Annotated in this window: 36 protein-coding genes and 2 tRNA genes; 18 read left to right on the forward strand and 20 right to left on the reverse strand. The window is 69.2% G+C overall.

Annotated elements, in window-relative coordinates; genetic code table 11:
- Positions 1–171 precede the first annotated feature (171 nt).
- A complete protein-coding gene (locus tag ASD30_RS09940; protein WP_056680863.1) occupies positions 172–1,041 on the forward strand; it encodes a crotonase/enoyl-CoA hydratase family protein in 870 nt (289 codons plus the stop codon).
- 33 nt (positions 1,042–1,074) lie between these two features.
- On the opposite strand, the gene ASD30_RS09945 is transcribed toward ASD30_RS09940, so the two are convergent.
- The 3 genes from ASD30_RS09945 to ASD30_RS09955 all read right to left on the reverse strand — a co-directional run bounded on the left by ASD30_RS09945 (position 1,075) and on the right by ASD30_RS09955 (position 3,652).
- A complete protein-coding gene (locus ASD30_RS09945) occupies positions 1,075–2,145 on the reverse strand; it encodes an alpha/beta hydrolase family protein (RefSeq protein ID WP_235532559.1) in 1,071 nt (356 codons plus the stop codon).
- A gap of 14 nt (positions 2,146–2,159) precedes the next feature.
- Positions 2,160–2,699, reverse strand: a complete 540-nt coding sequence (locus ASD30_RS09950) for a DUF3145 domain-containing protein (RefSeq protein ID WP_056680868.1) — start codon at positions 2,697–2,699, stop codon at positions 2,160–2,162.
- A 143-nt stretch (positions 2,700–2,842) separates the two neighbouring features.
- Entirely contained in the window at positions 2,843–3,652 is an 810-nt protein-coding gene (locus ASD30_RS09955; protein ID WP_056680872.1) for a PP2C family protein-serine/threonine phosphatase, read from the reverse strand.
- Between the two features lie 140 nt (positions 3,653–3,792).
- On the opposite strand from ASD30_RS09955, the gene ASD30_RS09960 reads away from it, so the two are divergent.
- From ASD30_RS09960 to ASD30_RS10000, 9 genes are all read left to right on the forward strand, one after another.
- A complete protein-coding gene (locus ASD30_RS09960) occupies positions 3,793–4,335 on the forward strand; it encodes a hypothetical protein (protein ID WP_056680875.1) in 543 nt (180 codons plus the stop codon).
- Positions 4,336–4,390: 55 nt separating this feature from the next.
- Positions 4,391–5,797 (forward strand): serine/threonine-protein kinase, encoded by a 1,407-nt coding sequence (locus tag ASD30_RS09965; protein WP_156393593.1) that lies wholly within the window; start codon positions 4,391–4,393, stop codon positions 5,795–5,797.
- Positions 5,798–5,906: 109 nt separating this feature from the next.
- Positions 5,907–6,989, forward strand: a complete 1,083-nt coding sequence (locus ASD30_RS09970) for a glycosyltransferase family 2 protein (protein ID WP_200951132.1) — start codon at positions 5,907–5,909, stop codon at positions 6,987–6,989.
- A gap of 21 nt (positions 6,990–7,010) precedes the next feature.
- Positions 7,011–7,418, forward strand: coding sequence for an LPXTG cell wall anchor domain-containing protein (locus ASD30_RS09975; protein ID WP_056680882.1), 408 nt, complete (start codon positions 7,011–7,013; stop codon positions 7,416–7,418).
- On the forward strand, positions 7,415–8,107 hold the full coding sequence (locus tag ASD30_RS09980) for a hypothetical protein (protein ID WP_056680885.1): 693 nt from the start codon (positions 7,415–7,417) through the stop codon (positions 8,105–8,107). Before ASD30_RS09975 ends, ASD30_RS09980 begins: the two co-directional genes overlap by 4 nt.
- 4 nt (positions 8,108–8,111) lie before the next feature.
- The gene (locus tag ASD30_RS09985; protein WP_056680888.1) at positions 8,112–9,770 is read left to right on the forward strand and encodes a sigma-70 family RNA polymerase sigma factor; all 1,659 of its coding nucleotides are present in this window, start codon (positions 8,112–8,114) and stop codon (positions 9,768–9,770) included.
- Positions 9,771–9,934: 164 nt separating this feature from the next.
- Positions 9,935–10,630, forward strand: a complete 696-nt coding sequence (locus ASD30_RS09990) for a thermonuclease family protein (protein WP_156393594.1) — start codon at positions 9,935–9,937, stop codon at positions 10,628–10,630.
- A gap of 44 nt (positions 10,631–10,674) precedes the next feature.
- Entirely contained in the window at positions 10,675–12,042 is a 1,368-nt protein-coding gene (locus ASD30_RS09995) for an FAD-binding oxidoreductase (protein WP_056680895.1), read from the forward strand.
- Between the two features lie 24 nt (positions 12,043–12,066).
- The gene (locus ASD30_RS10000; protein WP_056680897.1) at positions 12,067–13,173 is read left to right on the forward strand and encodes a pyridoxal-phosphate-dependent aminotransferase family protein; all 1,107 of its coding nucleotides are present in this window, start codon (positions 12,067–12,069) and stop codon (positions 13,171–13,173) included.
- A 484-nt stretch (positions 13,174–13,657) separates the two neighbouring features.
- Here the strand turns inward: ASD30_RS10000 and ASD30_RS10005 are convergent, their stop codons facing one another.
- Positions 13,658–14,566, reverse strand: a complete 909-nt coding sequence (locus ASD30_RS10005; RefSeq protein ID WP_156393595.1) for a hypothetical protein — start codon at positions 14,564–14,566, stop codon at positions 13,658–13,660.
- A 265-nt stretch (positions 14,567–14,831) separates the two neighbouring features.
- On the opposite strand from ASD30_RS10005, the gene ASD30_RS10010 reads away from it, so the two are divergent.
- On the forward strand, positions 14,832–15,098 hold the full coding sequence (locus tag ASD30_RS10010; RefSeq protein ID WP_156393596.1) for a hypothetical protein: 267 nt from the start codon (positions 14,832–14,834) through the stop codon (positions 15,096–15,098).
- Positions 15,099–15,157: 59 nt separating this feature from the next.
- On the forward strand, positions 15,158–15,694 hold the full coding sequence (locus ASD30_RS10015; RefSeq protein WP_056680906.1) for a DNA-directed RNA polymerase subunit alpha C-terminal domain-containing protein: 537 nt from the start codon (positions 15,158–15,160) through the stop codon (positions 15,692–15,694).
- A 12-nt stretch (positions 15,695–15,706) separates the two neighbouring features.
- Here ASD30_RS10015 and ASD30_RS26040 read toward each other — a convergent pair whose 3' ends face one another.
- The 7 genes from ASD30_RS26040 to ASD30_RS10045 all read right to left on the reverse strand — a co-directional run bounded on the left by ASD30_RS26040 (position 15,707) and on the right by ASD30_RS10045 (position 26,378).
- Complete coding sequence (locus ASD30_RS26040) at positions 15,707–16,018, reverse strand: hypothetical protein (RefSeq protein ID WP_082563734.1); 312 nt, start codon at positions 16,016–16,018, stop codon at positions 15,707–15,709.
- Positions 16,019–16,049: 31 nt separating this feature from the next.
- Positions 16,050–16,123, reverse strand: a tRNA-Ile gene (locus tag ASD30_RS10020).
- 300 nt (positions 16,124–16,423) lie between these two features.
- Positions 16,424–18,961: an ATP-dependent helicase HrpB gene (hrpB, locus tag ASD30_RS10025; protein ID WP_200951133.1), complete on the reverse strand. Its 2,538-nt coding sequence runs from the start codon at positions 18,959–18,961 to the stop codon at positions 16,424–16,426.
- Between the two features lie 88 nt (positions 18,962–19,049).
- A complete protein-coding gene (locus tag ASD30_RS10030; RefSeq protein WP_162250940.1) occupies positions 19,050–23,684 on the reverse strand; it encodes a family 78 glycoside hydrolase catalytic domain in 4,635 nt (1,544 codons plus the stop codon).
- A 292-nt stretch (positions 23,685–23,976) separates the two neighbouring features.
- Positions 23,977–24,651: a M15 family metallopeptidase gene (locus ASD30_RS10035; protein ID WP_056680913.1), complete on the reverse strand. Its 675-nt coding sequence runs from the start codon at positions 24,649–24,651 to the stop codon at positions 23,977–23,979.
- Positions 24,652–24,770: 119 nt separating this feature from the next.
- A complete protein-coding gene (locus ASD30_RS10040) occupies positions 24,771–25,847 on the reverse strand; it encodes an FUSC family protein (protein WP_056680916.1) in 1,077 nt (358 codons plus the stop codon).
- 60 nt (positions 25,848–25,907) lie between these two features.
- Positions 25,908–26,378, reverse strand: a complete 471-nt coding sequence (locus ASD30_RS10045; protein WP_056680919.1) for a hypothetical protein — start codon at positions 26,376–26,378, stop codon at positions 25,908–25,910.
- A gap of 150 nt (positions 26,379–26,528) precedes the next feature.
- On the opposite strand from ASD30_RS10045, the gene ASD30_RS10050 reads away from it, so the two are divergent.
- On the forward strand, positions 26,529–27,206 hold the full coding sequence (locus ASD30_RS10050; RefSeq protein ID WP_056680922.1) for a DUF1345 domain-containing protein: 678 nt from the start codon (positions 26,529–26,531) through the stop codon (positions 27,204–27,206).
- Between the two features lie 161 nt (positions 27,207–27,367).
- A complete protein-coding gene (locus tag ASD30_RS10055) occupies positions 27,368–28,312 on the forward strand; it encodes a Dyp-type peroxidase (RefSeq protein WP_056680924.1) in 945 nt (314 codons plus the stop codon).
- A 152-nt stretch (positions 28,313–28,464) separates the two neighbouring features.
- On the opposite strand, the gene ASD30_RS10060 is transcribed toward ASD30_RS10055, so the two are convergent.
- The 9 genes from ASD30_RS10060 to ASD30_RS10100 all read right to left on the reverse strand — a co-directional run bounded on the left by ASD30_RS10060 (position 28,465) and on the right by ASD30_RS10100 (position 37,565).
- Positions 28,465–28,540: transfer RNA gene (locus tag ASD30_RS10060), tRNA-Asn, on the reverse strand.
- 78 nt (positions 28,541–28,618) lie between these two features.
- Positions 28,619–29,122, reverse strand: a complete 504-nt coding sequence (locus tag ASD30_RS10065; protein ID WP_056680927.1) for a hypothetical protein — start codon at positions 29,120–29,122, stop codon at positions 28,619–28,621.
- Entirely contained in the window at positions 29,119–31,038 is a 1,920-nt protein-coding gene (dnaG, locus tag ASD30_RS10070; protein WP_056680930.1) for a DNA primase, read from the reverse strand. The genes ASD30_RS10065 and dnaG overlap by 4 nt, the downstream gene beginning before the upstream one ends.
- Positions 31,039–31,154: 116 nt before the next feature.
- On the reverse strand, positions 31,155–32,396 hold the full coding sequence (locus tag ASD30_RS10075; RefSeq protein ID WP_056680965.1) for a deoxyguanosinetriphosphate triphosphohydrolase: 1,242 nt from the start codon (positions 32,394–32,396) through the stop codon (positions 31,155–31,157).
- Between the two features lie 253 nt (positions 32,397–32,649).
- On the reverse strand, positions 32,650–33,513 hold the full coding sequence (locus tag ASD30_RS10080) for a hypothetical protein (protein ID WP_156393600.1): 864 nt from the start codon (positions 33,511–33,513) through the stop codon (positions 32,650–32,652).
- Positions 33,514–33,667: 154 nt separating this feature from the next.
- Positions 33,668–34,810 (reverse strand): tRNA dihydrouridine synthase DusB, encoded by a 1,143-nt coding sequence (gene dusB / locus ASD30_RS10085; RefSeq protein ID WP_056680936.1) that lies wholly within the window; start codon positions 34,808–34,810, stop codon positions 33,668–33,670.
- A gap of 186 nt (positions 34,811–34,996) precedes the next feature.
- Positions 34,997–35,650 (reverse strand): DUF7537 family lipoprotein, encoded by a 654-nt coding sequence (locus ASD30_RS10090; RefSeq protein ID WP_156393601.1) that lies wholly within the window; start codon positions 35,648–35,650, stop codon positions 34,997–34,999.
- Between the two features lie 48 nt (positions 35,651–35,698).
- On the reverse strand, positions 35,699–37,096 hold the full coding sequence (locus ASD30_RS10095; RefSeq protein ID WP_056680941.1) for a glycine--tRNA ligase: 1,398 nt from the start codon (positions 37,094–37,096) through the stop codon (positions 35,699–35,701).
- 94 nt (positions 37,097–37,190) lie between these two features.
- Positions 37,191–37,565: an antibiotic biosynthesis monooxygenase family protein gene (locus ASD30_RS10100; RefSeq protein ID WP_327152727.1), complete on the reverse strand. Its 375-nt coding sequence runs from the start codon at positions 37,563–37,565 to the stop codon at positions 37,191–37,193.
- 89 nt (positions 37,566–37,654) lie between these two features.
- Here ASD30_RS10100 and ASD30_RS10105 point away from each other — a divergent pair, with 89 nt between their 5' ends.
- From ASD30_RS10105 to ASD30_RS10120, 4 genes are read left to right on the forward strand one after another with little or no spacing between them, the layout of a single operon-like run.
- Positions 37,655–38,581, forward strand: coding sequence for a metal ABC transporter substrate-binding protein (locus tag ASD30_RS10105; RefSeq protein WP_056680947.1), 927 nt, complete (start codon positions 37,655–37,657; stop codon positions 38,579–38,581).
- Positions 38,575–39,390 carry a metal ABC transporter ATP-binding protein gene (locus ASD30_RS10110; protein WP_082563735.1) on the forward strand — a complete coding sequence of 272 codons (816 nt, stop codon included), beginning with the start codon at positions 38,575–38,577 and terminating at the stop codon, positions 39,388–39,390. The genes ASD30_RS10105 and ASD30_RS10110 overlap by 7 nt, the downstream gene beginning before the upstream one ends.
- Positions 39,390–40,376, forward strand: a complete 987-nt coding sequence (locus ASD30_RS10115) for a metal ABC transporter permease (protein WP_056680950.1) — start codon at positions 39,390–39,392, stop codon at positions 40,374–40,376. The genes ASD30_RS10110 and ASD30_RS10115 overlap by 1 nt, the downstream gene beginning before the upstream one ends.
- The gene (locus tag ASD30_RS10120) at positions 40,363–40,800 is read left to right on the forward strand and encodes a Fur family transcriptional regulator (protein ID WP_056680953.1); all 438 of its coding nucleotides are present in this window, start codon (positions 40,363–40,365) and stop codon (positions 40,798–40,800) included. The genes ASD30_RS10115 and ASD30_RS10120 overlap by 14 nt, the downstream gene beginning before the upstream one ends.
- Positions 40,801–40,967: the final 167 nt, after the last annotated feature.

The following is a 40,967-nucleotide window of genomic DNA, read 5'->3' on the forward strand; positions in this document are numbered from 1 at the left end:
GCCCTACCCTTGACCTGCAGACCCCCGCACAAGCGCTGGCTGCGCTGCTCGCCAAACCGGCAGCAGCATGACCGTTGCTTAGACCGATTGACCTAGCCCCCCCTCGGCAGGGTGCAAAGTGTCAACATGGGCGCACAAGAGCCGTCGTACGCCGGCGGATAGCCTGCGGGCATGACCTACGAAACGCTGCGCTATGACGTCGCCGACGGCATCCTGACGCTGACCCTGGACCGGCCCGAGCAGATGAACGCGTTCACGGTGACGATGGCCGACGAGCTCGAGGCGGCGTTCAACCGGGCCAGCCAGGACGACGACGTCCGCGCGATCGTGGTGACCGGTGCGGGCAAGGCCTTCTGCGCCGGGATGGACCTCTCGGTCGAGGGCAACGTCTTCGGACTCGACGAGAGCCAGACGCCCACCATGGCGGACATGCAGGACCGGCTCGAGGACCCCGCGATCGCCACCGGTGTGCGCGACACCGGTGGCCGGGTCACGCTGGCGATCTTCAACTGCACCAAGCCGGTCATCGGCGCGATCAACGGTGCGGCGGTCGGCATCGGTGCGACCATGCTGTGCGCGATGGACGTGCGCCTGGCCTCGGAGAAGGCGCGCATCGGCTTCGTCTTCGGCCGGATCGGGATCACGCCCGAGGCCGCCTCCACCTGGTTCCTGCCCCGCATCGTCGGCATCTCCCAGGCCCTGGAGTGGGTCTACTCCGCCGACATCCTGACCGCCGAGGAGGCCCGCGACGGGCGCTTCGTGAAGTCGGTGCACCCGGCCGACGAGCTGCTCGACGCGGCGTACGCCCTGGCCCGCAAGTTCACGACGAACCGCTCGCCGGTGGGCACCGCGCTGGCCCGGCAGATGATGTACCGCAACAGCGCGGCCGCGCACCCGCTCGAGGCGCACCGGGTCGACTCGCTGTCGATGTTCTACACGAGCATCGGCGACGGCAAGGAGGGCGTCGCGGCGTTCCTCGACAAGCGCGACCCCGAGTTCACCAGCAAGGCCTCGGAGATGCCGCCGTTCCACCCCTGGTGACAGCGCCGGTTTCGGGACGGACCTCAGGCCCTCTCAGCTGAGGGTGCGGCGCAGGAACCTGACGGTGCGCTCCATCGAAAGCGTCCACTGGGGGCCGAAGGCGTGCTCCTCGCCGGGATAGACGTGGAAGGTCACCCGCTTGCCGTGGGCCTGCAACGCCCGCACCGTACGACGACTCCACGGCAGCGGGCACGAGTCGTCCGACGTGCCGTGGTGGATCATCAGGGGTTCGGTGACCCGGCCGAAGAACGTGCGCGGACTGACGTTGCGCCAGAACCTGCGATGGGTCCGCGGCTCGCCGTACCTCGCCAGGATGCGGGTCGCCACCTCGCCGCGCTCCGGACGGGTCCAGCGCTCGAAGTTGTCGACCGTGTCGGAGCTGACCGGTGCGAAGACGACGGCCGCGTCGACCAGACCGGGCTGCACCGTCAACGCGTTGTAGATGACGCCGCCGCCCATCGAACGACCGACCAGCCCGATCCGGTCGTCGTCGACGGGTCCGCGCCACCTGCGCAGGGCGAGCACCGCGTTGATGACGTCCTCGGTGTAGCCGAGCCGGAGCGACTCCTCCGCGCGCGGCGCCGGGTCGGAGAACGCGTGGCCGCGGTAGTCCACGTGCAGGGTGACGTAGCCGGCCCGGGCCAGGTAGTCCTGCTCGCGCCGCATCCCTTGGCCGTTGTCGTAGTAGGCCGGGTCGATGTAGCCATGGGCCAGCACCAGCGCCGGGAACGGGCCCTTGCCGGTCGGCACGTTCATCAGCCCGGACACCTTCATCGTGCCGCTGAGGTAGCTCACGGTGTGCTGGGTGTACGCCGAGGTGCTGGCCCCCTCGGCGCCCAACGTGAGGGCGCGCCCGTCGTACGACTTCTGCATGAGGGCCGGCAACGAGACCGGGTGCGGAGGCCTGGCCGGAATCGTCGGAGCGGCGCCGGGTTCGGGACCCGTGGACGTCGACGAGCTGGAGGTCGGCCCGTCGTCGGCCGAGTCGTCGGAGTCCTTGGAACCTGACGTGTCGGAGCACGCCGTGAGCAGCCCGGCGCAGAGCACCGACGCCAGCCAACCGGCCGACGTGGTTCTCGAACCCTGTGCGGGAGCGACGCTCACATCTCCAGTGTGCGCTAGACGACTTGGTGCAGCCAGCGGACCGGAGCACCGTCACCGGCGTGCCGGAACGTCTCGAGCTCGTCGTCCCACGGCTTGCCGAGCAGCTTGTCGATCTCGTTGAGCACCGTCGTGTCGCCCAGCGCGGCCTTGACCACGGCGGCCTTGAGCCGGTCCTCGGGGATCATGATGTCGCCGTGCAGGCCGGTGACGGCGTGGAAGACACCCAGCTCGGGCGTGAACGAGTAGCGGCCACCCTCGGTGCTCGAGGTCGGCTCCTCGGTGATCTCGAAGCGGAGGTGGTTCCAGCCGCGCAGGGCGGAGGCGACGGCAGCAGCCGAGCCGGCGTCTCCGGTCCAGGAGAGCTCGGCCCGGTAGGTCCCGGCCTGGGCAGGCTGCGGGGTCCACTCCAGGCTCACGGCAACACCGAGTACGCCGCCCACGGCCCACTCGATGTGCGGGCACAGTGCGGACGGCGCGGAATGGACGAAGAGGATTCCCCTCGTCGTCTTGGTGTTGGTGCGCGTTGCAGTCGTGGTCACTGTGACCTCCTCCATCTCAGGCGTCGAGATACGCCTTCCCCAGCGGTCTACGACAAATCGAGATGAAGTCACACAAGTGACACATGTGTAGTTATGGAGCCATTGTGACCCATGTTGCCGCTGAATACCAGCGGATCAGCAGATCACCCGAAGATTGTTCAGGAGGTGCGGACCGCAGCCGGGTCGACGACGTTCGCGAGGTCGCGCACGGCCCCCAGCAACACCCCGTCGCCCACGACGCGCGGACCGTCGATGACGTCGAGCACCACGCAGGTGATGTTGTCGACGCCGCCGGCCTCGAGGGCACGCTCGACGAGGGTGGCCGCGGCGGACTGGGGATCGGCGACCCTGAGCCCTTCGGCGATCTCGTCGTCGGTGACCAGGTCGCTCAGGCCGTCACTGCACAGCAGCAGCCGGTCACCCAGCTCGACCTCCAGCTCGAGCACGTCGGCGTCCTCGACCTGGCCGATCTCAGCGCCGGGCAGCGCGCGCAGCACGACGTTCTTCCACGGGTGGATCCGCGCCTGCGCCGCAGTCAGGTGGCCCTGCATCACCAGCTGATGGACGTAGGTGTGGTCGGTCGAGAGCTGCGCCAGCCGGCCCTGGTGCAGCAGGTAGGCCCGCGAGTCCCCGACGTGCGCCATCACCACGCGGGTGCCGTCGGTGGCGACCGCGGTGAGCGTGGTGGCCATGCCGGTGCGGCGTACGTCGTGGGCGACGCCCTGGAGCAGCTGGTTCCGGGCGAACGTGACCGCCTCGCCGAGCACCTCGACCGGATCGTCGTCGGGGCGTGCGATCGCCTGCGCAGACACGGCGTACGTCGTGGTGGCCGAGGCGATTTCGCCCGCGGCAGCACCACCGACACCGTCAGCGACGAGGGCGACATAGGGACCGACGAAGGCGGAATCCTCGTTGTGGTCGCGCACGAGACCCACGTCTGTCACACCGGCACCCGAGAATCGCAACATGGGAGGCACCCCTCTCCTTGGCTAGGAGGAAGTAGAGCGGGTGACGAGTGAAGTCGTCAAGACCGACATTCGCCGTGACAATCTTCTCCCCGTGTGCCAAACCGGGTGTTTTCCGACTGCGTCCGCTTACCCTGAGCCCCATGCAATCCGTCCCGGAGACCGGCTCCGGCCTCGAGGTCTCACGCCGCCGGTGGCTCCCCTGGCTCTGGCTGCCGGCCGTGGTCGCACTGGTCGCCGTCGCTGTCTGGTGGGCCCGACACCCGGCGCCGCTCCCGCTGACCGACTCCACGGTGACCGCCTCGCCGAAGGTCGGGCAGCGCGTCTACCTCGGCGCCACTCCGAGCGACCTCGAGGCACGCGACCTCGCCATCAGCAGTACGTCGTTCCGCACCGCGGACAGCTCGACCGACGGGCTCGACGTCGACGGGCTCGAGGTGGAGGCGTGGATCTGTCGCGACGGGGCGATCTCGCAGACCACGGACCCGAGCCGGTTCTGCGCCGACGTGCTGCCCGCGGAGGGCAACACGCTGCACCTCGGCGGCGGGGACCAGCTGATGCTCAGCGTCGAGTCGCCCACCCCCGTGGCACTGGTCCTCGACCCTGTCGAAGTGGCCTACCGCGACGGCCTGCAGTGGGGCACGGACCGGATCGGCTCGGAGTTCGAGGTCGTCGTCATCGGCTGAGGACCGACTTTCCCCACCCGGCGTCTAGGATTCGCGGAGTCGAGGAAGGGGTTTCGTGAGCACATTGATCGCAGGTCGCTACCAGCTCGATCGGGAGATCGGACGCGGTGGCATGGGCGCGGTCTGGCTCGCGCGCGACGTCGTGCTCGGTCGAGACGTGGCGCTGAAACGTGTGGGGCTGCTGCCCGGCACCGACAGCGCCGACGTCGAACGGGTCCGCCGTGAGGCCCGCGTCTCGGCGATGCTCAACCATGCGCACGTGGTGGCGGTCTACGACCTGGTCACCGAAGGACACGACCACTGGCTGGTCATGGAGCACGTCCCCTCACGTGATCTCGGCGAGATCATCAGGCAACGCGGCCCGCTCTCCCCTGACGAGACGGCGCACCTCATCGGCCAGGCGGCCAAGGCCCTCGCCGCCGCCCACCGGGCCGGCATCGTGCACCGCGACATCAAGCCGGGCAACATGCTGGTCACCGACGACGGCAGGCTCAAGCTCGGTGACTTCGGCATCGCCCGCACGAAGAACGACCCGACCCTGACCCAGACCGGCATGGTCACAGGCTCCCCCGCCTACCTCTCCCCCGAGGTCGCGTCGGGGTCGAGCGCCAGCCCGGCCAGTGACATGTGGTCCCTGGGCGCCACCGTCTTCCATGCGGTGACCGGTTCCCCGCCGTACGACGCGAGCGAGAACCTGATCGGGGCCCTCTACCGCCTGGTGCACGACGAGCCGCCGCGCACCGACCGCGCCGGGTGGTTGGCGCCACTGCTGCTGGCCACGATGCACACCGATCCGGCGGGCCGATGGAACGCCCAGCAGGTGGCGCAGTTCCTCAGCGCGGGGCCGTCGGCGTCCGCACCGCCGATCCCGGTCGCCGCACCGGCCCGCCCCTCTCCCGCGAGTCCGCAGACGGCCGTCATCCCGGCCGCACCGGCGCCGGCCAACCAGCATGCCGCGCCGCCGCCCAGCGCGCTCCCGCCGACCCCACACCGCCGCAAGCGCTCGTGGGGTGCGATCGTCGCCGTGGTGGCCATCGTGCTGGCACTGGCCGGTGTCGGCGGCTGGCTGGCGACCCGCGACAACGACTCTCCGTCGGGCAACGCCTCCGACGGCAGTACGTCGACCGACACCGGATCCGAGTCGCCGGCCGACGAACCGACCGCCGACGGGATGTCGCAGTTCATCACCACGTATCTCGACACGGTCACCTCCGACCCGGCCAGCAGCTGGGAGATGCTCACCCCGAGGTTCCAGGACGCCAGCAACGGATTCGGCTCCTACACCGGCTTCTGGGGGACGGTCGCGAAGGCGAGCGTCTCCGACATCGTCGCGGACCCCGACTCCCTGGTGATCAGCTATCACGTCGATTACACGATGAAGGCCGGCAAGAACCGCAGCGACGACGTGCAACTGCAGCTTGCCTACCAGGACGGCACCTACCTCATCGACGACGAGTTCTGAGCCACGTGACCCACCTCACACTCATCCCCGCGTAACAGGTCCGCCCTTCCGGTGCTCTCTCCATGTGCCGGACCCGATCGGGTCCGGCCAGGGGGAAGGACACCGGGGGGTGTGGGAACAGTTGGTCGAGCACAGCCGAGGAAGCCAGCGCGTGGTCGCGCTGGTCCCCGCGCACAACGAGGGCGACCGCATCGCGGCAACACTGTCGTCGTTGTCGGAGCAGTCCCGTCGGCCCAGCCGCATCCTCGTCGTGGCCGACAACTGCACGGACGACACCGTCCAGGTCGCGCGCAACCAAGGGGCAGAGGTCGTCGAGTCGACGGGCAACACGCACAAGAAGGCGGGCGCACTGAACCAGGCGCTGCACCGCCTGCTCCCCACTCTCGACGACCGCGACCTGGTCCTGGTCGCTGACGCGGACTCCACCCTCGCGCCCGACTTCCTGGAGGTCGCGGTAGGCACGCTCGCAGGACGACCCGAGGTCGGCGCGGTCGGCGGGATCTTCCTCGGCGAGCCGGGGGCCGGTCTCCTGGGGGCACTGCAACGCAACGAGTACGCGCGCTACCAGCGCCAGATCCGTCGCCGTCACGACGACGCCCTCGTGCTCACCGGCACCGCGACGCTGCACCGGGTCGACGTGCTGCGCGGTCTTGAGCGCGACCGTGGGCAGGTCTATGACACCTCTGCCCTCACCGAGGACAACGAGATCACGGTGGCCATCAAGCACCTCGGCCTGCGGTGTGTGTCACCGCGAGAGTGCATCGTGGAGACGGAGGTGATGCCCACCTGGGGCGACCTCTGGCGGCAGCGACTGCGGTGGCAGCGCGGTGCCCTCGAGAACCTGTCCGCCTACGGCCTGACCCGGGTCACGTTTCCCTATGTCCTGCAACAGGCCGGGATGACCCTGGGCTTCGTCGCCATGTGGCTCTACATCGTCTACACCGGTTACCTGGTCGTCTCGGGAGAGTTCGGGTGGCACCCCTGGTGGACCCCTCTCGGCCTCCTCTTCGTGCTCGAGCGCATCGTCACCGTGTGGCATGCCGGCCCCCGGGCCAGGCTCCTTGCCGCCGCGTTCCTCGTGGAATGGGTGTACGACCTCTTCCTCCAGGCCGTCCTCGTGCGATCGGCAGCCGACGTTCTCCTGCGCCGTCCGGCGCACTGGCACCACCTCTCGGGCGCACCACAGACCTGACCGAATCCACAGAAGGAAATCATGTACGGCACAACGCACATCGCCATGCCCGGAGCCGTTGGCGCCGGTGTCCTCTCCGGCACCCTCGAAGGTGGTGCCGCACCGACCTCCGGCGTCCTGCCCAACACCGGCGCACCCACCACCACCCTGTTGGCGCTCCTTGCGGCAGTCACCCTCATCACCGTCGGTGTCACGCTGATGCGCCGGAAGCACGAACCGCGCCACCGCCGCCGCCGCCCCGTCGGGGCCCTGGTCCTCGCCGGCGCCACCCTGGCGGTCATGGGTCTCCTGGTCACCTCGGCCGTGGTCGACGGACGGACCGGCAGTGGGTGGGGCGCTACCGGCCTGGCCGTCGCGCTGTTCACCATCGGCTACCTCGGGCTGGCGGTGCGGAACCTGCTGCCGGCGGGTGTGGCCCCGCGATCATGACCACTCTCCCCGAACACTCCCGCCTCGACGAGCTGACGACCGCGCTGGCCAGCGGCCGTCGAAGCCAGGGGGTGATAGCCGAGATCGCGCGGGAGTACGCCGTCCAGGGCGAGCCCTTCGCGGTCTTCCTCGAGGACCTGGATCTGGCCTGCACCCAGGCAAACCGACGGCGGGCCGGAGTCGCGGTTCTCCGAGCCGCGGCACTGGCCTGGTCCGACTCGGTGCTCGAGCGCACCCACGCCTCACGCTGCGAGGACCCTGCCACCGGCCTGGCGACGCTCCAGCACGCCCAGACCCAACTCTCGGCGTTGTACCAGGCGTCGGCCCGCACCGCCGCGACCGGAGTGCCGGTGAAGCAGTCGCACGAGCTGGTTGTCGTCGAGCTCCGGCGTCCTGCGCCGGCCACGGCGTGCGTTGCTGGTCTGCAGCTGGCCGCGGTCGGGGAGTCGCTGCGCATGGTCTTCGACGGCGACGAGGTCATTGCCGGCATCGGCCCGCACCGGGCTGTCGTCATCGCCGAACGGACCGCGAGGCTCGCCCGCGCCTGTGTCCAGGTCGCCGAACTGCTGGCCGCACCCCGCCAGCGACTGAGAGTCGGCCTGTGCCGGGTCTGGCTCGAACCACTTCCGGCTCGACACGAGGCAGCCCAGTCCCTGCTGGGCTGCCTGGCCGCCTCGAGCACGGAATGACGTCATGAAGCATCGTCCCGACCGTCCCAAGGACGTCATGACAGTCGCCACGAGGCCCAGCGCCGCAGTCCTCAGCGACCAGGAACTCATCACGCTGGTGCGGGGCGGCAAGCTGGAACACTTCGGTGAGCTGTTCGCCAGGCACGGTGAGGCGGCCCGCCGAGTCGCGTCGTACGTCGGCGGCAGGTCCCACGCCGACGACCTGGTGTCGGAGGCCTTCGCGCAGATCCTGCGCGCCCTGCAGAACGGCAAGGGGCCCGACATAGCCTTCCGGCCCTACCTCTACACCACGATCCGCCGCCTGCACTCCCGTCGCAGCCAACAGGACGCCCGACAACTCCTCACCGACGACTTCGAGGTGTTCGGCGAGCACACCGTGATCCCCGATGACCTGAGCAGTCGGCTCGAGAACGCGGCCGTCGAGCGCGCCTTCCGCTCGCTCCCCCAACGCTGGCAGGCGGTCCTGTGGTACACGGTCGTCGAGGGGCTCCCCCTGGCCGAGGCAGGTCGCCACCTGGGGCTGACGCAGAACGGGGTGGCCGCGCTCAGCTTCCGCGCTCGCGAAGGCCTGCGACAGTCCTACCTCGCCGATCACGCGGCAGACACTGCCGATGCACACTGCCATGACGTCGTCTCCGTTCTCCCGGCGTACGTCCGAGGCGTCGCGCGCGGCACCAGGGCCGGCCTCGTCGAGCGACACCTCCCCGGCTGCCGGGCATGCACTGCCGTCTTCCTGGAGCTGCAGCAGATCAACGACAACCTCGCGGCCCTGCTGGCACCGATGGTGCTGGGCGGCGCGACCGTCGCCGTGTCCCCGCGGGCGTGGGACTCGACAGGTGGGTTCACCGGCACGGTTGCCCGCGTCGTACCGTTGGTCGGCATCGTGGCGGCCGGCCTGATGATCGGGACCACCGGGGTGCTCACCGTCGTCGATTCCGTCGTGGACGAGGCGGGAGCCTCCACCGAGCGGTGGCTGTCGAATCGGCCCGATGCGCCACTTCCTCGGGCAGAGGCCGGCCCGAGGACGGCGCCGCCCACCTTCCTACGCCCCGAGCGACCCGGCGAACGGCCTCCGTGGACGAGGATCCCCGCCGCGCCCGCACAGGAGGCGCGCACTGAAGCAGGCTCCGGGGAGACCGGCACCTCCAGTGCGCGCCGGCGTCCGCCGCGTGCCCCGGTGGCGCCGAGCAGCCGGGCCGACAAAGTCCCGGCAGCCGAGCAACTGCTCACGGCACTCCCTTCAGCGCCCGCCCTGCCCTCTGAACCGACCGCGCCACTCGGCCCTCCCACGACCACCGTCGATGTGGCCGTGCAGCCGCTGAGGAGCAGCACGTTCGTCCAGGACGGCCAGTCCTGGTACCACGTCGAGCTCGACGTGGTGGCCGCACCGACAACCGAGGTCACCGTCCACGTCGACACGCCGGCGAACGTCGAGGTGCATGCCGCCGGCAGGTACGCCGTGTGGGCGTGCAACCCGCCGACCCGTGGGTCCGAGGTCGTGATGTCGTGCCGCACCAGCAGCACTCCCGGCACGCAGAGCACGCTCGCGTTCGACCTGCTTCTCGCGGGGCAGGCGACCGTCACGGTCACCTCGAGCAGTCCCGGCAACGACGACCCCAACCCCGCGAACGACGGCTGGGCGCAACAGCTCCCCGCGCCGTGAGCGTTGACGCCTCGAGCGTTCGACGGGCTGCTGACAGGACATCAACTTCCTGAGCGGACCATGCCGGATAGTCCCCTTGGGCCATTTGGCGTCATTGCGCTGCGGACGGGTAGCACCGCTGCCTAACCTCGGGACTTCATTCCGTTCTTTCCTGGGGGATCCTCGTGCAACGCTCCGTCCTTGCTCCATGCCTTCTCGCGCTCGCCCTGGTCAGCGGCGTGATGGCCCTCTCCGCGCCGGCGTATGCGTTCGTCGACCGCGACTGCTCCGACTTCTCGACCCAGCAGGCCGCGCAGACGTTCTTCGAGAACAACGACCCCGCCTCGGACCCGCACCGTCTCGACGGCTCCGACAACGACGGCCGGGCCTGCGAGTCGCTCCCCTGTCCCTGCGGCAGCACCGGCTCCGGCCAGACCGGGACGACGGAGCCCAAGCCCAAGGCCACGTTGCGCCAGCTCGCCCGGATCACCAAGGTGGTCGACGGTGACACCGTGAACGTGCGCCTCGGCAACGGCCGTCGGCGTACGGTCCGGATGATCGGGATCAACACCCCCGAGGTCTACGGCACCGTCCAGTGCGGCGGCCCCGCGGCGTCACGGGCACTCAAGCGCATCCTGCCGGTCGGCACCCGGGTGCTGCTGCGTTCGGACCCGACCCAGGCGTACGCCGACCGCTACGGCCGCGACCTGCGGTACGTCGTGAAGCGGTCGACCGGCAAGGACGTCAACCGCATGCAGGTGCGACGGGGACTGGCCCGGGTCTACGTCTACAACAACAAGCCGTTCCAGCTGACCCGCAACTACCGACTGGCCCAGGCGGCCGCGAAGAACGCCCGGCTGGGCAACTGGCGCACCTGCTGAGACCAGATCCCCTGGCCCGCTGAATCGCTGGCACACTCGGCTACATGGAGATCGACGCCGTCGCCGAGCTGGTGGCCGAGCTGCCCGAAGGGGTGGTGGTGACCGGCGCGGCCGAGGTCGAGAAGTACCGCGAGGACTTCGCGCGCGACGGCTCGGCCGGGCTGCCCGCCGCCGTGGTCCGCGCCGAGACGGCCGCCCAGGTGCAGCAGGCGGTCCGGTGGGCGGCCGCCCATCGAATACCCGTGGTTCCCCGCGGTGCCGGGACCGGGCTGTCGGGCGGCTCCTCCGCCGTCGACGGAGGGATCACGATCTCGCTGGACCGGATGCGCGCGATCGAGATCGACTCCGCCTGCCAGGTCGCCGTGGTCGAGCCGGGCGCGCTGAACGTCGAGGTGAAGCGGGCCGCGGCCGAGCACGGCCTCTGGTACCCGCCCGACCCGTCGTCGTACGAGATCTGCTCGATCGGCGGCAACCTCGCCACCAACGCCGGCGGCCTGTGCTGCGTGAAGTACGGCGTCACGACCGACTACGTCCTCGGGATGGATGTCGTGCTCGCCGACGGCACGCTCGTGACCCTGGGCGGCAAGCAGATCAAGGACGTCGCCGGGCTGTCCCTGCTCAAGCTCTTCGTGGGCAGTGAAGGCACCCTCGGGATCATCACTCGCGCGATCCTGCGGCTGATCCCCGCACAACGGGCAGGGGCCACCCTGGTCAGCTCCTTCCCCACGATGACGGACGCGTCGCGGGCCGTGGTCGCGATCCGCAACCGGGTGCGGTCCTCGATGCTGGAGCTGATGGACAACGCGACGATCAACGCCGTCGAGGACTGGCGCTCCCACGGACTCGACCGGTCGACCGGCGCGCTGCTGATCGCCCAGTCCGACGCCCACGGTGCGTCCTGCGAGGCCGAGATCGACGTGATCCGCCAGTGCTGCGAGGAGGAGGCTGCGACCGAGGTCTTCACCACCACCGACGCGGACGAGGCCGACCTGTTCGTCTCGGCGCGACGCAACGCCTTCCTGGCCCTCGAGCACCGCGGAAGCGTGCTCTTCGAGGACGTCGGCGTCCCGGTCCCGTTGCTGCCCGACCTGATCGACGGCATGGCCGTCATCGCCGAGCAGTGCGGTGTCGAGATCGCCGTGGTCGCGCACGCCGGCGACGGCAACACCCACCCGATCGTCGTGTACGACGCCGCCGACCCTGCCGCCGTGGCAGGCGCGCGCAAGGCCTTCGACCAGGTCATGGCGCTCGCCATCGCGCTCGGCGGCACCATCACCGGCGAGCACGGAGTGGGGCGCGCGAAGAAGGGCGCGCTCCCCGACCAGCTCGGCGCCGACGTGATGGCCCTGACCAGGCGCGTGAAGGATGCCCTCGACCCCGATGGCATCCTGAACCCGGGCGCCGTGCTGTAGCCGCAGTCCCACAGAGGAGAACACATGACATCGATCGTCCAACGCCACCTGTTCGGCCCCGGCCCGAGCAACCCCTACCCCGAGGCCACCGAGGGCCTGGCTCGACCGCTGCTCGGCCACCTCGACCCGGCGTTCCTCACGATCATGGACGAGACCTGCGACCGGCTGCGCGTGGCGTGGGGCACCGACAACGCGCGGACCCTCCCCCTCTCCGCGACCGGTTCGGCCGGCATGGAGGCCGCCTTCGTCAACACGGTGCACCCCGGCGACGTCGTCGTGGTCGCCGTCAACGGGCTGTTCGGCCAGCGGATGTGCGAGGTGGCCAGCCGCTGTGGCGCGGAGGTGGTCCCGGTCGAGCACACGTGGGGCACGGCGATCGACCCCGAGCGGGTGCTGGCCGCCCACCCCTCCCCGAAGATCGTGGCTGCCGTTCACGCGGAGACGTCGACCGGCGTCCGCTCCGACATCGCCGCGCTGGGCGACGCGGTCCATGCCTCCACCGACGCCCTCCTCGTCGTCGACGCGGTCACCTCAATCGGAGGCATCGAGCTGCGGGCCGACGACTGGGGCATCGACGTCGGCTACGCCGGCACCCAGAAGTGCCTGGGCGTCGCACCCGGCCTGGCCCCCTTCACCATCAACGACCGCGCGTTCGCCCGGCGGGTCGAACGGCCACAGTCGTGGTACCTCGACCTGGGCCTGCTCGGTGGGTACGTCGGCGAGGCCGGCGCCAAGGGTGGCGGCCGCACCTACCACCACACCGCGCCCGTGGCGATGATCAGCTCCCTGCACGCCGGACTGGGCCGGATCCTCGACGAGGGCCTGGAGAACGTGTGGGCGCGCCACGCGGCCGCAGGGCAGGCACTCCAGGACGGGCTCGAGGCGATGGGCCTCGAGCTGTTCGCGGAGAAGGGCTCGCGGCTTCCCGACCTGACCACGGTGCGCGTCCCGGACGGCGTCGACTCCGCCGCCGTACGACGCACCCTGCTCGAGCGCTACGACATCGAGATCGGTGGCGGGGCGGGCGAGTTCGCCGCCTCGGTGTGGCGGATCGGCCTGATGGGCCCCAACGCCCGGCCCGACGCAGTCGCGCTGCTGCTCGCGGCACTGGCCGAGACGCTGGGGCGGTAGGGCCTCGCCCCGGACCCAGAGAGAGACGACGTGATGGATAGCACGCACCCGGTGCCGGCGATCCACCACGTGGTCTTCAGTCGTGCTCGAGTAGGGCGGGTGGGGCTCGAACCCACGACCCAAGGATTATGAGCACTTCCGGTATTAGCGCTGTGCTCCCCTGCGTAAACACCCGAGCGAATGCGACCGTGAGAGGCCGAATCCCTCGCTGTTCACACTCATTCTCCCACAGCGCTCCGGGAGGCGGGGCGCGCCCCGACCCGACCCCCAACCGGAGGGGGTGGGGTACTCCGTGGCCGGACTCGACCAGCGGCAACCCTCGGCCAGCCATTTTTGCCCACTGCCGAGTTTTCACTTCCGGGTTCACACGTGCGCCGAGTGCCGACTCCCGCCCAGCAGATCACCCCCGAAGCTCAGGACACGTCCAGGACGTTGAACTTCGGGGGTGACTCTGCCGTTCGGGCGCGGACCGGCTCAGCCGTGGTCACTCGTCGGGCGCTGGCACTGGGGGCATTTGGTCGGGTGGCGCGGGATATCCAATTTGGTGCACTCGCCACCCCGGACCCTCGACGTCAGGCCGATATTGCAGAGTCATGATCGAGACCTCCATGAGGGTGGGTCCGTTCACCCGGTAACTGACACCCAGGTCCGTAGGCATCTTCACGTAGGCGATGCCGGGAGCGGGATAGACGGGGAACGACGCCATCGCGAGGTCCGTGATCCCCTCTGCCGCGTCTGAGTAGTCCCCCCACTTGGGTACGGACTCAGGCGTGCTCAACCACTGGAGGGAGTCCAGTCGATCCTCGGCTGTCGGATCACCGAGCAACGACTTGAAGGCCATCGCAACCATCATGGGGTTGTCGAGGCTGTAGTTTCCGAGTTGCGCTGCGGCAAGTTCTTCATCTCCGGGGCTGATGCGGACGCGGGTTCGTCGGTGGCGCTTCAACTGCCCGTCGAATTCCCGCACCCACCGTCGGTTCGCCGAGTCGGTGAAGGTCGCCTCGGCTCGCAGAACTCCATTGGTATCGAACGACTTGAGTTGTTCGTGGATCGGCCAGAGTTCCTCCTTGCCCGGAGCAATGACCGCTGTGAACGGGAACCCGAGCGGCCCCAGACGGGCGACTTTGTGTGGCAGATGGCCGTGCCCCACCACCACGGTCACGTCATGAACAGGCCGGTTGCCGGTGTTGCTCACATAGACCGTCGTCTGACGCTCCAGTCGTCCACCGACTGGAGCGTACCGATCTGAGATCCATGCAGACAGTCCCTCGGCTGATTGTCGACGGCGATCCTTGAGTTGAAGTGCGAACACCCACGCGCTCACAAAGAAGGCCAACGCGGTGGCCCCGGAGCCAATGGCGGCCCAATCCCAAGATGCTGGCTCGATTGTCACGCAACGAGGCTATTGCAGAGCGCCGACATCGATCCACGGAACCGTGTCACCAGCACCAAGGAGCCATCTGGGAAGCTCGACCCAATCCAGCCGACCTCAAGCGAGCCCGGTGACCGACGCTCTACCGTGAGTGCATGTGGTGGCAAGAACGTCCTCGGCAGTCGCCCGTTACTGGTGGAGGCCCTGAGTCATGACGTCACTAGTCGCATGGGGTCGAGTCTCCGACCTCGCACCGATTCTTGTGGCCCTCATAGTGCTCGGAGGCGTGGGGCTCACGGTATGGCAGAAGAACCGCACCGACAGACGATCCCTGTGGTGGTCGCGGGTGCAATGGGCAGCGGACCGCGCAGCGGCAGGCGACGAGAACTCGCAGGCGATCGGAATGGCGGCATTGGTCACACTCGCCTCGGACAAGAACAAGGACACCGCCGACGTCGAACTGTTGGGTGCCATTGTCGATTCCCAACTCCAGGGACTGAGCCCATTCAACCCGGGTGACGGCCCGGTAGTCTTTGTCGTAGATGAGGGGTAGATCCGATGTCACGAGTAGTCAAGGTGCGGCGGGCAGACGTGTACGCTGCCCGCGCCCGAATGAAGCTCGACAAGAAGCTTGGCCGGAAGACCCCATCATGGGTGGTGGACCTCGGGGCCACTGAGATTGCCTTCTCACCTGAGGAGAAGCCGCGCGACGTTCCCATGGAAGAACTGATGCAATGGACCAGGAACGCGCTGGCGACCATCGAGGGTGACCCGCCCCCCGCGGACCTGTACGCCAACAAGCTCGTCAACGTTGTCCTAGGGCGTACGAAGTCAGAGGCTGCCTCCCCGGAGGCAGTCCGCCACTTGCTTGTCGAGCTGAAGTCCCACAACGTCCCGTTGGAGGATCTAGAGCTACCTGTTCGCGTGTACAACCAACTGAAGCGTGAGAAAGTTAATGGGGCGTGGGATCTCCTCACGGAGTCCCAAAACCACCTACGTTGGATCCTGAGTCAGCCGACGCCCACCCCCGGCATGGAGGAGGCGTTGAACGAACGCATGGTCTTGCTCGTCTCGGACCAGTGGCTTCAGCATGTGGGACAGGAGTCTGAACCCACCCAGCAGCGGTGGCCTCGGCATATGAAGTTGTGACCACGTGACGGATCACGCCGCAGTCACCAGCACCTTCCGCACCGACTTGCCCAGCGTCGGAATGCCGACCCCGAACCGGCCCGTGACCCGCAGGGCTGTCTTGTCGGCCTTGAAAGCAGGCGCGTAGTCACCGGAGGCCCGGACCGCGAAGTCACGCGCCACCACCAGATACGTGGAGCCCGCGTCGTAGACCAGCGGCTGCTCAAGCCCAGGCACACGAACCACCGTTAGGCCGAACAGGTCGGGCAGTTGCCCACCGCCGCACAGGGGCCGGCCAGCGGTGTCGGTGCGGGTCGCCTCCTCAACGGCATCAGTCGGACTCATCGCCACATGCGTCGGGGCGCCACCGGCTTTGTGGGGCGGGCGGGGCTCGAACCCGCGACCCAAGGATTATGAGTCCTCTGCTCTAACCGACTGAGCTACCGCCCCTCGGCGGGTGAGCCTACTGGGTGCGCGGCCGGACCGTGGTCGTCGGTACCGACGGGTCCCACCTACTTGTGCTTGTCATAGGTGTGGACGGCGACCAGCATGCCGAGAGCGAGCAGCAACATGACGCCAATGGTCGTGCTGAGGAACCAGATCATCGTGGTGGACGTGGACATGGATGGACCTTTCCGGCGATCAGGCCAGTGCGACGTACGTGGCCGCTGATTCCGGCCCCCGATGACGTCGAGCAGCCACCCTTCGAACATACGCCTGCCTGGTCGGCCCACCACGGGACCAAGGTCCTCAGGTGCCGGCCTTCTTGGTGCGTCGGGTGGCCTGTGCCGCGCGCGGGTCGTCGGGCCACGGGTGCTTCGGATAGCGGCCACGCAGCTCGGCCCGCACCTGCGGGTAGCCGTTGTCCCAGAAGGAGTCGAGGTCGGCGGTCACCGCGGCCGGGCGGCGGGCCGGCGAGAGAAGGTGCAGGAGGATCGGCACGCGGCCGTCGGCCAGTGCGGGAGCCGAGGTCCAGCCGAACACCTCCTGCAGCTTCACGGCGAGCACCGGCTGCTCGCCTTCGTAGTCGATCCGCACGTTCGATCCGCTGGGTACGGCGACCCGCTCGGGCGCGAGCTCGTCGAGTCTCCCGGCCTCGGGCCAGGGCAGCATGCGTCGCAGCGCGTTCGTCACGTCGATGCGGTGCAGGTCCTTCGCGCCGCGGACGCGGGCGAGGTCAGATCCCAACCAGGACTGGAGATTCTCCGTCAGTGCGCCGTCACTGACGTCGGGCCACGGCTCGCCCAACGATCTGTGCAGGAAGGCGAGACGCGCACGCAGCGAGACCGCCGAGCCCGACCAGCGAAGGACACCGAGTCCGTCCGTGGCCAGGCCGTCGCGGATTGCCGCCGTCACGAGTTCGACGGGCGGGTCGCCGATCGGCACGGAGCTCAACTCGATGGCGCCCAGGCTCGTGCGTCCACGGGCGACCACACGGCCGTCGGCCCAGGAGACCTCGTCGTCCTCGGTCCACAACGACGCTGCCGCCTCGAGGGCGAGGTCCTCGGTCAACGGCGCAGCCGAACGGATCGTGGCCTCACGCCTTCCGGGCCGCCGGTCGGCATCGGCGATCGCCAGCCACTCGAGCCCGGCCAGGGGTCCGGGGCTCCGCGGGTCGAGTTCCGCGCCGGTGCCGGACGCCATCAGGTAGCCGGCCGATCCCTTGCGCTTGCGGGCGATCCGGTCGGGGTGGGCGAGGGCCACGACGAGCCCCACGGCGACGTCGTCGGTGAGCTGCGCAGCGGGCGTCTGGAGAGCTCGACCCGGCTCGTCCGGACCGGCGATCGCCTGGAGTCGTCTGACCTGTGTCTTCCAGGCGCCGGCATGGTGCCCACCGCGTAGGCCGCGTAGGGCTGCGACCAGGTCGCCTCCGGGGGCGCGGACGTCCTCCGCGAGCATGGCGACGATCTCGGCACTCCGGCGTGCGCCGACCAACGGCGCACCGTCGATCAGGGCTCGTGCCAGTCTGGGGTCGGCCGGGACGTCCGCGATCCGTTGGCCACGCACCGTGACGCGGCCCGCATCGTCGACGGCGCCCAGCTCGAGCAGCGTGGCCCTGGCCGAGGTCATGGCGTGCACCGGCGGCGGGTCGAGCAGGGCGAGCCCCCAGGCGTCGGGACTCCCCCAGCGCGCCACCTCGAGGGCGAACGCGGTGAGGTCGGCGGTGGCGATCTCGGGCTCGGGATGCGCCGCCAGATGGGCGTGGTCTGCCTCCGACCAACAACGCAGCACGGCACCAGGCCCCAGGCGACCGGCTCGCCCCGCGCGTTGTTCGGCGGACGCCCGACTCACCGCCACCGTGACCAGCCCGGCCAGCCCGCGCCGGTGATCGGTCCGTGGCTCGCGGGAGAACCCGGCGTCCACGACGACCCGCACACCAGGGACGGTCAGCGACGACTCCGCGACCGCGGTCGAGACCACCACCCTTCGTCCGGGCCCCTCAGTGAGCGCGCGGTCCTGCTGCGCCGTCGGCAGCCGACCGTGCAGGGAATGTACGTCGACACCGGTGCCGGCGAGTCGGCGTACGGTCTGGTCGACCTCGGCGACACCGGGCACGAAGACGAGAACGTCACCGTGGTGCTCGGCCAACGCCCGCCGTACGGTGGCGGCCACGTGGTCGTGGAAGGCCGGGGTGATGCCGCGGGCGTCCGTGCGCCTCTGGCCGGCCGGCAGCGGGCACCAGACCTGCTCCACGGGGTGCAGCGCGCCCGGCACGCTCACCACCGGCGCCGGTGCATCGCCGCCGAGCAGGTTCGCCGTACGCTCGGCCTCGATCGTCGCCGACATCGCCACCAGACGGAGGTCCTCGCGCAGGTTCTGTCGAAGATCGATCAACAGGGCGAGCGCGAGGTCGGCGTCGAGATGGCGCTCGTGCACCTCGTCCAGAATCACCGCATCGACGCCCGGAAGCGCCGGGTCGTGCTGGATGCGCCGCAACAGCAGTCCGGTGGTGACGACCTCGATCCGCGTGGATGCACCGACCCGGCGGTCGCCGCGGACGGCGTACCCGACGGTCTCGCCCACCCGCTCTCCGAGCAGCCCGGCCAGGCGTCGGGCCGCGGCACGGGCCGCGATCCGACTCGGTTGGGTGACCACGACGCGTCCGCCGAGGTCTGCGGCGACGCACGGCGGGACGAGAGTGGTCTTGCCGGTGCCCGGCGGGGCGTGGACAACCACCACCCCGCGCGCCCTCAGTGCCTCGGTGATCGCGGGCAGCCCAGCCACGACCGGCAAGTCGGGCGGGTCGGCAAGCAGTCGAACGATCGACGGAGTGGACGGAGACGGCACGCCTGCAGTGTGCCCGACCCGTGTCCAGACGTCAGCGGTGCCGTGGGCGCCGGCGACCGATCCTTGATCGCCCCGCCGACCCCTGTCCTCAGGGGCCGTAGACCTCCAGCTCGGCCAACTGCAGCCGGTAGAAGCCTTGCGATGACTCGTCCGGGGCGCTCCGCCCGAGCTTGGTCACGTGTATGCGCACGAAGCGGCCCTCACCCTCGACGTCATAGCCCATCCCCCGGCTGCCGTCCGAGGTCTCTCCAGTGAGGCTGCGCAGCGTCGACCACGTGACCCCGTCGTCGGAGACCTCCAGCGCGAAGGTGTCGGGATAGCCGGCGCCACCGTTGCCGACCAGCTCACCGGCCGTCACGGTCCGCGGCCAGAGCCACACGCTGCTCAGCTGCCGCACCTGCCCGAGGTCGACCTGCACCCACTCCACGTTGTCCGGATCGCCGCGCGGCGGGTCACTGGTGTAGCCGCGGCTCGACAGGGTGCTGGCGCGGACACCGTCGACGAGGTTCGCGTTCCCCCACGCGCAGCAGTTGAGCGTGGCGCGCGCCACGACCGGCCGTCCAGCTGCCAGGTTCAGCGACTGGCTGGGCGGCGGCTCTGCGGCATCGAGGCCCACCTGGTCGATCTGGAAGTTGCCCGGCCACACCCGGTCACCGGCAGCCCGGAAGGACACCTCGATCGACACCAGGTCCACACCGGCCCAGTCCCCGAAGGGCACGCGGACCTCGGTCCAGGCATCAGGGCTGATGGCCTGGGTCTTCTCGAGGGTCGACCCGGTGCTGTCCCGGAGCACCACGCGGGCCTGGTACGGCCCGCTGGGTGCACCTCCGTACGCATTGACGTGGACCACGAGCGCGTTCGCCCCGCCCAGCGGAACCCTCTCCGGCTCGCGCACCGAGACCGTGCGCCACGCGTCGGCCGGGGTGTTGGCGGCGGCGGTCGCCTCGAGCAGTCGCCTGCCGAGCCGGGCAGTACCGGGGCTGTTCGCCATGCTCGGCACCGAGCTTGCCGAGGTGACGTACTCCCCCGCGATCCACCCCTCAGTACCCTCCTCGAAGTTGTGGAGGAGGGTGAAGTCCGTTGTCAGACAGGCCTCACCGCGGGGGTCGAGGTCGCAGCCCGCGCCGCGAACGAAGGCTGACGTGCGCGCCTGCGCCCACTCCTGCCCGCCGGAAGAGGCGGACACCACGATGTCGCCACCAGACGCGGACTCCGCGGTGCGCTGGAGGGTCAGCGACGCGCTACGAGTCGCCCCGGCCGGGATCTCCACCGCCGTCGTTCCTGGCGCCGTCCACCCCTCGGGCGCGTTCTCGACGGCCAAGATGACCTGGACCGACTGCTGCGACCGGTTGGACATCGTTGCGCTCACCACGGTGTCGGTGTCCTCGGTCTCGAGCACGCGCGGCAGGGCACGGACAGTGTCGATCGACACCGGACTCCGCACCGATACCGGGAGCCTGACGGGCACCCGCAGCCGAGTGCCGTTGCGGGCCGCGGAGAAACTGCCCTCCAGCACCACCTCTCCGAGCGGCTGCGCGAGCGGCACCGTCACCCTGAAGACAGTCGTGGCGGACTGACCTGGAGAGATCGGGCTGGGCAGCGTTGAGTCCGTCCGCACGGCCCAGCCGTCAGGGGCCAACAGCAGCGCTGCGGCCCGGGTGAGCGGCTTGGTCGAACCGTTCGTCACCACCAGGCGAGCGTCGAAGGTGCTCCCGGCGACCGCGTCGTCGACCGGCTCCAACTCGACGGTGATGCCGTCGGAGCGGGTGACGAGCGTGGACAACTCGCCGCGAGCCTGCTCGAGGTGCCGGCGTACCTCCGCCGCGGCCGCGCCGGTGAGCTGGCCGTCCGCCTCGAGGTCGTCGACATGGACCGCCAGCACGTGCAAGCGACCGAGCGCCTCGGCGGCGAGCTCTCGCACCCGGTCGAGGGACGCACCGCCCATCCGGGCATCGATGGCGCCCTGGACGTCCCGGCGTGCCAGGCCCACGTCGCGAGAGAGCTTGCGGGTTGCCGCAGCTGTCACGCCCGGCCCGTCCAGCCGAGTGTCGAGCGCTCTCAGGGCGTCGTCGGCGCTGCCGAGCATCCCGAGCACGGCGTCCGACCTGAACTCGTAGGTGCCCGATCCGACGGTGACCACGACCCCGTCAGAGGTCTCACGCAGGCTGTGCACGCCGACGGCGTCCTGGGCGTACCCCGTTCCTTCGAGCACCGACCGCGCCGAGTCGGCCGGGACGGTCACCTCCGAAGTGGTGTTGACCGGCACGGTGACGGTCTGGACCAGACGCCCGCCGACGTGCTTCCAGGCGCTCGAGAGGGTGCCGTACGGCGTGGTGACACTGCCGTTGCCCTGGCCGAGCCGGTCCGTCACCTGGGGAGCCACGACGGAGTGCTGGTAGCCCGTCGACCCCGGCGCCTGGTCGATCCCGGCGACCGAGTCGTAGAGCCAGTTGTCGATCGAGGTGAACATCGGGTGGTTGAGGGACGAGGCCCCGCCCCAGTCCTCCCAGATCGTCCCCGGGCCGTTCTCCAGCATGTAGCCCCAGCCGGGATACGCGGTGTTCGTGACCACGTCGAGGACCACGTCGGAGTGGCCGTGCAGGGCCAGCGCCTCCGGGATGTACTTGATCCCGGGCAGGCCGCCGGTGAAGTGACCGCCACGTTCGTCGACGACGTCCCGAACGAGATTGTCGACCACCCCCTCCACGTGCCCGTCGGGCACGATGTCGAGGACCAGGGGGAAGGCGTTGGCGAACTGGCTCGAGCCGTAGGACTCTGCCTCCTCGTCGAAGTACCGCTCGTTGATCGCGGACGCGACTCGATCGGCTCGGTCGTCCATCTGCTCCGCGTCGTCGCCCTTGTCCAGCTGACGTGCCGCGTCGGCGCCCTCACGCAGGGCCCAGAGGTAGAAGCCGCTGCGGAACAGCACCGAGTCAGTGTTCTCCAGCGCCAGCCAGTCGTTGCCCCAGGTGTTCACGGGCGAGGTCAGCAGATCGCCGCTGGTGGTGGTCTCGAGGTAGGCGAGGTAGTCGCGTAGTGAGTCGTAGTGCTCGGCCAGGACCCGCGTGTCGGCGTACCGCTCGTTCACGTAGGCGGGGATCAGCACGTGGGCAACCGCCCAGGCGGGGTCGGACCGGGTCTCCCACGCGCCGGCGGGCTCGGTCGGGACGATGTCCGGCACGCGGCCGTCCCCTTGTTGTGCGGAGCGCATCTCCTCGACCCAGTTGGAGTAGAAGGCAGCCACACCGAAGTTGTTGATGACCGCTTCGGCGGCGATGTGGGCGTCGGCCATCCAGCCCCGCTTCTCACGGGTGGGGGTGTCCTCGGGCACTGCGTGCAGGCCGTTCGACTCTGTTTGGACGTTGGCCTTGTGCAGGCGGTTGAGCAGGTCGTTGCTCGAGGAGAACGTGCCGGTGGGCTCAACGTCGTTGTGGACCTCGCGGGCCACGATCGTCCCGGGTGCCGGGGCACCGGGCAGCCCGGTCACCTCAACCCAACGGAAGCCGGCGTACACGAACGACGGTTCCCAGGTCACCTGGCCGCCGGCAGCGGTGTAGCGGCTGGTCTGCTGGGCACCGATGATGCTGTTGTCGACGCGGCCGTTGGAGAGTCGCTCGCCATGCTTGAGTGTCACCGTCGCGCCCGCCGGCAGATCCAGGGACATCTGGGTCCAGCCGGTCAGGTTGGTCCCGAAGTCGAGGACGTGGACACCGGGGGCCGGCGACGTGACGGCGACCGGCTCATGGGTGCGGACCACTCGCATCGGTTCGAACGTCGCGGCCTCGAGCCTTCCCGTGACCGTGCTGCTCACACGCACCGGCTGCCACGTCGTTGACGGCGCCATGTCGACGGTCGACCAGCCGGTGATCTCCTTGCGGGCGTCGTAGGTCTCGCCGTGGTAGCGGTGCGCGCGGATCACCGGACCGGGGGCGGACGTCCATGACCCGTCGGTGCCGAAGTCGAGCACCTCACCGTCAGTCGTGGTCACCCGCAGTTGGGCCAGCACATCGGAGTCCTCGCCGATCAGGATGCCGAGAACGTTGTCGCCGGCCGTGAGTAGGTCGGTGACGTCGTAGGTGCGGTAGAGCGCGCGCACCCGGGTGTCGACCATGGTCGACTCCACCTGCGAGTCGGAGACCCGCTGGCCGTTGATGTGGGCCTCGTAGACGCCGCGGGCCAGGCCGAACTGCTGCTCGCAGCAGATCCCCTGCCCGTCCGGCCCCCGCTCGTAGTTGCCTCGGCCAGAGACGTAGAGCCGGACCTGCTCCACATCGGTTGGGAGGTTGATCTCCGAGCGCAGGTAGGAGCCACCTTCGCGGGAGATCGCCGGCGCGACCCACTGGGCGACCCAGTCCTCAGCCTCGAACAACCCCGTCTCGAACGTGCTGATCTCGCTCCAGGCAGATGGACCAGTGTCCTCCGCCGACCAAGCACGGACACGCCAGTAGTACCGCGTCGCGCTGGTCAGTGCTTCCCCGCCGTACTGGACGTTGACCGAGTCGTTCGTCGGCACCCGGCCGGTGTCCCACACAAGGGCCTCACCGGCCTCCAGGGTCCCCTCGCCGGTGGCCACCTGCACTTGGTACGCCGCCTGCGTGGCGTCTCGCCGGTCCGCCTCGAGCGTCCAGCTGAACCGCGGGCGGCGAGCGTCGAGCCCGAGGGGCTCGTCGAGGTACTCGACGCTCGTTCCGGCCACGACCAGGTGGTCGTTTTCGCCAGTCACGCTCGGGGACAGAGCCGCCGCCGTGGCAGGCCTGGAGATGGCTGGCCCGGACATGCCTGCCAGGACCCCGCCGGTCAGGAGTACGAACGCGCAACCCGTGACGACGAGTTGTCGTCGCCGCGAGCGTCGGCTGACACCGGAGGTGATGCTGCGGACGTGGGAGCGTGACACAAGCAAGGGAGTCTCCTGAATTGCAACGTTTCAGGCGACTCTAGGCGTGGGGTGTGACCGACGCCACAAATGTGACAGGATCCGGTCAGGAACACCTGAGGGAAGACCCTCGGGCGCGTGCTCAGGACTTCTTGGCCTCGAAGTGCTGGTAGTCCTTGAGCGAGTGCCAGTCGCCGCCCCAGTCGAACCCGCGCTTCTTGAACGCCTTCACGACCGGGTCGTTCTTGGTGATCATGCCGGGGCGTACGTCGTCGCGGTCGAGGAACTCCTCACCGGCAGGCGGCAGCACCAGGTCACCCTTCACATAAGGGTTCTCGATGGTGTTGATGTCGATCGCCTTGCCGTAGGAGTGGATCGAGAACCTGCCCGGGCTGCCGGTGATCGGACGGCAGTTGAACGACGACGTGTTGTCGGCGGCCATGGACGCGTCGTCGGAGCCGTCGTACTCCTCGATGAGCTCCATCCGCCTGATCGGGAACTGCGCGTCGAACATCTCCCCGAACACCGTGACCACCGTGTCGGCGACGTCCTTGTGCACCATCAGCTGCCCGCCGTCATGGACCGTGCCGTCGAAGCCCCGGTAGTTCATCTCGATGATCCGCAGGTCGTCGATCGGCACTGGGCAGCCCTCCTCCCAGGAGACACCGATCATCCGGTCGCGGTACTCCTCGGAGATCGTGTGCACCGACGCCGAGAACTCCGGATCGTCGGACGACGTCTGCTGGACCGGTACGGCACTGGCCGGCGCGGTCACGGCGAGGCTGACGAGCGAGGCCAGGGCGAGTCTGACGAGCATGTGGGTCCTCCCGAGAGGGTCGGCTGCTGGACCTTCAACCTGTCACGGATGGACCGCACGCTCAACGCCTCCGACACCCGCAGGAAACTGCAGCACGCGCCGCCGTACGGCCACACGGCTCACCGTCGACTCCTCCCCTGCTGGTCCACCGCCTGGTTCCCGCGGATCAGGGCAGCGGCGGCCACTCCGGCAGCAACCCCGATCACGGTGTCCACCCCTCGCGCCACGATCATCGTGGCCGGTTCGCTGGGGGCTGCCAGCTCGGTCATGATCATGATCAGTGGCGTGAAGAACCCGAGCGCAACCCCGTAGTGGCGGCTCATGAACAGCTCGGTGGGGAACAGCAGCACCATCACGGCCGAGGCCAGCACCACCGGTCCCGGCTCCGGGAGCAGCACCAGTGCGGTGACGGCGAGGCCGACCAGTGTGCCTGTCACCCGCTGCACGGCGCGGTGCACCACCGCGTCGAGGTCGAGAACCTCTCCGATGGCGACGACGGCCAACGGAACGGCCGCCGCGGTCATCGCCCAGTTGGCATGGTCGACGCCCAGCATCACCCCGCTCAGTCCGGCGACTGCGGTCGCCAACGCATGGCGCAAGGCGTGCACGCCTGTCCCTGCAGGCAAGGTGGTCTTGCGGACACGCGACCACTGCACGGTCGGGATCTCCTGCAGGAGTCCCGTTCCTCCCGTGGTCAGCCTGGCCAGTCCGAGGGCAATGGACCAGGCTGCGGTCGCTGCACAGAGGGTCACGGCGCCCCAAGGACTGACCAGTCCGGGGCTGATCGTGGCCGTGGCGCCGAACGCGAAGATCCCGAAGAAGGGCCCACCCGGGCGGAGCCGGAGCCAGTCGGTCAGCAGCGAGCCGACCGCGGCGAACGTGGTGATGCCGAGCACGAGCACGACAGCGGGAACACGCGCCTCCGAGAACGCCACCCCCAGTGCGACCCCGGTCACCAGCATCCCGGCGCCATGGAACTGGTGACGCAGCCGGCTCCGTGGGGCCTCGAGCCTGCCGTACATCCCGGTGAAGGAGCCGAAGACGGCGTACAGCATGAGTTCTGGCCTGCCCACCGCGAGGAGCACCACTCCGGGGACCATGAGGCCGAGGACCACGCGCGCGGCGTGCCCGTGGTCACTGCTCCGGTCGGCCGGCAACGTGCCTGCCGTCGGCCGCCCGGCTCCGTGCGGGGTCATCTCAGGACGCGACCGGCACGCCGGCGGCGCAGGGCTCCGGTGGAGCGATTCTCGGCGCGTTCACGACACGAGGTCGATGCGGTGCTCGCGGCCGCCGAAGTTGAAGGTGTCACCCACCCGCAGACCCTCGACCGACGCGTAGATCGGGGAGTCCGTCGAGATTCCCTCGTAGGTCACTCCGTCGCACTCGAAGGCGCTCGCGACGACACCGACCACGTAGCGGTCGCCTCCGAAACCGACGATCGCGCCCGGTCCGACAGTGTCCTTGGGGCCGAAGTCGAGATCGTCGATCCGGGCCAGTCCCGCCTGCTGATGGTCTTCCGCAGCGCCGAGGAGCCCTGAGAGCTCCCCCTGTTCGTCCGACTGCGACAGGTCGTCGACCGAGTGCGTCGCCTCCTGGTCCAGCTCGGCTGCGGACCGCTCCTGCCTGACGGTGTTCTCGAAGGACCGCAGGTGATCCGCAGCCCTGGCCTCGAGAGCTTGTCTGACTCGCTGCTTGGCAGCCTGGTCGAAGCTCGCCGACTCATTCATGGGGATCGCCTCTCTCGGAACACACGTCGAATGCACGGCTCATTGACCTGCACTGTTCTTGGACATTGTGCCCCGATGCGCTCCGCAGCCACCCCATCCGAACCTCTCCCCACTTGCGGGCAATGAAGCGCTGGCGCATATTGAACCGTCATGAGCGGGGACGAACGGCACAGCGGGTCCAGCAGTGGCGGCAGGCTGCCCGTGGCGGCGATCCCGCGGGTCATCGGGTCGGTGCTGCTGGGTGCCGTCGCGGGCGTGGCCTGCGTGCTCGCACTCAACATCCCGCTCAGCATCCTGATCGGAGTCACGGTCACGCACGTCGCGTTCGCCGTGGGCGGGTGGATGGTGCTGTGGCCGCTCGACGCGCATGTCACGGCTGCCAATGCTCGACGTGAGGACTTCCGCCCGGTGCTCGAGGAGCTGCTCGTCCTGCTGATCTCACTGGGCGGGCTGTTCGGCATCGTGGCCGTGCTCGTCCTAGGACGCTCCGACACTGGCGACGCGGCCGCTGCGACGGCCCTGTGCGGGGTCTTCATGGCCTGGGCCGACCTGCACCTGATGTACGCCACTCGCTACGCACACCTCTACTACGGGGCCGCGGGAGCAAAGGGCGGTGGGATCGACTTCAACTCCGACGAGTCGCCGGCCTATCGCGACTTCTTCTACTTCAGCTACAACCTCGGGATGACCTACCAGGTCTCCGACACGGACGTGTCGAGCTCGACGATCCGGTCGGTGGTGTTGCGACACTCGCTCCTCTCCTACCTGTTCGGAGCCGTCGTCCTGGCCACCACCATCAATCTCGTTGCCGGAGTGGCCACCGGCTGACTCCCCGTGGGAGCACCGGCACCGCGCCGTACTCACGGGTGCGACTCACGGGTGCGACCTGAGCCGTCCTGGCGCTAACGTGCAGGAAGGGCTCAACTTCGAACCGTTCTGACCAAGAGAACCGGAGGCGACGAGATGGCGGGTGCGGCGAGGGTGGTCCGATGACGCAGCAGCCGGTCTCACAGGCCGTGATCGCACCTCCCGCAGAGGCGGCCATCTTCCTGGTGGTCACTGTGCGCCCGGAACGCGAGGACGTCGTACGCGATCTCCTTGCGGACGTGGCGGGACTCACCCGCGCGGTCGGCTTCCGCTCGAAGGACGGTGAGCTGCGCTGCGTGGTCGGCCTCGGTGCCGAGCTGTGGCCCCGGCTGTACGACGTCGCACCGCCGGCGCACCTCCACCCGTTCGAGGCAGTCCAGGACGCCGTGCACACGGCCGTCGCGACCCCGGGCGACATCCTGTTCCACCTCCGCGCCCGGCACATGGATCTCTGCTTCGAGCTCGCCCAGCAGCTCATAGCGCGTCTGGACGGTGCGGTCGACGTCGAAGACGAGGTGCACGGGTTCCGCTACTTCGACGAGCGTGACCTGCTCGGCTTCGTCGACGGCACCGAGAACCCCGAGGGCACGGCGGCCGAGGCGGCCGTCCACATCGGTGACGAGGACGCGGCCTTCGCCGGCGGGAGCTACGTGGTCGTGCAGAAGTACCTCCACGACCTGGTGGCCTGGAATGCGTTGCCCGTCGAGGCGCAGGAACGCGCGATCGGACGTCACAAGCTCAGCGACATCGAGATGCCGGACGACGTGAAGCCGTCCAACTCACACGTCGCCCTCAACACCATCGTCGACGAGAACGGTGTCGAACGGCAGATCATGCGCGACAACATGCCGTTCGGCAACGTGGGATCGGGTGAGTTCGGCACCTATTTCATCGGCTACGCCGCCAGTCCCGACGTCGTGGAACAGATGCTCCGCAACATGTTCGTCGGCAAGCCGCCCGGCAACCACGACCGGATCCTCGACTTCTCCACGGCGGTCACCGGCTGCCTCTTCTTCGTGCCGCCCGCGGACTTCCTGGAGGACGGCCCCTCGGCATCGGAAACGTGATGGGAACGCAATCAACAGCCGGCCCGCGGACAAGGACTGGTCCCGGAAGGACTATCGCCACCCTGCCGCGGGATGGGGCGCCACGATCTTGGCACCAGGGTCAAATGTCGAAGGGCCCCTGCCCGCGTTTCCGCAAGTCAGAGGCCCTTCGTTGGCTCCCCCGGTTGGACTCGAACCAACAACCCTCCGATTAACAGTCGAATGCTCTGCCAGTTGAGCTACAGGGGACCGCTAGGCAGCCCGGGAAGAATAGCAAGGACGCAGCGGAGGTGCGAAATCAGCCCCTCCCTTCGCGCCTGCGAGCGACTACAGGTCGTGGCCGACCTCGCCCCGCACCACCTCGAGGGCAGCGGCGGCACGGCGCCGCACCTCGGGATCGTCGGGGTCGACGCCCTCCTCGAACTCGTAGACCCACTGCACGGGCTGGTCGCCCCGGGGGGCCCTGCGCGCAATCACGAAGACGCCGCGGCGGCCGCGGATCGGCACGTGCCGCTGGAGTACGACGCTCGCCGTGACCCGCTCACGCACCAGCTCGAGCAGGCGCCCGGGCTCGTCCAGAGGGACCACGTGCACCGGCCGCACCTCACCCCAGGAGCCGACCTCGGTCACGGTCAGGGTGGAGGCATCCTGGGACCAGTCGGCCTTCTCGACCGTCTCCCACGGGATGCGCCGCTCCCCGACGTACAACGCGTCGCGGGTGCCGACCAGCACGACGCCGTCCGTGCCGACCGCGCCGGCCAGGGCCTTCTCCCCCGTCGGCAGGTCCGCCGCGCGCACCTCGTCGGGCAGCGCGTTGCCGAACAGCCTCATGTGCCCATCCCCGCATCACGAAGGGTGCGACGCTGCGCCTCGAGGGTCATCAGCTCGCCGAACAGTGCGTTGTGGTTCTCCGCGTCATCCGGGTTGGTGCGCTGCAGCTTGCTCTTCACGTCGGCGATGCTGCGCAGCACGGTCAGCTCGCGCAGCCGGTAGACGTGCGCGTGCACGTAGGCGAGGTCGGGTTCCTTCTTGGACAGCAGCGGCTCGACGCTCAGCTCGGTCAGGGCCGCGGCGACGGCCGGCTCCTTCACGTGGTCACGCAGCCCGGCCGCCCAGCCGTCCTTCGCACTCTCGGGTCCCCCACCGGCCTGGATCGCCTCCCACACCCCGCGGTACGTCGGGTGCGTGAAGTCGGCAGGTGTGACGTCGCGCGCCGAGCGCACCACGACCTCGGGGTGGTGCAGGACGAGCTTGAGGGTCTCGCGCTCGATCGCGAAGCGCGGGTCGCGCAGGTTCGGCAGCGGCGGCGCGGCGGGCTGCTGCGGCTTCGACGGGTCGTTGACCGGCGCCGCGGTGCGCTGGGGAGCACCCGAGGCCCGGCCCATGGCGCCGCCCGGTGCCTGCTTCTGGACCCTCCCCTGCCGCGCGGCTGCCCGGCGTACCTCTGTGCGGGCCTCGTCGACGTCGACGCCGATGGACGAGGCGATCTCGCGGGCGAACGCGTCGATCTTCGACTTGTCGCGCACGCTGCTCACCAGGACGGCAGCCTCGCGCAACGCATCGATGCGGCCGTCGGCGCGGTCGAGGTCGTAGCGCGAGAGCACGTTGCCGAGCACGAAGCGATAGAGGGGTACGCGACCGGAGACGAGATCCCGGACCGCCTCGTCGCCCTTCTTGATGCGCAGGTCACAGGGGTCGAGGCCGTCGGGCTCGATCGCGACGTAGGTCTGGGAGACGAAGTTCTGGTCGCCGCCGAAGGCGCGAAGGGCCGCCTTCTGGCCGGCGGAGTCACCGTCGAAGGTGAAGATGACCTCACCGCGGAACTCGTCGTGGTCGTGGAGGAACCGGCGCAGCACGCGCGCGTGGTCGTCGCCGAACGAGGTGCCGCAGGTGGCCACCGCCGTACCGACGCCGGCGAGGTGGCAGGCCATCACGTCGGTGTAGCCCTCGACCACGACGGCCTGCGAGGTGCGGCCGATCTCACGGCGCGCCAGGTCGATGCCGTAGAGCACCTGGGACTTCTTGTAGATCGGTGAGTCAGAGGTGTTGAGGTATTTAGCCTCGATGCGGTCGTCGTCAAAGATGCGGCGGGCACCGAAGCCGATCACGTCGCCGGACGCGTCGCGGATCGGCCACAGCAGGCGTCCGCGGAACCGGTCGTAGAGTCCACGCCCACGACCGACCAGGCCCCCGGTGACGAGCTCCTCCTCGCTGAAGCCCTTCTGCCGCAGGTGCTTGAACAGCACCTCGCCGCCGTTGGGGGCGAACCCGACGCCGAAGGTGGCCGCGGCGTCCTGGTCGAAGCCGCGGCCGTCGAGGAACTGACGGGCCACCACGGCGTCGGGGGTGGCCAACTGCTCGGCGTAGAAGAGCTGCGCCTGCTTGTGGGCGTCGATCAGGCGGCTGCGCTGCGGGCCACGCGGCGGGGTGGGTGCGCCGCCGTCCTCGCGCCGCAGCTGTACGCCGTACTTGTCGGCCAGGCGCTCGACGGCCTCGCTGAAGGTGATGCCGTCGATCTTCATCAGGAAGCTGAAGACGTCGCCGCCTTCCTGGCACCCGAAGCAGTGGAAGAACGCGCGCGCCGGGTTCACGTTGAACGACGGGGACTTCTCGTCATGGAAGGGGCACAGGCCCTTCATCGAGCCGCCGCCGGCGTTGCGGAGCGTGACGTAGGAGGACACGACCTCGTCGATGCGAGCCTTCTCGCGGACCTCCGCGATGTCGTCGTCCCTGATCCGTCCTGCCACGTCGCGGAGTCTACGTCGGGGACCGTTGGACGCACTGGCCGGGCGACGGGAGCTGTGGAGAATCGAGGGCCCGGCCCAGCGGACCGTCAAGGGTCCGACGGCCTGCGTCGAGGGTCTCAGTCGCCGATGGCGTAGCGGCGGTGCCAGGTGAGCGCCGAGGAGTCCGTGAGCGAGGCGACCTGGTCGATCACCACCCGCAGCCGGGCGGCGTCGTCGGGCGCCTCGGCGTGGTCGTGGGCGAACGCGGCGTCCAGCCGGTCGGGCCGGTCGACGAGCGCGGCCACCAGCTCGGCCAGCAGCTCACGCTGGCGAGCCATCACCTCGAGGCGCTCGTCGGACCGCATCACGTAGTGCGCGGCGATGCCCTTGAGCACGGCGATCTCGAGGAGGGTCTCGTCGGGGATCACCAGGTCGGCGCGGTAGCGCACGAACGACTCGGTGCCGTAGGCCGCCACCATCGCGGTCTGCACACTGCCGCAGAACCGGCCGATCAGGTCGCTGGTCAGGTTCTTCAGGGCGGCCAGCGACCGACGCGAGCCGTCGTACGGCGCCTGCGGCCAGCTGCCCTGCGTCTGCATGCGGGCCAGCGCCCTGCCGAGGGCGTCGTCGGAGACATCGGGGAGGTACCACTCGCGGGTGGTCTGCCACACCTCGCGTCGCGCGCCCGGGTCGGCGAGTGCGGTCAGGTCGATGCGGTCGGCGACGATGCCGTCCTCGACGTCGTGCACGGAGTAGGCCACGTCGTCGGCGAGGTCCATCACCTGCGCCTCGACGCAGCGCCGCCGGTCGGTGCGACCGTCGCGCATCCACGTGAAGACAGGGAGGTCGTCGGCGTACGCCCCGAACTTGGTGCCCGGGCGCTCGCGCAGCCAGGGGTACTTCGTGCAGGCGTCGAGCGTGGCGCGGGTCAGGTTGAGCCCCACCGAGTGGCCGTCGGCGTCGAACGTCTTGGACTCCAGGCGGGTCAGCAGTCGCAGCGTCTGGGCGTTGCCCTCAAAGCCTCCGCACGGCTCACTGAGCGCGTCGAGCACCTGCTCGCCGTTGTGGCCGAACGGCGGATGGCCCAGGTCGTGGGCCAGGGCAGCGGTCTCGGTGATGTCAGGGTGACAGCCCAGCGCCCGAGCCAGGTCGCGGGCGATCTGGGCAACCTCGAGAGAGTGGGTCAGCCGGTTGCGGACGAAGTCGTCGCTCTGGGGGCCGACGACCTGGGTCTTGGCGGCCAGGCGCCGGGACGCCGCCGCGTGGACCACGCGGGCCCGGTCACGCTCGAACGGCGTGCGCACGGGTGCGTCGACCCGCTTCGGCGGCTCCGGGACGAGGCGCTCGCGGTCGCGCTCGTCGTACTCGTTGGTCTCCATCACGGCCCGAGAGTAGTGCCACCCGCCCACGGTCGGGGGCGCCGGTGCGGAAGTCGTGCACCCCGGACCACAGACCGGTCGAACGGACCGTCGAACAGGTGACCTCTGCATCTCTCATGTCCTCGCACGCTCAGGAGAGGACATCCGGACCCCGACTTACCCGTCGGATGGTCCGCGGCCGGGCTCGCGCCGCCCGAAGAATGACGAATGGCCGCGGCCCACGAGGGCTGCGGCCATTCGGCGGGGTCAGAGATCAGTACGTCGTGACGTGCACGTGGTCGTAGTGGTTGGCCGTGGTCGAGCCACGGTCCTCCATGCCACGCCAGCCCTCGCCCGACCGGTCGACCGACCAGATCTGCTGGGAGTAGATGATGTAGTTCACGCCCAGCTCGGCGTAGTGCTCGCGCACGAAGTCGCGAACCTGGTAGCCGCGGTCGCCGCTGACCATGATGTCGACGGCGAGGCCCTGCGAGTGCTCACCGTCGCCGCGGAACGTGCCGTAGGTCGTGATGTCGGGGAACGCCGCGCACACGGCCGCGTGCACCTTGACGATGTTGGGGCTCACGCCGCTGGGCACGGAGGTGCCGTTGGTGCACTCGCCGCCGATGCCCTCGACGGGCTTCTCGTCGTCGAGGTAGTCGGCGGTCACCCAGCGCGACCGGCCGCCGACGACGATCTCGGTACGGCCGTTCTGCTCGCGCCCGGTGACCAGCACCTGCTTGCCGGCGTCAATGCTGCCGACCTGGGTCGCACCGTCGGTGGGCGCGTCCCAGAGGTTCAGTTCCTCGGTGGTCCACAGCTTGGAGTCGGCGGACTTCACCGCGCGCTGGGTGGCGAGGCGGTTCGCGCTGCGGGAGTACGTCGCGGAGGCGCTCAGCTGGTCGAGGTCGAGGCTGGCCCGACCGCTCGAACGGGAGACTTCCTGCTTGCGCTCGGGGGCAGCACCGCCGATGGATGCCTGGTTGGCGCTCACGACCTCCTTGATCTCGGGGTCGGATCCGAGGACTCCGACGCCGACGACGGCGAGGGTGGCGAGCGTGGAGACCGATGCTGCGATGGTCACCAGGCGGGGCTTGCTGCGGGCATTGGTGTCCCGCTTGTGGCCATGATTTGCCACAGCGCTGATCCTTTGCGATAGCTGACAGGGTCTGTGTCCGAACGGGGTGTCCGTCTGGGCACGAAGATCGAGTGAAACATAAACGAACCGGAAATGTCCCATTTGGGGACACTGTTCACAGGGTGTTCCGAGTCACCCGATCCTCACCCGATCCTCACCCGCCCGAGGCCGCGGACAGGTCCTCCTCCATGCCGCAGCCGGCCCCGTCGGCGTCGTCCAGCCACCCCTCGGGCAGCACGACCCGCTTGCGTGGCGTGCCTTGGCGCCCCCGTGGAGCACCCAGCTCGGCGACCGGGAAGACGGCGTCGGGGTCGAGCTCGGCAAGCAGGACGTCGAGGGTGGCGAGGCTGTCGATCAGGGCCAGGGAGTGACGCAGTGCACCACCGGCCGGGAAGCCCTTGAGGTACCACGAGACGTGCTTGCGGAACTCCTTGCAGCCCCGCTCCTCCCCCATGTGCGAGCTGAGCAGCTCGGCGTGGCGACGCATCATCGCGGCCACCTCACCCAACACGGGGAGCGTAGCCACGGTCTCGCCGGCGAAGGCCGCGGCCAGGTCGCGGAACAGCCACGGACGGCCCAGGCAGCCGCGGCCGACCACGACGCCCGCGACACCGGTCTGCTCGACCATCCTCAGCGCGTCGGCGGCCTCCCAGATGTCGCCGTTGCCGAGCACCGGGATGTCGACGTGCGCCACGAGCTCGGCGATCGCCTCCCAGTCTGCCTGGCCGGAGTAGGCCTGCTCGACGGTGCGGCCGTGCAGCGCAATGGCCGCACACCCCGCCTCCTGGGCGATGCGTCCGGCATCGAGGTAGGTCAGGTGGTCGTCATCGATGCCCTTGCGGGTCTTCATGGTGACCGGCACGCCGTACGGCTCGGCGGCGCGGACCGCGTGCTCGAGGATCTCGCCGAGGAGCCCGCGCTTCCACGGGAGCGCTCCCCCGCCGCCCTTGCGGGTCACCTTCGGAACCGGGCAGCCGAAGTTGAGGTCGATGTGCGCGACGCCGTACTCGGCGCAGAGGATCTCCGCGGCCTTGCCGACGTAGACCGGGTCGGTGCCGTAGAGCTGCACCGAGCGGGTGTTCTCGAGCTCGTCGAAGACCAGCATCGACCTGGTCATCGCGTCGCCCTCGACCAGGCCGCGTGAGGTGATCATCTCGCAGACGAAGAGCCCGTCCGCGCCCTGCTCGCGCATGCTCTCGAGGCACAACCGGCGGTACGCCGCGTTGGTGATGCCGGCCATCGGAGCCAGGACGACGGGCGTCTCGACGGTCAGGTTGCCCAGCTGCATGGGCTCCATTGTGAACTGCCACCCCTCGAATGCGCGAACCGTGGGCTTTCGATGCGCGAACCGTGGATCGTGATTGCCGAGCCGGGGGTCCTTGCGGTGCCCGTCAAGGATCCACAGTTCGAGGCGCAATCTTCCACGGTTCGCGCATCAATGACGCACGGTTGGCGCATCAAAAAGGCACGGTTCGCGGTTGGGTCAGCGCTTCTTCTTGGCGCCCTTCTTGGCCTTCGCGCCCGGCGCGGTCACGTCACCGGTCCAGTCGATCTGCTCCTGGGCCTCGTCGGGGCGCAGCGCGACGGTGCGCAGCTCGGTCTTCGCCGGGGCCAGGAAGACCATGCACAGCGAGGCGGGCTTGGCGTTGGGCCCGAACTTCTTCGGCAGCAACCGGTCGGCGCACGGGGCGAACCCGCTGATGTGTGCGGCCGGGTAGAGGATCGAGGAGCCGTTGTCGAGGAACACCGGCGGTTCGAAGCCGCCGAGGTTGGACGTGCCGGCGTTCTTCACCCGCAGGTGCACGTAGTAGGGCGTCGACTTCTTCATCGCGTCGCTCAGCTTGAAACCGCTGAACGCCTTGATCGGCGCCTTGTCGATGCGGGTGACGGTGACCTCGGCCTGGCCGGACACCTTGGCGGTGGCCTGCCACTTGAAGGTCGCCGACTCGCCGAGCTCGAGTGCCGACCCGGGGTCGGTCAGGCCGTCGTCCTCGGGCGTGCTCGAGCCGTCACTGCTCTGCGACGAGTCGTCCTTGGAGTCCTTGTTGTCCTTGTCGTCGTCCCCGCCTCCACAGCCCGCGAGGGCCAGGACGGCGACGAGGGACAACGCGGCAAGACGAAGAACTCCGGATTTCATGGCGTCATTGTGCACCGACGGTGCGGTCGTCGTACGACGAAACACTGGTCAGGAGCCCAGCAAACGCTCGGCGAAGTACGTCGAGATGCCGTCGAGGCTGATCCGCTCCTGCGACATCGAGTCGCGCTCGCGCACCGTGACCGCGTTGTCGTCGAGGGTGTCGAAGTCGACGGTGACGCAGTACGGCGTGCCGATCTCGTCCTGGCGGCGGTAGCGGCGACCGATCGCACCCGAGTCGTCGAACTCGACGTTCCAGTTGCGGCGCAGCTCGGCGGCGAGGTCCTTGGCCTTGGGCGAGAGGTCGGCGTTGCGGCTCAGCGGGAGCACCGCGACCTTGACCGGCGCGAGGCGCGGGTCGAGGCGCAGCACGGTGCGCTTGTCGACGCCGCCCTTCGTGTTGGGCGCCTCGTCCTCCTGGTAGGCGTCGACCAGGAAGGTCATCAGGCTCCGGCTCAGTCCGGCCGCCGGCTCGATGACGTAGGGCGTGTAGCGCTCGTTGTTGGCCTGGTCGAAGTAGGAGAGGTCCTGGCCGGAGTGCTTGGAGTGCGTGGTCAGGTCGAAGTCGGTGCGGTTGGCGATGCCCTCGAGCTCACCCCACTCGGAGCCCGCGAAGCGGAAGCGGTACTCGATGTCGGTGGTGCCCTTGGAGTAGTGGCTCAGCTTCTCCAACGGGTGCTCGAAGTGACGCAGGTTGTCGGGGTTGATGCCCAGGTCGACGTACCACCTGGTGCGCTCGGCGATCCAGTACTTGTGCCACTCGTCGTCCTCGCCGGGCTTGACGAAGAACTCCATCTCCATCTGCTCGAACTCGCGGGTGCGGAAGATGAAGTTGCCCGGCGTGATCTCGTTGCGGAAGCTCTTGCCGATCTGGGCGATGCCGAACGGCGGCTTGCGCCGGCTGCTGGTCACCACGTTGGCGAAGTTGAGGAAGATGCCCTGCGCGGTCTCGGGGCGCAGGTAGACCAGGCCGGACTCGTCCTCGAGGACACCGACGTGCGTCTTGAGCATGCCGGAGAACTCGCGCGGCTCGGTCCAGGCACCACGGGTGCCGCAGTTGGCGCAGGCGACGTCCTTGAGGTCGACGTCGTCGGGGTTGTCGATGCCCTTCTTCTCGGCGTACGCCTCCTGCAGGTGGTCGGCGCGGTACCGCTTGTGGCACGACTGGCACTCGGTCAGCGGGTCGTTGAACGTGTCGACGTGGCCGGAGGCGACCCAGGTCTCGCGCGGCAGGATGATGCTGGAGTCGAGGCCCACGACGTCTTCGCGGCCCTGGACCATCGCCTTCCACCACTGGCGCTTGATGTTCTCCTTGAGCTCGACACCGAGCGGGCCGTAGTCCCACGCGGAGCGGGTGCCGCCGTAGATCTCACCGCACGGGTAGACGAAGCCTCGGCGCTTGGCGAGGGAGACGACGTTGTCGACGGGCGAGGGGGGCGGCTTGGCCACGGGAACTCCTGGGAAGGTCGGCCGACTGGCTGTCGGTCTTGAAGGATCAAGCCTAACGAGCGTGTCACCCGACTTGTGTGTTGGGCCGCGGCGGTCAGGTCTCGCGGGCCAGAGGCTCGTTGAGCTCGCCACCCGGTTCGACGACCTCGTAGGCGCTGGGCTCGTCGAGTGCCGTGCCCAGCAGCTCCCAGGCCCCCAGCTTCACGTCGTACGACGACAGGGCGCGGCGGTAGGACCCGACGTTGGCCCAGCGCGTGGTGAGCAGCCAGAGGTCGGGCTGGTCGACGTTGCGTCCGACCGTGCCCTCGACGTAGCCCGCGCAGGCCGCGAGCAGCGCGTGCGCTTCCTCGACCCGCGCCCGGAAGCTCGCCACGTCATGCTCGGACACCCGGAACCTGTTCACGACCAACACGTCCCCCAATCTCCCATGCAACGCGGGGTTACGGTCGCTCCACACGCGCCCTCCCACGGGCGAGCCGTCAAGAAGGCCGCACAGGTTCCGCCCTGCCCGGGGAACTCGATTTGACAACCATTCTCATCTTGCTGAGAATCGTTCTCATGAACTTGCCTGCCGCGCGCTTCGCCGTACCCCTCGTTGTCAGTGCTTCGCTCTTCCTTGCCGGATGCGGTGCACTCTCGGGCGACGGGGACGTCGACGAGCAGAAGGTCTCCGCGGCCTTCTACCCGCTGGCCTACGCCGCCGAGCGCGTGGCAGGCGACCACTTGGAGGTCGAGAACCTGGTCCAGGCCGGCCGCGAGCCCCACGACGTCGAACTGAGCGTGCGCCAGACCGGCGACGTCGCCGATGCGGGACTGGTGATCTTCGAGACCGGCTTCCAGCCCGCCGTCGACGACGCCGTCGAGCAGAACGCGGAGGGCGAGACCCTCGACGCGGCCAAGGTGATCGACCTGCACGAGAACGGCGAGGACGCCCACGCGCACGAGGAGGGCCACGACCACGAGCACGGTGACCACGACCCGCACTTCTGGCTCGACCCCCTGCTGATGGCCGACCTCGCCGACGCGATCGCCGACAAGCTCAGCGGCATCGACCCCGACCACGAGGACGAGTTCACCGCCAACGCCGAGAAGTTTCGCGGCGAGCTCGAGACCCTCGACAAGGCGTACGCCGACGGGCTGGCCGACTGCAAGGTCGACACCGTGGTGGTCAACCACGAGGCATTCGGCTACCTCAGCCGCTACGGCCTCCACTTCGAGGCGATCACGGGCCTCTCCCCCGGCGCCGAGCCGATCCCGGGTGAGCGGGCGAAGCTGGAGAAGCTGATCCGCGACGAGCACCTGACCACCGTCTTCTCCGAGGCCCTCGGCAGCAAGAAGTCGGCCGACTCGCTGGCAGACGACCTCGGCGTCGAGACGGCCGTGCTCGACCCGATCGAGGGCCTGAGTGACCAGACCTCCGATGAGAACTACCTTTCACTCATGGAGAACAACCTCACCGCACTCAAGAAGGCCAACGGTTGCTGACCGACCCCACCGACCGCGACCGGACCGTCCTCGAGATCGAGGACGGTTCCGTCGCCATTTCCGGGCGTCCCATCCTCCGTCACATCGACGTGCGCATCGAGCGTGGCGAGTTCGTGGCACTGATGGGCGCCAACGGCTCCGGCAAGTCGACCCTGGTCCGTGCCATGACAGGCCTGCTGCGGATCGGCGGAGGATCGGTGACGCTGTTCGGCGCGCAGCTCTCCGACTTCCACGACTGGCATCGCATCGGCTTCGTGCCGCAACGCGCGACCGCCGCGAGCGGCATCCCTGTCTCGGTCTGGGAGGTCGTGGCCTCGGGCCGGCTCACCCGACGTCGCCTCCTGCGACCGCTCCTGCGCAAGGACCGCCAGGCCATCAAGGACGCCCTCGACGTGGTCGGGCTACGCGATCGCAGCCACGACGGCATCAACACCCTCTCCGGCGGCCAGCAGCAGCGAGTGCTGATCGCGCGCGCCCTGGCCGGCGAGCCCGAGCTGTTCTTCCTCGACGAGCCCACCGCCGGCGTCGACCTGCCCAACCAGCAGGCCCTGGCCCTCGCCCTCGAGACGCTCAAGTCCCGCGGCGCGACCGTCGTGCTGGTCGCCCACGAGCTCGGCCCGATGACACCGCTGGTCGACCGCGCGATCGTCATGCGCGACGGCCGCATTGCGTACGACGGCCCGCCGCTGGCCGACCACGAGGTGCACGGGCCGCTGTTCGGCGCCGGCCACAGCCACCACCACGTGGTGCCCGTCGTCGATGACCACACGCCGCAACTCGGCCTCAACCGCCACCGGGAGCACCACTGATGGACATCCTGGGCTACGACTTCATGATCCGCGCGATGATCGCCGCGGTCTTCACCGGACTCGCCGCGCCGGTCGTCGGCACCTACCTGGTGCAGCGCCGCCTCGCCCTGATGGGTGACGGCATCGGCCACGTCGCCGTCACAGGTGTGGCACTCGGCCTGCTGACCAACACCTCACCGACCTGGACGGCGGTCGTGGTGGCCATCCTGGGCGCCGTACTCATCGAGGTGATCCGCGAGAAGGGTCACGCGAACGGCGACGTCGCGCTGGCGTTGCTGTTCTACGGCGGCATCGCCGGTGGTGTGATGATCACCGGCCTGGCCGGACAGAGTGCGGCCCGCCTCCAGGAGTTCCTGTTCGGGTCGATCACCACGATCTCGCCACAGGACGTATGGGTGACGATGGCGCTCAGTGCCATCGTGATCCTGCTCGGGGTCGGACTCGCACCCCAGCTGTTCGCGGTCGCCCAGGACCAGGAGTTCGCTCGGGTCGCCGGGCTCAACATCCGCGTCTACAACGTGCTGGTCGCCGTGCTGGCCGCGGTCACGGTGACCGTGGCGATGCGCACTGTCGGCCTGCTGCTGGTCTCGGCGCTGATGATCGTGCCGGTGGCCACCGCCCAGCAGCTGACCCGCAGCTTCCGGGCCACCCTGCTGGCCGCGATGTGCCTCGGCGTCGGCGCGTCCTTCGGCGGACTCATGGTCTCGGCAGTCGCCTTCGACGTGGCGCCCGGACCCACCATCGTGCTGCTCGCGCTGGCCTGCTTCGTGCTGACCTGGCCGGTGGGCATGTGGCTGCGTCGACGTCGCCGCCAGCGGCAGCCGTTCGACGAGCTCGCGCCGCTGGCCCATGACGCGATCGACGAACACCCTCACGAACACGGTGAGAACTGCGGGCACACCGCCGTACCCCACGGTGACCACGTCGACTACGTCCACGACGGTCACCGCCACGCCCCCCACGGAGTGCACTATGACGAACACTGAGCCGAAGACCGAGCCCACCACCGAGCCCCGCACCACCCCGGTGGCCGGCGGGCGCCCGACCAAGCAGCGCCTGGCCGTGGCCAACGTGCTCTCCACGTTCGGCGACTTCCGCAGTGCCCAGGAGATCCACTCGCTGCTGACCGACTCGGGCGAGAAGGTCGGGCTGGCCACCGTCTACCGCACCCTGCAGCTGCTCGCCGACAGCGGCGAGGTCGACGTGCTCCGCACCGAGGACGGCGAGGCCGCCTACCGGCGCTGCTCCGACTCACACCACCATCACCTGGTCTGCCGGTCGTGCGGCGCCACGGTGGAGGTCGAGGGCCCGACGGTCGAGCGGTGGACCAAGGCGATCGCCGCCGAGCACGGCTACCGCGACATCAGCCACACGCTGGAGATCTTCGGCACCTGCGCCGCCTGCTCCTGACGGTCGCCAGGCTCGGTACGGCGTTCGAGACGGCCGCACTTGTGCGCCCTTCTTGACGCTTTGCCCCCGGCTAGGTCAATCGGTCTAAGCAACGGTCATGCTGCTGCCGGTTTGGCGAGCAGCGCAGCCAGCGCTTGTGCGGGGGTCTGCAGGTCAAGGGTAGGGCG

It is taken from the genome of Nocardioides sp. Root140 (genome assembly GCF_001426745.1).
Taxonomy (GTDB): Bacteria; Actinomycetota; Actinomycetes; order Propionibacteriales; family Nocardioidaceae; genus Nocardioides.

Coding starts and splice junctions, on each gene's coding strand:
- ASD30_RS09940 (WP_056680863.1), top strand. CDS start 172: ATGACCTACGAAACGCTGCGCTATGACGTCGCCGACGGCATCCTGACG.
- ASD30_RS09950 (WP_056680868.1), bottom strand. CDS start 2,699: ATGGAGGAGGTCACAGTGACCACGACTGCAACGCGCACCAACACCAAG.
- ASD30_RS09955 (WP_056680872.1), bottom strand. CDS start 3,652: ATGTTGCGATTCTCGGGTGCCGGTGTGACAGACGTGGGTCTCGTGCGC.
- ASD30_RS09960 (WP_056680875.1), top strand. CDS start 3,793: ATGCAATCCGTCCCGGAGACCGGCTCCGGCCTCGAGGTCTCACGCCGC.
- ASD30_RS09975 (WP_056680882.1), top strand. CDS start 7,011: ATGTACGGCACAACGCACATCGCCATGCCCGGAGCCGTTGGCGCCGGT.
- ASD30_RS09980 (WP_056680885.1), top strand. CDS start 7,415: ATGACCACTCTCCCCGAACACTCCCGCCTCGACGAGCTGACGACCGCG.
- ASD30_RS09985 (WP_056680888.1), top strand. CDS start 8,112: ATGAAGCATCGTCCCGACCGTCCCAAGGACGTCATGACAGTCGCCACG.
- ASD30_RS09995 (WP_056680895.1), top strand. CDS start 10,675: ATGGAGATCGACGCCGTCGCCGAGCTGGTGGCCGAGCTGCCCGAAGGG.
- ASD30_RS10000 (WP_056680897.1), top strand. CDS start 12,067: ATGACATCGATCGTCCAACGCCACCTGTTCGGCCCCGGCCCGAGCAAC.
- ASD30_RS10015 (WP_056680906.1), top strand. CDS start 15,158: ATGAAGCTCGACAAGAAGCTTGGCCGGAAGACCCCATCATGGGTGGTG.
- ASD30_RS26040 (WP_082563734.1), bottom strand. CDS start 16,018: ATGAGTCCGACTGATGCCGTTGAGGAGGCGACCCGCACCGACACCGCT.
- ASD30_RS10035 (WP_056680913.1), bottom strand. CDS start 24,651: ATGCTCGTCAGACTCGCCCTGGCCTCGCTCGTCAGCCTCGCCGTGACC.
- ASD30_RS10040 (WP_056680916.1), bottom strand. CDS start 25,847: ATGACCCCGCACGGAGCCGGGCGGCCGACGGCAGGCACGTTGCCGGCC.
- ASD30_RS10045 (WP_056680919.1), bottom strand. CDS start 26,378: ATGAATGAGTCGGCGAGCTTCGACCAGGCTGCCAAGCAGCGAGTCAGA.
- ASD30_RS10050 (WP_056680922.1), top strand. CDS start 26,529: ATGAGCGGGGACGAACGGCACAGCGGGTCCAGCAGTGGCGGCAGGCTG.
- ASD30_RS10055 (WP_056680924.1), top strand. CDS start 27,368: ATGACGCAGCAGCCGGTCTCACAGGCCGTGATCGCACCTCCCGCAGAG.
- ASD30_RS10065 (WP_056680927.1), bottom strand. CDS start 29,122: ATGAGGCTGTTCGGCAACGCGCTGCCCGACGAGGTGCGCGCGGCGGAC.
- ASD30_RS10075 (WP_056680965.1), bottom strand. CDS start 32,396: ATGGAGACCAACGAGTACGACGAGCGCGACCGCGAGCGCCTCGTCCCG.
- dusB (WP_056680936.1), bottom strand. CDS start 34,810: ATGGAGCCCATGCAGCTGGGCAACCTGACCGTCGAGACGCCCGTCGTC.
- ASD30_RS10090 (WP_156393601.1), bottom strand. CDS start 35,650: ATGAAATCCGGAGTTCTTCGTCTTGCCGCGTTGTCCCTCGTCGCCGTC.
- ASD30_RS10105 (WP_056680947.1), top strand. CDS start 37,655: ATGAACTTGCCTGCCGCGCGCTTCGCCGTACCCCTCGTTGTCAGTGCT.
- ASD30_RS10115 (WP_056680950.1), top strand. CDS start 39,390: ATGGACATCCTGGGCTACGACTTCATGATCCGCGCGATGATCGCCGCG.
- ASD30_RS10120 (WP_056680953.1), top strand. CDS start 40,363: ATGACGAACACTGAGCCGAAGACCGAGCCCACCACCGAGCCCCGCACC.